59 protein-coding genes and 1 riboswitch (2 of these 60 only partly in view) are annotated in these 56,425 nt (G+C 45.8%); of the genes, 22 read left to right on the forward strand and 37 right to left on the reverse strand.

The window, feature by feature from the left end:
- From ABIX36_RS14620 to ABIX36_RS14630, 3 genes are all read left to right on the forward strand, one after another.
- A protein-coding gene (locus ABIX36_RS14620; protein ID WP_348082904.1) for an ABC transporter substrate-binding protein crosses the window boundary here: on the forward strand, positions 1–684 show its 3' portion. The gene continues 567 nt to the left of window position 1, outside the view; the window shows 684 of its 1,251 coding nt (coding positions 568–1,251); its start codon lies beyond the left edge, outside the window; the stop codon is at positions 682–684.
- Positions 681–1,892, forward strand: coding sequence for an RsmB/NOP family class I SAM-dependent RNA methyltransferase (locus tag ABIX36_RS14625; RefSeq protein WP_348082905.1), 1,212 nt, complete (start codon positions 681–683; stop codon positions 1,890–1,892). The genes ABIX36_RS14620 and ABIX36_RS14625 overlap by 4 nt, the downstream gene beginning before the upstream one ends.
- 341 nt (positions 1,893–2,233) lie before the next feature.
- Positions 2,234–4,642 carry an ABC transporter permease gene (locus tag ABIX36_RS14630; RefSeq protein WP_348082906.1) on the forward strand — a complete coding sequence of 803 codons (2,409 nt, stop codon included), beginning with the start codon at positions 2,234–2,236 and terminating at the stop codon, positions 4,640–4,642.
- An 80-nt stretch (positions 4,643–4,722) separates the two neighbouring features.
- Here the strand turns inward: ABIX36_RS14630 and ABIX36_RS14635 are convergent, their stop codons facing one another.
- The 8 genes from ABIX36_RS14635 to ABIX36_RS14670 all read right to left on the reverse strand — a co-directional run bounded on the left by ABIX36_RS14635 (position 4,723) and on the right by ABIX36_RS14670 (position 12,787).
- A complete protein-coding gene (locus ABIX36_RS14635) occupies positions 4,723–4,926 on the reverse strand; it encodes a hypothetical protein (protein ID WP_348082907.1) in 204 nt (67 codons plus the stop codon).
- Positions 4,927–4,932: 6 nt separating this feature from the next.
- On the reverse strand, positions 4,933–5,544 hold the full coding sequence (locus tag ABIX36_RS14640) for a hypothetical protein (protein ID WP_348082908.1): 612 nt from the start codon (positions 5,542–5,544) through the stop codon (positions 4,933–4,935).
- Positions 5,545–5,590: 46 nt separating this feature from the next.
- Positions 5,591–6,160, reverse strand: coding sequence for a MarC family protein (locus ABIX36_RS14645; RefSeq protein ID WP_191188741.1), 570 nt, complete (start codon positions 6,158–6,160; stop codon positions 5,591–5,593).
- A gap of 13 nt (positions 6,161–6,173) precedes the next feature.
- On the reverse strand, positions 6,174–7,340 hold the full coding sequence (locus ABIX36_RS14650) for an MFS transporter (protein WP_348082909.1): 1,167 nt from the start codon (positions 7,338–7,340) through the stop codon (positions 6,174–6,176).
- Positions 7,341–7,416: 76 nt separating this feature from the next.
- A complete protein-coding gene (locus ABIX36_RS14655) occupies positions 7,417–8,973 on the reverse strand; it encodes an amino acid permease (RefSeq protein ID WP_348082910.1) in 1,557 nt (518 codons plus the stop codon).
- A gap of 467 nt (positions 8,974–9,440) precedes the next feature.
- Complete coding sequence (locus ABIX36_RS14660) at positions 9,441–9,719, reverse strand: hypothetical protein (RefSeq protein ID WP_348082911.1); 279 nt, start codon at positions 9,717–9,719, stop codon at positions 9,441–9,443.
- A 98-nt stretch (positions 9,720–9,817) separates the two neighbouring features.
- Complete coding sequence (locus ABIX36_RS14665) at positions 9,818–10,354, reverse strand: hypothetical protein (RefSeq protein WP_348082912.1); 537 nt, start codon at positions 10,352–10,354, stop codon at positions 9,818–9,820.
- Between the two features lie 189 nt (positions 10,355–10,543).
- Complete coding sequence (locus ABIX36_RS14670) at positions 10,544–12,787, reverse strand: sodium-translocating pyrophosphatase (protein ID WP_348082913.1); 2,244 nt, start codon at positions 12,785–12,787, stop codon at positions 10,544–10,546.
- A 152-nt stretch (positions 12,788–12,939) separates the two neighbouring features.
- On the opposite strand from ABIX36_RS14670, the gene ABIX36_RS14675 reads away from it, so the two are divergent.
- The 7 genes from ABIX36_RS14675 to ABIX36_RS14705 all read left to right on the forward strand — a co-directional run bounded on the left by ABIX36_RS14675 (position 12,940) and on the right by ABIX36_RS14705 (position 19,093).
- Complete coding sequence (locus ABIX36_RS14675) at positions 12,940–14,418, forward strand: amino acid permease (protein ID WP_348082914.1); 1,479 nt, start codon at positions 12,940–12,942, stop codon at positions 14,416–14,418.
- 79 nt (positions 14,419–14,497) lie between these two features.
- Positions 14,498–15,925, forward strand: coding sequence for a D-alanyl-D-alanine carboxypeptidase/D-alanyl-D-alanine-endopeptidase (dacB, locus tag ABIX36_RS14680; protein ID WP_348082915.1), 1,428 nt, complete (start codon positions 14,498–14,500; stop codon positions 15,923–15,925).
- 67 nt (positions 15,926–15,992) lie between these two features.
- Positions 15,993–16,250, forward strand: coding sequence for a hypothetical protein (locus ABIX36_RS14685; protein WP_348082916.1), 258 nt, complete (start codon positions 15,993–15,995; stop codon positions 16,248–16,250).
- 5 nt (positions 16,251–16,255) lie between these two features.
- Complete coding sequence (locus ABIX36_RS14690; RefSeq protein WP_348082917.1) at positions 16,256–16,813, forward strand: hypothetical protein; 558 nt, start codon at positions 16,256–16,258, stop codon at positions 16,811–16,813.
- 65 nt (positions 16,814–16,878) lie between these two features.
- Positions 16,879–17,733, forward strand: coding sequence for a methylated-DNA--[protein]-cysteine S-methyltransferase (locus tag ABIX36_RS14695; protein ID WP_348082918.1), 855 nt, complete (start codon positions 16,879–16,881; stop codon positions 17,731–17,733).
- A gap of 2 nt (positions 17,734–17,735) precedes the next feature.
- Positions 17,736–18,443 (forward strand): 2OG-Fe(II) oxygenase, encoded by a 708-nt coding sequence (locus tag ABIX36_RS14700; protein WP_348082919.1) that lies wholly within the window; start codon positions 17,736–17,738, stop codon positions 18,441–18,443.
- 53 nt (positions 18,444–18,496) lie between these two features.
- A complete protein-coding gene (locus tag ABIX36_RS14705; RefSeq protein ID WP_348082920.1) occupies positions 18,497–19,093 on the forward strand; it encodes a hypothetical protein in 597 nt (198 codons plus the stop codon).
- Here the strand turns inward: ABIX36_RS14705 and ABIX36_RS14710 are convergent, their stop codons facing one another.
- Entirely contained in the window at positions 19,094–20,053 is a 960-nt protein-coding gene (locus tag ABIX36_RS14710; protein ID WP_348082921.1) for a 3',5'-cyclic-nucleotide phosphodiesterase, read from the reverse strand.
- Between the two features lie 100 nt (positions 20,054–20,153).
- Here ABIX36_RS14710 and ABIX36_RS14715 point away from each other — a divergent pair, with 100 nt between their 5' ends.
- Positions 20,154–20,459, forward strand: a complete 306-nt coding sequence (locus ABIX36_RS14715) for a hypothetical protein (RefSeq protein WP_348082922.1) — start codon at positions 20,154–20,156, stop codon at positions 20,457–20,459.
- Between the two features lie 226 nt (positions 20,460–20,685).
- Here ABIX36_RS14715 and ABIX36_RS14720 read toward each other — a convergent pair whose 3' ends face one another.
- Positions 20,686–21,780 (reverse strand): AI-2E family transporter, encoded by a 1,095-nt coding sequence (locus ABIX36_RS14720; protein WP_348082923.1) that lies wholly within the window; start codon positions 21,778–21,780, stop codon positions 20,686–20,688.
- Between the two features lie 198 nt (positions 21,781–21,978).
- Here ABIX36_RS14720 and ABIX36_RS14725 point away from each other — a divergent pair, with 198 nt between their 5' ends.
- Together ABIX36_RS14725 and ABIX36_RS14730 are read left to right on the forward strand one after the other, a co-directional pair.
- Positions 21,979–22,614, forward strand: a complete 636-nt coding sequence (locus tag ABIX36_RS14725; RefSeq protein ID WP_348083033.1) for a CatB-related O-acetyltransferase — start codon at positions 21,979–21,981, stop codon at positions 22,612–22,614.
- 35 nt (positions 22,615–22,649) lie between these two features.
- On the forward strand, positions 22,650–22,826 hold the full coding sequence (locus tag ABIX36_RS14730) for a DUF6496 domain-containing protein (protein WP_348082924.1): 177 nt from the start codon (positions 22,650–22,652) through the stop codon (positions 22,824–22,826).
- Positions 22,827–22,837: 11 nt separating this feature from the next.
- Here the strand turns inward: ABIX36_RS14730 and ABIX36_RS14735 are convergent, their stop codons facing one another.
- From ABIX36_RS14735 to ABIX36_RS14760, 6 genes are all read right to left on the reverse strand, one after another.
- Positions 22,838–23,356: a hypothetical protein gene (locus tag ABIX36_RS14735; protein WP_348082925.1), complete on the reverse strand. Its 519-nt coding sequence runs from the start codon at positions 23,354–23,356 to the stop codon at positions 22,838–22,840.
- A gap of 36 nt (positions 23,357–23,392) precedes the next feature.
- The gene (locus ABIX36_RS14740) at positions 23,393–24,352 is read right to left on the reverse strand and encodes a Gfo/Idh/MocA family oxidoreductase (protein WP_348082926.1); all 960 of its coding nucleotides are present in this window, start codon (positions 24,350–24,352) and stop codon (positions 23,393–23,395) included.
- 33 nt (positions 24,353–24,385) lie between these two features.
- Positions 24,386–26,398, reverse strand: coding sequence for an NAD-dependent DNA ligase LigA (gene ligA / locus ABIX36_RS14745; RefSeq protein WP_348082927.1), 2,013 nt, complete (start codon positions 26,396–26,398; stop codon positions 24,386–24,388).
- Between the two features lie 153 nt (positions 26,399–26,551).
- Entirely contained in the window at positions 26,552–27,397 is an 846-nt protein-coding gene (locus tag ABIX36_RS14750) for an endonuclease/exonuclease/phosphatase family protein (RefSeq protein ID WP_348082928.1), read from the reverse strand.
- 126 nt (positions 27,398–27,523) lie between these two features.
- On the reverse strand, positions 27,524–29,650 hold the full coding sequence (locus tag ABIX36_RS14755) for a hypothetical protein (protein WP_348082929.1): 2,127 nt from the start codon (positions 29,648–29,650) through the stop codon (positions 27,524–27,526).
- 131 nt (positions 29,651–29,781) lie between these two features.
- Complete coding sequence (locus tag ABIX36_RS14760) at positions 29,782–30,144, reverse strand: helix-turn-helix domain-containing protein (RefSeq protein ID WP_348082930.1); 363 nt, start codon at positions 30,142–30,144, stop codon at positions 29,782–29,784.
- Between the two features lie 85 nt (positions 30,145–30,229).
- Here ABIX36_RS14760 and ABIX36_RS14765 point away from each other — a divergent pair, with 85 nt between their 5' ends.
- Entirely contained in the window at positions 30,230–31,111 is an 882-nt protein-coding gene (locus ABIX36_RS14765) for an NAD(P)H-binding protein (protein WP_348082931.1), read from the forward strand.
- Here ABIX36_RS14765 and ABIX36_RS14770 read toward each other — a convergent pair.
- The 6 genes from ABIX36_RS14770 to ABIX36_RS14795 all read right to left on the reverse strand — a co-directional run bounded on the left by ABIX36_RS14770 (position 31,104) and on the right by ABIX36_RS14795 (position 33,952).
- Positions 31,104–31,181: a DUF3253 domain-containing protein gene (locus ABIX36_RS14770; protein WP_348083034.1), complete on the reverse strand. Its 78-nt coding sequence runs from the start codon at positions 31,179–31,181 to the stop codon at positions 31,104–31,106. The two genes, ABIX36_RS14765 and ABIX36_RS14770, sit on opposite strands and share 8 nt — an antisense overlap.
- Positions 31,182–31,183: 2 nt before the next feature.
- The gene (locus ABIX36_RS14775; protein ID WP_348082932.1) at positions 31,184–31,351 is read right to left on the reverse strand and encodes a DUF3253 domain-containing protein; all 168 of its coding nucleotides are present in this window, start codon (positions 31,349–31,351) and stop codon (positions 31,184–31,186) included.
- A gap of 55 nt (positions 31,352–31,406) precedes the next feature.
- Positions 31,407–32,051 (reverse strand): hypothetical protein, encoded by a 645-nt coding sequence (locus tag ABIX36_RS14780; RefSeq protein WP_348082933.1) that lies wholly within the window; start codon positions 32,049–32,051, stop codon positions 31,407–31,409.
- A 105-nt stretch (positions 32,052–32,156) separates the two neighbouring features.
- Entirely contained in the window at positions 32,157–32,900 is a 744-nt protein-coding gene (fabG, locus tag ABIX36_RS14785) for a 3-oxoacyl-[acyl-carrier-protein] reductase (RefSeq protein WP_348082934.1), read from the reverse strand.
- Positions 32,901–33,037: 137 nt separating this feature from the next.
- Entirely contained in the window at positions 33,038–33,424 is a 387-nt protein-coding gene (locus ABIX36_RS14790) for a hypothetical protein (RefSeq protein ID WP_348082935.1), read from the reverse strand.
- Positions 33,425–33,430: 6 nt separating this feature from the next.
- Entirely contained in the window at positions 33,431–33,952 is a 522-nt protein-coding gene (locus tag ABIX36_RS14795; protein ID WP_348082936.1) for a hypothetical protein, read from the reverse strand.
- 120 nt (positions 33,953–34,072) lie between these two features.
- Here ABIX36_RS14795 and ABIX36_RS14800 point away from each other — a divergent pair, with 120 nt between their 5' ends.
- The 4 genes from ABIX36_RS14800 (at position 34,073) to ABIX36_RS14815 (ending at position 38,270) form a co-directional block, all read left to right on the forward strand.
- Positions 34,073–34,642: a suppressor of fused domain protein gene (locus ABIX36_RS14800; protein ID WP_348082937.1), complete on the forward strand. Its 570-nt coding sequence runs from the start codon at positions 34,073–34,075 to the stop codon at positions 34,640–34,642.
- A 102-nt stretch (positions 34,643–34,744) separates the two neighbouring features.
- Positions 34,745–34,939: riboswitch (cobalamin riboswitch) on the forward strand.
- Between the two features lie 164 nt (positions 34,940–35,103).
- Entirely contained in the window at positions 35,104–37,410 is a 2,307-nt protein-coding gene (metE, locus tag ABIX36_RS14805) for a 5-methyltetrahydropteroyltriglutamate--homocysteine S-methyltransferase (protein WP_348083035.1), read from the forward strand.
- A 51-nt stretch (positions 37,411–37,461) separates the two neighbouring features.
- Complete coding sequence (locus ABIX36_RS14810; RefSeq protein WP_348082938.1) at positions 37,462–37,851, forward strand: acyl-CoA thioesterase; 390 nt, start codon at positions 37,462–37,464, stop codon at positions 37,849–37,851.
- 86 nt (positions 37,852–37,937) lie between these two features.
- Positions 37,938–38,270, forward strand: a complete 333-nt coding sequence (locus tag ABIX36_RS14815) for a hypothetical protein (RefSeq protein ID WP_348082939.1) — start codon at positions 37,938–37,940, stop codon at positions 38,268–38,270.
- Between the two features lie 39 nt (positions 38,271–38,309).
- Here the strand turns inward: ABIX36_RS14815 and tatA are convergent, their stop codons facing one another.
- The 8 genes from tatA to ABIX36_RS14855 form a co-directional block, all read right to left on the reverse strand.
- Complete coding sequence (gene tatA, locus ABIX36_RS14820; protein WP_348082940.1) at positions 38,310–38,504, reverse strand: twin-arginine translocase TatA/TatE family subunit; 195 nt, start codon at positions 38,502–38,504, stop codon at positions 38,310–38,312.
- A gap of 86 nt (positions 38,505–38,590) precedes the next feature.
- A complete protein-coding gene (locus tag ABIX36_RS14825; RefSeq protein WP_348082941.1) occupies positions 38,591–38,989 on the reverse strand; it encodes a hypothetical protein in 399 nt (132 codons plus the stop codon).
- Positions 38,990–38,994: 5 nt separating this feature from the next.
- A complete protein-coding gene (locus ABIX36_RS14830) occupies positions 38,995–39,198 on the reverse strand; it encodes a cysteine-rich CWC family protein (RefSeq protein WP_348082942.1) in 204 nt (67 codons plus the stop codon).
- Between the two features lie 155 nt (positions 39,199–39,353).
- A complete protein-coding gene (locus ABIX36_RS14835; protein ID WP_348082943.1) occupies positions 39,354–40,085 on the reverse strand; it encodes a hypothetical protein in 732 nt (243 codons plus the stop codon).
- A gap of 179 nt (positions 40,086–40,264) precedes the next feature.
- Positions 40,265–40,768, reverse strand: coding sequence for a hypothetical protein (locus ABIX36_RS14840; RefSeq protein ID WP_348082944.1), 504 nt, complete (start codon positions 40,766–40,768; stop codon positions 40,265–40,267).
- Between the two features lie 157 nt (positions 40,769–40,925).
- Positions 40,926–43,301: a ribonucleoside-diphosphate reductase subunit alpha gene (locus ABIX36_RS14845; RefSeq protein ID WP_348082945.1), complete on the reverse strand. Its 2,376-nt coding sequence runs from the start codon at positions 43,299–43,301 to the stop codon at positions 40,926–40,928.
- 149 nt (positions 43,302–43,450) lie between these two features.
- Positions 43,451–44,425: a ribonucleoside-diphosphate reductase small subunit gene (locus ABIX36_RS14850; protein WP_128531775.1), complete on the reverse strand. Its 975-nt coding sequence runs from the start codon at positions 44,423–44,425 to the stop codon at positions 43,451–43,453.
- 669 nt (positions 44,426–45,094) lie between these two features.
- Positions 45,095–45,466, reverse strand: a complete 372-nt coding sequence (locus tag ABIX36_RS14855) for a methionine-R-sulfoxide reductase (RefSeq protein WP_348082946.1) — start codon at positions 45,464–45,466, stop codon at positions 45,095–45,097.
- A 214-nt stretch (positions 45,467–45,680) separates the two neighbouring features.
- Here ABIX36_RS14855 and ABIX36_RS14860 point away from each other — a divergent pair, with 214 nt between their 5' ends.
- Entirely contained in the window at positions 45,681–46,157 is a 477-nt protein-coding gene (locus ABIX36_RS14860) for a hypothetical protein (protein WP_348082947.1), read from the forward strand.
- 46 nt (positions 46,158–46,203) lie between these two features.
- Here the strand turns inward: ABIX36_RS14860 and ABIX36_RS14865 are convergent, their stop codons facing one another.
- The 3 genes from ABIX36_RS14865 to ABIX36_RS14875 form a co-directional block, all read right to left on the reverse strand.
- Entirely contained in the window at positions 46,204–47,721 is a 1,518-nt protein-coding gene (locus ABIX36_RS14865; protein WP_348082948.1) for a serine hydrolase domain-containing protein, read from the reverse strand.
- 294 nt (positions 47,722–48,015) lie between these two features.
- On the reverse strand, positions 48,016–48,894 hold the full coding sequence (sucD, locus tag ABIX36_RS14870) for a succinate--CoA ligase subunit alpha (RefSeq protein ID WP_348082949.1): 879 nt from the start codon (positions 48,892–48,894) through the stop codon (positions 48,016–48,018).
- Positions 48,895–49,206: 312 nt separating this feature from the next.
- Positions 49,207–49,428, reverse strand: coding sequence for a hypothetical protein (locus tag ABIX36_RS14875; protein WP_348082950.1), 222 nt, complete (start codon positions 49,426–49,428; stop codon positions 49,207–49,209).
- Between the two features lie 149 nt (positions 49,429–49,577).
- Here ABIX36_RS14875 and ABIX36_RS14880 point away from each other — a divergent pair, with 149 nt between their 5' ends.
- Positions 49,578–50,345: a hypothetical protein gene (locus tag ABIX36_RS14880; RefSeq protein ID WP_348082951.1), complete on the forward strand. Its 768-nt coding sequence runs from the start codon at positions 49,578–49,580 to the stop codon at positions 50,343–50,345.
- 206 nt (positions 50,346–50,551) lie between these two features.
- On the opposite strand, the gene ABIX36_RS14885 is transcribed toward ABIX36_RS14880, so the two are convergent.
- From ABIX36_RS14885 to ABIX36_RS14900, 4 genes are all read right to left on the reverse strand, one after another.
- Positions 50,552–51,052 carry a hypothetical protein gene (locus tag ABIX36_RS14885; protein ID WP_348082952.1) on the reverse strand — a complete coding sequence of 167 codons (501 nt, stop codon included), beginning with the start codon at positions 51,050–51,052 and terminating at the stop codon, positions 50,552–50,554.
- Between the two features lie 93 nt (positions 51,053–51,145).
- Positions 51,146–52,375 carry a C4-dicarboxylate transporter DctA gene (gene dctA / locus ABIX36_RS14890; RefSeq protein ID WP_348082953.1) on the reverse strand — a complete coding sequence of 410 codons (1,230 nt, stop codon included), beginning with the start codon at positions 52,373–52,375 and terminating at the stop codon, positions 51,146–51,148.
- A 204-nt stretch (positions 52,376–52,579) separates the two neighbouring features.
- Positions 52,580–53,419 (reverse strand): sulfite exporter TauE/SafE family protein, encoded by an 840-nt coding sequence (locus ABIX36_RS14895; RefSeq protein WP_348082954.1) that lies wholly within the window; start codon positions 53,417–53,419, stop codon positions 52,580–52,582.
- 245 nt (positions 53,420–53,664) lie between these two features.
- Positions 53,665–54,117 carry a hypothetical protein gene (locus tag ABIX36_RS14900; RefSeq protein ID WP_348082955.1) on the reverse strand — a complete coding sequence of 151 codons (453 nt, stop codon included), beginning with the start codon at positions 54,115–54,117 and terminating at the stop codon, positions 53,665–53,667.
- A gap of 69 nt (positions 54,118–54,186) precedes the next feature.
- Here ABIX36_RS14900 and ABIX36_RS14905 point away from each other — a divergent pair, with 69 nt between their 5' ends.
- Complete coding sequence (locus ABIX36_RS14905) at positions 54,187–56,025, forward strand: UbiD family decarboxylase (RefSeq protein ID WP_348082956.1); 1,839 nt, start codon at positions 54,187–54,189, stop codon at positions 56,023–56,025.
- Between the two features lie 17 nt (positions 56,026–56,042).
- Positions 56,043–56,425: the 5' portion of a GNAT family N-acetyltransferase gene (locus tag ABIX36_RS14910; protein ID WP_348082957.1), read on the forward strand. 157 nt of this gene lie beyond the right edge of the window; only the first 383 of its 540 coding nucleotides appear in the window; it begins with the start codon at positions 56,043–56,045; its stop codon lies off the right edge, out of view.

A 56,425-nucleotide genomic window follows, 5' to 3' on the forward strand; every position in this document is an offset into this window, starting at 1 on the left:
CCGTTGGAGTACCATGCCAAAAGTGCTGCGACTTACATCGTCACAAAACTGAAACCCAAGAAGGTTTACATCCTCAACTCCGGCTTTAGTGATGAGAAACTTTACACCGCCCCTTTCAAACGCACTATTGATAGTTTGAGTAAACGCAAGATACAGGTGGTTCCATTCACCGTTGTGCGTGGCAACCTTACTCCATTAGTAGCGCAATTAAACAATAAGGAGCAAAGTGTTTTTTTAGTTCCTTCAACCAAACAGGCGTTTTTAATGGTGACCTTAAAATCATTGGATACTTTATCGAGGAAATTTCCGGTTACGGTGTTTGGGCATCCTAATTGGGAAAAGTTTGCCTTTTTAAAAGCTAACCTGCTTCAGCGACTTAAAACGCATATTACCAGTACCGATAAGGTGGACTATAAATCGCCCGAGACCAATGCATTTATTCGCATGTACCGCAGAGTATACCGTACAGACCCTACCGATTTCGCCATAAAAGGCTTTGATGAAGGCCTTTACTTTGGGCAGCTTTTGGCCCGCGATGATGATAGCTATCGCCGTGTGGAGCAGAACGATTTTACCGGGCTGCACAACAGCTTCCACTTTGAAAAGAAACCAGGACAAGGCTGGATAAATACGCATGTGAATATCCTTCGATACGAAAACTTTGAACTTAAACCCGTGCAATGAAGGCCATAAATCAGCTTAAAACATTTCAGCGCATTTTGGGTGATTACCCGGCAGATACACCTTTAGGCAAATTTCTCCCCGGCTTTTACAGGCAAAACAAACAAATGGGCAGCACCGATCGTAAGGTTGCGGGCCGTTTAATATACAACTACTTCCGTTTAGGCAAGGCGCTTTACAACACCCCTACCGAGGACCGCCTAATGGTTGCCGAATTTTTGTGCAACACACAAACCAACTCTTTTCTGCAGCATTTTAAACCTGAATGGGCGGCCTGCATAAGCTTTGGTATTGATGAAAAGATAAATCTTGTAAAAACCTCCCACCCCGATTTTAAACTGGAGGACGTATTTCCGTGGACTTCGCAGCTATCGGCAGGAATCGACAAAGACGCTTACTTAAAATCATTTTTTGTGCAGCCCGATCTGTATATCCGGATGGCTAAAGGTTTTGAGGCACAGGTGAAGGCCGAGTTAACTAAGGCGTCAGTAATATTTAAGGATGAGGGTAACGGATGCTTATCGTTACCCAACGGCACACGTTTAGAAACCATTTTTGCCAAGCAGCATTGGTATGAGGTACAGGATTATTCGTCCCAGCAAACCGCCAATTACTTTAAGCCGCAAAAATGGGATAGCTGGTGGGATGCTTGCGCGGCTTCGGGCGGTAAATCGCTGCTGTTGCATAGCCTGCAGCCGGATATAAAACTGGTCGTGTCAGATATCCGCGAATCTATCCTGTCTAATTTAGATGAGCGTTTTCAGCAGGCGGGCTTACGTAAGTACCAAAAGAAACTGATGGACCTTACCGAGAACAACGAGCAGCTTTTATACCAGTACGCGTTCGACGGTATTATATTAGACGCGCCATGCAGCGGCTCGGGCACCTGGGGGCGCACCCCGGAGATGATCAGCCAGTTTGATATCCACAAAGCCGATTTCTTTAAACGCCTGCAGCAAAGCATCATCACCAATGTGGTGAAACACCTTAAACCTGGCAAGCCAATTATCTACATTACCTGCTCTGCCTTTAAAGCCGAGAACGAGGACGCTGTGGATTTTATGGTGAAACATTTAGGCTTAAAGCTCGAAGAAATGCAGGTACTAAAAGGCTATGAGCGTAAAGCAGATACCATGTTTGTTGCAAGGCTGATAGGCAAAGCGCCAGCCCCCCACCCCCCTGAAGGGGGAGCTTTTGAAGAGCTGAGTTAACCACCACAATACGTACAGTTCAGACGAACCCAGCAACACCAAAAAACCGGCATCAGTAACGTTCGGTTAGCAAAGGCTCTGATCAATCACTAACTTTCATAGAACGGGACGTGGCCGGCACTTTTCTTTGGTTCGTTTCTTTTGGTGTCAAAAGAAATGAACATCCACAGGCTTAGCATAATTTACTACCCGCTCCTAACAGCGCACTAATCAATCAACAACTTACGTAGAGCTTGATTCGCCCCCCATCACGCCTAAGTTTTAAGGGGGTGTTAAAATATGTTAATCTTTTCATTTGTTGCATTTTACCTCCCTACATTAGGGTATTAAACTTTCAACCTATGCTGCACAATTACTTTATCATCGCCTGGCGTAACATTATAAAGCACAAGCTTTTCTCCCTTATTAATATATTCGGGCTGTCGGTAGGCATTGCTTTTACCATGCTGGTTGGCTCCTATGTTTGGCACGAAGCAAGCGTCAATTCAGATTTGAAGAACGCCGAAAACCAGTACATCATCCAAAGTAAATGGAGAGACCCAAACATGGGCTACGCGTTGCAGGCGCTGGCACCTATGCCCAAGGCACTGAAGGATGAATACCCAACATTGGTGGCCAATTATTACCATTGGGATGGCGTAAGCTCCAATGTGTCAAAAGGCGATAAACATTTCAGGGAAAGTCTGCAGGTGGGCGACAGCACCTTCTTAGTCACCTACGGTTTTAAACTACTGCATGGCGACGTCGGCACCGCGCTCAACAACCCATTTTCGGTTGTGATAACCGAAGACAGGGCTATCAAATATTTCGGTAAAACCGATGTGATAGGCGAAACCCTGAGCATTGAAAATTTTAAAGGCGATAAGCACGATTTTGTGGTACAGGGTGTACTGGATAAACTGAGCAAAAACTCGGTAACCAACGTAATTGAGCAAAGTAACAGTACCTTCTTTTTACCCGGCGCTGCTGCCAAGTTTATGGGCAGGAGTTTAGACGGCTGGAATAATACCGTTGTTGTTGGCCTGGTAGAACTTCGCCCCGGCGTAAAAGCCGAAGCGCTTAACGGCCCAATGCTCAGCCTCATGAAAAAGAACGCTCCTGAGCAAATTAGCGCCAATCTTACACCCTACCTCGTCCCTCTGTCTAAGTATTATTTGGAGAATAACAACGGACTGGTTAAAAAGATGCTTTACACGTTATCATTTATCGCGCTGTTTATTTTGCTGATGGCGGTTATCAACTTTGTAAACATCTGCATCAGCCGCTCCTCGCAACGCATGAAGGAGATGGGCATCCGCAAGGTGTTGGGCGGGTTAAGGAAACAGCTCATCTGGCAATTCCTTACCGAATCGGTACTAATGGTGTTTATTGCAACGGTTGTTGCTTTAGGTATTTATGCCCTGGGCAGGCCGTATTTTGCCGACCTATTGGCTACCAATATTAAAGGCTTATTTTCATTCCCGCTCTATTTTTACCTGCTGCCTTTTGCATTGGCATTGGTTATAGGCCTTATTGCCGGCCTGTACCCGGCGTTGGTATTATCATCGCTTAAATCGGTAGACTCGCTTAAAGGCAAACTGAACCAGGTGAAGGACAACGTGATCTTCCGCAAGGCGCTTATAGCCTTCCAGTTTGCTACGGCTGCTGTGGTACTCATTAGCGCTATTGTGGTTTCCAAACAGATCAACCTGTTCTTTGGCAAAAGTTTGGGCTACGATAAAGATTACGTAGTGTACGCCCAACTACCACGCGATTGGAGCAAACCGGGTGTGCAAAAAATGGAAGGCATCAAATATCGGCTGGCGCAATTGCCACAGGTACGTTCAGTAGCCTTATCGTGGGAAATACCCGATGGCAACAACGGTGGAAGTTTTAGAGCCACTAAAATAGATGCTGATTCGGCAGCAGGCTTTTCATCGCAAACATTGATGGCAGATAACCAATATGCCGCCACCTACGGATTAAAGATAAAAGCCGGCCAATTTTTCATGCCGCAATACGTGCAGGCCGATTCGGCCAAAGTGGTTATTAACGAAACACAGGCTAAAGCGCTTGGCTTTACCAATCCAAAGGATGCCATTGGGAAGCAGTTCAAAGCCATAGGCAGCCCCGACCCACTATCCATCTGCGGCGTAGTAGCCGATTTTCAGTTAGGGTCGATGCAGGGAAAAATACAGCCCGTTACCTTCTACAATGTAAATCAAACCACTTTTTACCGTTATTTCTCCGTTAAACTCCGGCCGGACAATATCCAAAACAGCTTGGAAATTCTCCAAAAGAAATGGGCCGAGGTAATGCCCGGCGCACCATTCGAATACAATTTTATGGACGATGCCCTCGCCAAAATGTACAAAACCGAACTGCAGTTAAAGCAAGCCGCCTACCTGGCAACGGGCCTTGCTATCATCATTGTGCTGCTGGGTGTGTTGGGCCTAATCTCGTTAAGCGTTCAAAAACGCACCAAAGAAATTGGCATCCGTAAAGTGCTAGGGTCTTCGGTAAATCATGTGATGATACTGTTTATGAAAGACTTTTTGGGCACCGTGGTTATCGCTGGTTTAGTTGCTTGTCCGCTGGCTTATTACCTAATGCAGCATTGGCTGGATAACTACGCTTATAAGATCAGCCTTACACCTTTGCCCTTTGTTATTGCGGTGCTGGCTTTAACCATAGTTACGGCAGTGCTCATCAGCGTACAAACCGTTAAAGCTGCATTGGCCAACCCGGTGAAAAGTTTGAGGAGCGAATAAGAATGATTTGTTGATTTGATAATTTGAAGATAAGGAGCAGGAATATTCAAATTGCCTCATTTTCAAATCTTCAAATTGTCTCATTTGGCCGCTCCCATATAGTAAACAATAAGCAGGCAAGCCGCGCAAAAGATAACGATAAAGCTAAAGACAAATGTAAAAATGCTTAACCCATTGGTATACTTGTTTTGCGACCGTACCAGCATCTTCTTCACAGCCGAAGCAATCAGCATGGCCAGAAACATAGCAACGGAGAGAATAAGAATAAGGGCGAGTAAAATCATTTGTGATTAATATTGTTTCTTCCTGTCCACTGATTCGATATGTTTCTTCAAATGTTGAAGCGAGGTCGCCGTGCCGAAATTTTGGGGATAGAACGATTCTAATACCTTAACATTTTGTATAGTTTGAAGAAAGTACTCCTCCCCTAAATAACCCGTGATTGCAATATCGACAGCCATATTACGCGTATCATTATCGCCGTCAACTCCTGAAATTAAAACATCGGCATCAAAAGTATTATCTTCGAATTGGTATAGAATGTATTGCCATGAACTGCAATCAACCAATATCTCCTTGCCCCATTGATTCTTCATTTTAAAAATACCCTTCCAGTCGTGTTTTGCTGGTTTGGATGGCAAAAAAATCCATTGGCTAAGCGTTGGCGCTAAATCAATTATTTTTTGAGTCAGCATCAGCTTTTCCGGGTTTAAATTGGGCGATATCGCAAAATACGTTGCTTCACCTAAAGGGCCAATTTCCCAGTCGAACCGCCCGAGTTGAGCGGTTCGTACGTCTAATTCATCGATAATTTTTTTATTATCCGCGTAATTCAACAGGTCTTTCGAAACAGATTCGAACCATTGCCAAAAATCTTTTATTAGGGTATCGTCAAACAGCATGTTCTTTTAACTTAATTTATCAAAAGCTCCCCCTTGGGAGCTCCCACTACAGCCCCGAATTACTCCTAAACAACTTTATCGCGATAGCCAATAATATTACACCAAACGCCTTTCGCAGAATATGCAGACCAGTTTTGCCGAAGAGGCGCTCCAGCCATTGCACGTTTTTGAGCACCAGGTAAACAAACAGCGTGTTTACAATAATACCTACTATGATATTTTGGGTTTGATATTGCGATTTGAGGGAAAGCAGCGTGGTCATGGTGCCGGCGCCGGCTATGAGCGGGAATGCCAGCGGAACGATAGATACCGACTCGGGCACCTCCTCCTTAAAAAAGTCGACGCCCAACACCATCTCCAGCGCGATGATGAATATGACGATAGAACCCGCTATGGCGAAGGAGGAAATGTCCAGCCCGATGATGGCAAGCAACTCATCACCCACAAATAGAAACGCGATCATGAGCACCAATACCGCTATGCTTGCCTTCTCCGATTCGATATGGCCAGAACGCTGCCTTAACTGGATGATAACGGGGATAGCGCCAAGGATATCAATAATGGCAAAGAGGATCATCGTTACCGACAAGATCTCTTTAAAAATGAAGTGTGGCATGAGCGTTCGGTTTTTATTCTCTCGACTTTAAGCGAATACTGAACAAAAATGCAATTAAAATATATAACGCCGATAAAAAGAAGACACTATGTACCGATATAGCCGTAATTAAACCCGCGGTAACCGGGCCAAGGGTCTGTCCAATAGAGGCGTACGACTGATTTATGCCCATCACCTCCCCTTTTTCGGAGTCGTTATTATGGTCGGCAATGATGGCGTTGAGCATGGGGTTGCGCAAGCCGTTAAACAAACCGTATAAGCCCATGCCAATGGCAAACAGAACTATACCCGTAGCGAAGCCGGTTAGGATCATCATACCCAGGCATACGAGGGTAGAGAGCATCAGGATCAAAGCCTGAGATGTGATGAGTTTTTTGATGAGCGGCACGGCAAGTTGCATCAGGATCCCGGTTACACCGAAACCAGCGTACATCAACCCGATCTTGGTGGGGTTAATCTTCAAAACATCTACCGTAAAAGTTTGAAAACCGATGATCATGGTGAACTGCGCCATCGTCAGCAAAAAGCCAACGAATACCGCGGTGCCAATTACCGGCTTCTTCATTACGGTTATTAAAGAGATAAAGTTGAAGTTATCTCCTTTATCCTTACTCTTCCCATCTTTCGTCTTCTTATTGGTTTCTTCTAAAAGAAAAACGGTGAGCAACACACCTACCATAGCTATCCCCGCTGCGAAGAAGAAAGGCACCTTCTCACCAAAATTACTGAGCAGGCCACCAACAGCCGGCCCTATCACAAAACCAAACCCAAATGCCGAACCCAGTATCCCAAAGTTTTTGGCGCGCTCTTTTGGCGAAGAAATATCAGTTACCATAGCCTGCGCCACAGAGATATTGCCACCCGTGATGCCATCCAACACCCGCGCTGCAAAGAGCATTACAATACTATTTGCAAAGCCAAACATGATGAACGACGCGCACGTGCCTACCAGGCTAATGGCTAACAAGGGCTTTCGCCCAAACCGATCAGACAGCGAACCCAGCACCGGCGTAGCAAAAAACTGGGCGATGGAAAACGCCGCTGTAAGCAAGCCAATAGTTTGCTCGGTAACCCCGAATTTTTTCCCATAGGAATACAGCAGCGGCACAATAATGCCAAAGCCCATGGAATTGATCACCGAAATAAAAACAAGCACCCAAAGGGTTTTATTGGCCTTCATCTGCTACAAAAGGGTTGAAAACAAAAAAGGTTCTGCGTTAACAGAACCTTTTTTGTTTTATAAGTTTTATGCTTAATTATTCAACATATTTTGGGTTGATAGGGTCGTTAGCCGGCTCTACAACACCTTTACGAACGTGAGAGCGTTTGATGCTGTAGGTAAAGTAGATTATGAAACCTATCAGTAACCAAACAATTAAACGCGCCCAGTTTTCCCAGCCTTCGCTTGCTATCATACACAAGCAGATAGCGGCACCCAGCGGGCAAACTACCATATACCATGGTGTTTTAAACGGACGAACCAAATCAGGATCGGTACGGCGCAGGATGAAGATACCCAAACATACCAGCACGAATGCGAATAAAGTACCGATACTTACCATGTCGCCTACATACTTATCAGGAATGAAACCTGCAAATAGCGATACGAACACGAAGAACAACCATTGAGATTTGTATGGTGTGCGGTGTTTAGGGTGTAATTTAGAAAATACTTTAGGGATCAGGCCATCAACGCTCATGGTGTAGAACACACGGGTTTGGCCCATCAGCATCACCAGGATAACCGAAGAGAAACCAGCCAGGATAGATACTGTTACAAACGATGCCAACCAGCCATAACCAGGCATTGCCGCTTTAATAGCATAACTAACAGAAGCTTCTTTACCCTGGATAAGGAACTCTTTGTACGATACCAAACCGGTAAGTACGTGAGAGAATAAGATGTATAAACCGGTACAGATAGCCAGGGAGATCAAAATACCTTTTGGCATATCGCGCTGCGGATTTTTAGCTTCCTGTGCAGCGGTAGATACCGCATCAAAGCCGATGAACGCGAAGAATACCACGCTTGCACCACGTAGTACGCCCAGCCAGCCATGGTTAAAGGTGTCTGCATAGTTAACCGTACCAGCGCTTACTTTAATAGTACCCGCATCAGCAGGGATCATGTAAGGGGTGTGTAATGCAGGGTTAATGAAGTGCCAGCCAAAACCAATGATCATTAATACGATGGCTACTTTTATTACCACGATAACGTTATTTACCACAGCAGATTCCGCAGTACCACGGATAAGCAACAGGGTAAGCATCAGTAAAATAAAGATAGCAGGCAGGTTAACATACCCATGCTGGCCTAATTCGGCAGCATACATACCGGTAGTTGTATTAGAAATTTCGAGTGGTGAGTGCGACCATATGAACGGTATATGCACATTAAAGAATGTGTGCAAAAACTCGTTAAAGTACTGCGACCAGCCTATAGATACTGTTGCAGCACCCAAAGCGTACTCCAGCACCAGATCCCAGCCGATGATCCAGGCGATGAACTCGCCCATGGTGGCATAGGAATAGGTATAGGCCGAACCTGCGATAGGTATCATACTGGCAAATTCCGCGTAGCATAAGCCTGCCAGCGCGCAACCCGCGGCTGCAATTAAAAAGGATATGGTTACTGCAGGGCCAGCGTGTTCACCTGCTGCGGCAGCTGTACGCACAAATATACCCGCGCCTATAATAGCGCCAATACCCAGCGCAATAAGCGAACCAACACCTAACGTTCGTTTTAATGTTTTCTCCGACTCCGCCGATGCCGCCATTAACTGCGCTATCGGTTTCTTGATAAATAACTTCATTTTAATTTTTTAGTAAGATCAGTAATAGTTAAAATCGTGTAGCCCAAACGTACTTAAATTTATTGAAAAGATAAAGAGCAGAATGTAACAACAGTATGCTTGGTGTAAACAGAATTAAAAGTTGAAGGAAATGCATTTGAGGGGAGGAAAAGACGAAGAATTTTGAGATGAAAGATAAAGTTTGAAAAACTTGGTAATCAGGAAACTTGGTGCAACTTTCTTCCTGTCATTTATCTTTCCTCTCTCTGTCTTTTATTCAACAAGTGCGATGCCTGCGGCCCGGGCTTTACGTTGCAACTCCTCATTCCGCGCCGCTGATAGAAGCTGCGCTCCATTCCGGGGTTTCCACTTCAATCCCTATCGCTTGTATGGCGGCGAGCATGTTGCGGTGAGGACACCGCAATCGGGGTGGGCGGAAAAGAATTTACTCTCCCCCTTTTGCGGTTCCTCACCGCAAAGCCCCAATTTCATGGCAATGCTTTAAACAAAAACCATGGCGTTAGCACCACGTTCATCAGTATCATCAACACGCCCAAAAATCCGTTAAACTTTCCGCCCATCCTCAACAGAATTATTCCCAATACAACCCCTCCTATCAACATCATAGCGGCATCAATGTAAGTGAGTATATCCGGGTCGGGCGGGTAAAAGTCAATGTTCAACAGCCCGAGGGTATCCGGTAAGTAGAGGTAAATATCGTAGAGTGACAGAATGTAGAGTACAGCTAAAGTAGTTCTCCTTTGCATAGTATATAAATTTACCGATATCGCTCAAAAAACAAAACATGTTTAAGGCTGCGCAAATGCTGATAATCATCTTCGGTAACCTTCGTTGTTCTTAAATTTCACCTTCGTTCACTAATCTTTACGGCTCTTACAATCCGTGGGCGGTTGTACCGTTGCAGTAAAATGGGATAAAGATTGAATAATATATTCAACCCCAACAACCACAGCGATTGGAGTATCCCAAATTTAAAAGCCACGAAAATATTAAACCCTAACACAATGATCAAAATGAGAAGATGCCCCAATTCAGATTTTTTTGTCCGGTTATGCAGGTGTATTAAAGCTTCGGTATTTTTTTCTACCGGGTTCGATTTTTTGTTTAGTTTTTCCCAGCCTATCCAAACCAATAATTTTCTGTAAAAGTTTACTCCGAGCGACTGATATATTTTCCCTCCCCGTTCCCATGTCTGTTCGTCGTAATAACGGGAAACGAGTTGCTCTTTTAATGCCTCGGTAAAGTTGAGCACGCATGCCATCAACAGGAAATTAAGAGCCCAGGCAAATGCAAAGCTGTCCATCTTCATATAATGGGCTAAAGCATAAGTTAAGGCGATAGTGATGAGTACGATAAAAGTTAGGGTAAATGTCTTTCGCATCTGCTACGTTCATTAAGATTTTAAGGTGCAGCTAAACTCGCAAATTTCCCAATATACGTAGTTAAAAATCGAAAATTGTGTTTTAATTAAGCAAGTCACACGTCATGCTTTGGCTACCGCAAGCATCCCCTGTCCCCATAAAAAAAAGCCCCAACTTTCGTCGGGGCTCTCCAATATTCTAAATTTCAATTACAACTTCTTATCCACATGCACTACATGCACATTCATCGATTGTACTTTCTCTTGTTTCTGCATCATTTTGCTGGTGTTATCGGCGCTGTTTAAATGCGGTGCGATAACCAGGGAAACGATAGACATCAGTTTGATCAGGATGTTCATGGATGGGCCCGAAGTATCTTTAAACGGATCGCCTACGGTATCGCCGGTTACAGATGCCTTATGCGGTTCTGATTTTTTGTAATAGATCTCGCCGTTTATCTCTACACCTTTCTCGAAAGACTTTTTAGCGTTATCCCATGCGCCACCGGCATTGCTCTGGAAGATCCCCATTAACACGCCACTTACGGTAACACCGGCCAATAAGCCGCCCAATACCTCAGGACCGAAGATGAAGCCGATAACAATTGGCGTAATTAAAGCGATAAGTCCAGGTGCAACCATCTCGCGGATAGATGCCTTGGTGGAGATCTCCACGCATTTTTCGTACTCGGGGCGTGCCTTGTACTCCATAATACCCGGTATCTCGCGGAACTGGCGCCTTACCTCTTCTACCATGGCCATTGCCGCGCGGCCCACTGCCGAAATACACAATGCCGAGAATATGAACGGGATCATCCCACCCACAAATAAGCCTGCCAAAACATTGGCTTTGTAAATATCAATATGCTCGATGCCCGCAACACCCACAAAGGCGGCAAATAAAGCCAGTGATGTTAATGCTGCAGAAGCAATAGCGAAACCCTTACCCGTAGCAGCAGTAGTGTTACCTACAGCATCCAGGTTATCGGTACGGCCACGAACTTCTTCGGGTAAGCGGCTCATCTCGGCAATACCACCAGCATTATCCGCTATAGGTCCAAATGCGTCTATAGCCAATTGCATAGCTGTAGTGGCCATCATACCGGCTGCGGCGATAGCCACACCATACAGGCCTGCAAAAAAGTAAGAACCGTAAATACCGGCAGCCAATACCAAAATTGGCAACACGGTTGATTCCATCCCCACAGCCAAACCGCCGATGATGTTGGTAGCATGCCCCGTTGCCGATTGCCTGATGATGCTCATCACGGGGCGTTTGCCCATAGCGGTGTAGTATTCGGTAATGATCGACATCAGCGTACCTACAACCAAGCCCACCATAATGGAACCAAAAACACCATTTTTGGTGAACACAAGGCTGCCCGGCTTTAACTCATGCGTAGTATGATTGATTTCATCACGTATCATAAAAAAACTGTCGTTAGGCAACATCCACTGTACCAAAAAATAAGTAGCAATAGCTGTTAGCACAATAGACGACCAGTTCCCAATATTCAGCGCTTTTTGTACGCTGTCTGTTTCGTTTTTAATTTTTACCAGCGATGCGCCTACGATAGAGAATATCAGGCCTAAGCCTGCAATCACCATTGGCAACAAAACCGGCGCGATACCACCAAAAGCATCGTTCGATACAATTTCGCGGCCCAAAACCATGGTAGCCAGCATGGTGGCTACATACGAGCCAAAAAGATCGGCACCCATACCTGCAACATCACCCACATTATCACCTACGTTATCGGCAATGGTAGCAGGGTTACGCACATCATCCTCGGGAATACCAGCTTCAACCTTACCCACCAAATCGGCACCTACGTCGGCTGCTTTGGTGTAAATACCGCCCCCTACACGAGCAAACAGGGCGATAGATTCGGCACCTAAAGAGAAACCCGCCAAAACGTCGAGGGCTTTCGCCATGTGTTCGCCGTTGACGGTCGCGCCAGGTACGCTGGTTACGTACATAGTATAAAAAACAATAAATAACGACCCTAAGCCAATAATAGCGAGGCCTGCAACGCCAAGGCCCATAACCGTACCGCCTGTAAACGACACTTTCAGTGCCTGCGCTAAACTGGTTTTAGCAGCTTGTGTAGTACGTACGTTTGATTTGGTAGCTATGCGCATACCCAAATAGCCTGCAAAAGCAGATAAGAAAGCGCCTATCAAAAATGATATAGCGATAACAGGGCTGGAAGTAGCAACGGTAGTGCCGCTCCAGGCCAATAATAAGCCTGCAACTACAACAAAGTAGCTCAAAACTTTCCACTCGGCACGCAAAAACGCCATTGCGCCATCGGCAATGTAGCCGGCAAGTTCGTTCATTGAGGCATCGCCGGTTTCCTGTTTGGTAACCCAGGCCGATTTAATCGCCATAACGAGTATGCCGATGAGCCCAAATACCGGAATTAAGTAAATTAAGTAACTGTTCAGATCCATATACGATTTTAGTTTATAAGTGTGCTGGTTAAAACAATGCGCAGGGCGCATAAATAATTGGTTGGTGCAAAATAGTAAAATTAATTTCTTTACAATAGAATGTCAAAATTTAAAGTTTTTGAATAGATTAGAGAACTAAAACTAAACTATTAATGGCATCAGACACTTCACAACCTAAAATGAAGCACGAACTGAGCCTGCTTGACGGCACCATGCTGGTAGCGGGCTCTATGATCGGTTCGGGGATATTTATTGTAAGCGCGGATATCACCCGCAACGTAGGCTCGGCCGGCTGGCTCATAGCCGTTTGGCTTATCACCGGTTTCATGACCCTTACCGCAGCCCTCAGTTATGGCGAACTAAGCGGTATGTTCCCAAAAGCAGGCGGGCAATACATCTACTTAAAAGAATCATACAATAAACTCATCGCTTTCTTATACGGCTGGAGTTTTTTCGCGGTGATACAAACCGGCACCATTGCAGCGGTAGGTGTGGCCTTCTCCAAATTTGCGGCGTATTTGTATAAACCCATCAGCGAAGACCATCTGTTATTTCCATACAATCATTATTTACAGCCGGGCGAGGTAAAGCCCACGTTTAGTTTAAGCGCCGCGCAACTGGTTTCCATCGTATTGATATTCCTCCTAACTTTTATCAATACCAAAGGCGTTAAGGGCGGCAAAATCATCCAAACCACTTTTACCATGACCAAACTTCTAAGTCTTTTCGGGCTTATTATCTTTGGCTTCCTGGCGTTTAAAAGCGATATATGGACCGCTAACTGGACCAATGCATGGGATATGCACAAATTAGATATAGGGACAATCGCCGGCACTCCCGGCGATTACAGCACTTACGCCATCAACGCGGCTCTGGGTGCCATAGCCATCGCCATGGTTGGTTCCATTTTCAGCAGTGATGCCTGGAACAACGTTACTTTCATCGCCGGCGAAATGAAAAACCCCAAACGCGATGTTGCATTAAGCTTATTCTTTGGTACACTTATCGTGACCTTTATATATGTGGCCGCTAACGTTGTTTATACCGGCGTGCTTTCGTTGCATGATATTGCTACTGCCGAAAAAGACCGTGTAGCTGTTGCGGCTTCGCATGTGATATTTGGCGATATCGGTACAAAAATTATCGCTATCATGATCATGATCTCCACCTTTGGCTGTAATAATGGGTTGATATTGGCCGGTTCGCGCGTATATTATTCAATGGCTAAAGATGGTTTGTTCTTTAAAAAGACAGGCGAACTAAACAAAAGTGGTGTGCCGGAATTTGGGTTGTGGATACAGGCAGTTGTAGCATCTATCCTCTGTTTAAGTGGCCGTTACGGCGACCTGCTGGATATGATTTCCTTCGTGGTGGTGCTATTTTACGTGCTTACCATCATTGGTATCTTCATTTTAAGGCGCAAAATGCCAAACGCAGAACGTCCGTACAAAGCATTTGGCTACCCCGTGTTGCCAATAATTTATATTTTAATGGGTCTCGCATTTTGCACGCTGCTGATCATCTACAAACCGGAGTTTACCTGGCCGGGCTTGATTATTGTGTTAATAGGGATCCCTATTTATTATATATCGCAAGCCAACGTTAAACCAGAGCGCGATGCGGTAGTTTAAGTCTTAGAAAGGCTCAGACCGACATTATTAACGTATTGGGCAGGCACGGTGTGCTTGCCCTTTCTAAATTTAAAAAGTATTGAATACTATTAATAAAGTAACATCGATAGCATTATTAGGGCTGCTAACCATTGGCGGCCAACTACAGGCGCAAACCCTGCAGCAAAAACTGCAAACCGCCTTCAACAGGCTGCAACAGGATAGCCAGTGCAAATACGCCACCCTATCCTTAACCGTATTGGATTCCAAAACCGGTGAACAGGTTTTTGCCGCTAACCCGGATATGGGCCTTGCACCCGGTTCTACCTTAAAAACGGTAACCAGCATCACCTCGTTTTTTGTACTGGGAAAAGATTTTCAGTTCGAAACGCAGGTGGGTTACACCGGCACAATCGATAGTAAAGGAACCCTTAGCGGCGATATCATCATCAAAGGTAGCGGCGACCCTACCCTGGGCAGCTGGCGATACGCCGCCACCAAAGAAGGTTATATTTTAAACACCATGGTAACGGCCATTAAAAAGGCCGGAATTAAAAAGATAAATGGTAAAATTATTGGGGATGACGGACAGTTCAATCACCAAAGCATCCCCGATGGCTGGATCTGGCAGGATTTGGGTACTTATTACGGCGCGGGCATTGCCGGGCTTTGCTGGCGCGAAAACCAGTTCGACATCAAACTAAACACCGGCAGCGTTGGCGAGGCTATTACCGTGGCCGGCACCGTGCCCAATACCTATTACCTGCAATACAAAAGCGAACTCAGTACAGGCGCCGCCCATACAGGCGACCAGGCTTACCCCTACCTGCCCGGCTTTAATAGCAAAACCATGTACCTGCGCGGTACTTACGCTATCGATCAAACAAAAAAAACGATCTCCGCCGCTATCCCCGACCCAGCCTATGACGCGGCTTTACGTTTAAGCGACACCCTCAAAAAAATGGGGGTCGCGGTAAGCGGCGAACCCGCTTCCTCTTTGTCCTTAAAGGAAAAATCGCTGGTTGTGCCGGCGGCGACCGGCAGCTTAACTGTTATTAAATCGCCCGAGCTGAGCAAGATCGTTTACTGGCTCAACCAAAAAAGTGTGAATCTCTATGCCGAGCAATTGCTGGCCACCATATCTGCCAAGTTGGGAAAAGGCGCTGTAACCAGTGACGGCGTAGACGCCATAAAAGATTTTTGGGAAGCAAAAGGAATCGACCACCGATCTATGAACATCTACGACGGCAGCGGGCTTTCTCCGGAGGACAGGATCACTTCCTCTACCATCGCGCACATTTTGCAGGCCGCCCACCAGGAAAAATGGTTCGGCGATTTTTATGAGAGCCTGCCCGTTTATAACGATATGAAAATGAAAAGCGGCAGCATCAGCGGCGTGCAAGCCTATGCCGGTTTCCAAACCAACAATGGCCGCGAACTTTGTTTCTCCATTATGGTGAACAACTACAACGGCCCCGGCAGTGGGATACGCGAGAAGATGTTTAGGGTGCTGAGTGAGATGAAGTAAAGGCGAAGCCCCCTAACCCCCTGAAGGGGGAACCGAATTTTTTTGTGGGGCTAGCTTTATTTTTCTTGTGCCATTAACCTATTGGGCCATTGTTGGCGAAGGATCTGTAGAAGATGGCATCACCAGCAGCCCTCTCAACACATTTTTTATTAAATATTTAGCTTTGATAGCGGGGATTATCGCAGCCGTAATATTTAGCTATTTCCACGTAAAAAACGCCAATTTTTCCAAGGCTAAATCGTACATTATTGCAGGCATTTTTATCATTGTTTTATACACGGTTAAGGAATATATCTTTAATATTATTTTTGATACCTTTCAATGATTTAAATGAAAAAACACATCATAAAAGAAACCATTTGGGTGATATCGTTGGTATCGCTCGCCTTGCTGTGTAAATTTGTTTACGTTGTTTTTTTAGCGCCGGCCAGTATTGAGCCGGGTTGGCATACCAGGGTTATAAGGTACGATGCCTTTGCCGGTGCAGGGGACATTTATTTGCTTTTGCCGGCGTTATTCTTCATTGCCTTTCTAATCCGTGCGGTAATAAACCGATTCAAAAATTCGTATTTGTTATACGTGCTGGCAATAAGTTGCTTCGTCATAATAATCACGTTAAAGTACAGCGAACAATTGGCGCTGGAATACAGCAGGCTTCAACTGCTCGAACAAATTGCGTTATTGCAACAATCAAACGCGCAAAAGGATGCACCCGTTACCGGCTTGTTTTATGGAGGAGATGGCTATATCAGTAGCGGAACCTCAACAATAAAAACAGTACTATTCGGCATCGAGCTTCTTTTCACTATTTTTATAGGTATTATTGGGTATTTGATAGGCAAAAACAGAAAACGCCCACCCGAAAGATCAGCGGCAGCCAACTTATGATATAGCAAGTATCGGGTTCTTTAGCCCTCATCACCAGGGTACATTCGTGTTATAATATTCATATCATGGAAACACAAAACAACATCAACTTTGATCGTATTGCCGAGGCGATAAACTACATCAAGCTCAATTTTAAAGCCCAGCCCAGCCTGGATGAGGTGGCCGAAAAGGTGAACCTTAGTCCCTTCCATTTCCAGCGGATGTTTACCGATTGGGCGGGTATCAGTCCTAAAAAATTCCTGCAATACCTCAGCCTGGATTACGCCAAAGGCATCCTGAAAGAACAACAGGCTACCCTATTCGATGCCGCTTTCGAGACCGGCCTCTCCGGCACCGGCCGCCTGCACGATCTGTTCATCAACATAGAAGGCATGACACCTGCCGAATACAAAAACGGTGGCAAAGCGCTCTCCATCAATTTCAGCTACGCCGAAACACCGTTCGGCCATATTATTGTAGCATCAACTCCAAAAGGCATCTGCTACATCGCTTTTGCAGATGATAAGGATGAGGCCTTCAACCAGCTTTACGCCCAGTTCCCCAATGCCAGTTATTACCAGGTGGTAGATCTGGCGCAGCAGAACGCGCTTTACATTTTTACGCGGGACTGGTCGCAATTATCATCCATAAAACTGCATTTAAAGGGTACCAGCTTCCAGTTAAAGGTTTGGGAAGCCTTGCTAAAGATACCCATGGGAGGCTTAAACACTTACGCCACGGTAGCCAAAACGGTGGAATTGCCCACCGCCAGCCGTGCCGTTGGGAGCGCCATAGGTGCAAACCCTGTAGCTTTTTTAATACCTTGCCACAGGGTGATCAAATCTACCGGCGAGTTTGGGCAATACCATTGGGGTGCGAATCGCAAATCGGCCATTATTGGCTGGGAGGCCGCAAAAGTTAACCATTTAAGCATCGTATAAATATGGATCTGCTGCAAAGAATTGAACAAACAGATTGGGCGGAAATAGCCGAAAGCTTAAACAATAAAGGCTATGCTACCGTCCCCCAAATATTATCGGCAGATGAATGTGAGGCATTGATAAGCCAATACGGCGACGATACCCTCTACCGCAAAACCATAGTGATGGAAAACCACGGCTATGGCATGGGCCAATATAAATATTACAACTACCCGCTGCCCGGCATAGTGCAGCAATTGCGCCAACTGGTTTACCCAAATATTGCGCCCGTTGCCAACAGCTGGATGCAGGCTTTGGGTATAGAGAAAACATTCCCGGGCACCTTAAACGAGTTAACGGAACTGTGCCACCAGCATGCTCAGAACCGCCCTACTCCATTGATACTAAAATATGGCAAAGGCGGTTATAACGCCATGCACCAGGACCTGTACGGCGAGATCTTCTTCCCTATGCAGTTGGTGGTTTGCTTGAATCAGCCGGGCCATGACTTTGAAGGCGGCGAGTTTGTGCTGGTAGAGCAGCGTCCAAGGATGCAATCCAAGGCAATAGTGTTAAATCCCGGCAAGGGAGATATGCTCATCTTCACCACTAACTTCAGGCCGGCGAAGGGAAGCAAGAGCTACCACCGCGTGAACATGCGCCACGGCGTAAGCGAACTAAGCAGCGGCGAAAGGCATACCCTTGGCGTAATTTTTCATGATGCATCATAATCCCCCTGCTATTTCTGCGTTAGCTGATTATATTTGCACCAAACTGCTATCCGATGTTTAAGAAGGCTTCACTCGTGTTATTCGCCGTTTTCTCGCTATTTACCGCCAAAGCGCAAACCGTTGAGGAGGTTTATAACCGCTACCTGGATTTTAACCTTACGCGACTGGAAGGGCCGGCAAGCAAAACACTTGAAGCAGGCGAAGCTTTGCTGCCAGATACCGCCAAACTCACACCGAAGCAAAGAATAAGCTTCTATTACTCCATTGGCAAAGCATACGAGGATGATGCACAATCTATAAAGGCGCAGCAATATTACGAGCGCGTTGCCGCTGCGGTGCCCGATTATTACGTAGTACAGCGGGCCTTAGGTTATATTTTTGCCAAGCAGGCAGAAAGCTATGCTGACAAACTGAACGCGACGGCATCAAACATTACCGAAAACAAAAAGGTAATGGCGCTTTACACTGCCGCCGCAAAAAAAGCCATCCCCTACCTGGAAAAAGCACAAGCCTGCGACCCGGACGATGATACGCTTACCCGGATTACTATATTGCTTAAAAACACAAAGGATACCGCCGGTTTGGCCAACTTAAAAACAAAGCTTGCCACGCTTTCCAAAACCTGTATAGACCTGCTGGACGATAAATAATTAAAACTCCAGCGGCTTGCCCTGGCGCGGGTACACCAAATTCATTTGCCGTTTATTGGCGTAATTTAGCTGCGTTTTTATTTTGGAGATGCTTCTGTAGGGTGGCTTAAGATGGGTGACAACTACATTTAAGCCCTTTAAAGTTGTGCCCGAAAGCTGCGCCAGCACATCCAGTTCGTTCATCAGTAAACGCGGCGTAAGGTGGCCAAAAAGGGTTTTATCCGGCTGTTCATTAGGAAAGCTTACTTCTATCATCAGCGCTTTTAATTTACCGGCTGCAACCAGCGGTGCAACAGCCTCCCATAGCTTGTGCAGGTTCTGGCTTTTTTCTATCTCATCGGCACCTGTATCGCCCAAATAAAGCATGTAACTGCCCTTGCTTCGAACTAAAAAAGCAGTGCTTGTTAAATTAGAGTGGCTAAGCGGGAATGCCTGCACCTGCATGTCGGTATTATCTATCGGGGTTTCGGTGCCGGGTTGCAGTACGCTGTAATGGTATTTTTTTAATTGAGGGGTAGCGCCATCATCGGCAAAGTTGGCCCAGCTTTCCCAGGTCAAATAATGCGTTTTTATAGTTTCGAGGGTACTGCTCAGTCCGTAGATGTTTTTGGCACTGTCTTCCGGCGAATTGATGATGAGCCCGGAGACATGATCGAGGTGCGCGTGTGAAATAAAATAACCTTTAATATATTGCCTCAAAACCTTATCGCCACGCACCGAAAACGCCTTATTTTCGATGGCTTTTTCTATCCCGGCATGCAGCGTCCCGGCATCCAGGCAGGCATAATTATCGGAGCCAACCGGCGCCACCATATAGGCCGAAAGATTGCTTTCATCTATCCCGCCCAAAACACCCAGGGGCACTATCCTGAAGGAAGGCGCAGTTTTGCCTTGAGCAAAGGCAAGTATTGGTAAAGAGAATAAGCAGGTTATTAGCAAGAGTTTACGGTGTAGCTGCATAATCGGAGATTTGGGTTTGCTCAAAAATAATCATCCCTTTTAAATAGAAAGGAATTATTTATAAACGCCGTTTGCCGCAAAAACTTTTACTTTGCAGGGTATGAAAGTTAGTCAGATAGCGGCGAAAGCAGCAGTGCGGGTATTTTTTATTTTACTGCTGATAGCCCTCGTACCCTTTTTGCTGGGCGACGGCATCAAACTGCAGCACCTTTACCTTACGCCAAAGCACGCCTATATGCTGGCGTTCCCCATCCTGCTCATACTGGGGTTTATTACTTTGCTGGTGCTTTGCTCCATTAAAAAATACAGCAAGCCCGATATGAACTGGCTATTAGTGGTAAATACCGTGGTATTGATAGCTTATGCCGCCACGCTGTACATCAGCATCTATAAGCTGATAAAATAGCAAGGCTACTAAGCAAAGAAATTGCTTTTAAAATTTAAAGGGTGGCGGTTTCGGCTAAAGCCAGTTTGTGGGATTTAAGTTAACCGTTGGCTAAAGCCGAACGGCAATAAATGTAAAAAAATACAATTTCTAAATTTTTTCCGTCCCCTTTAGGGGGCGGATGGCATTATACAAGTACGAGACTTTAGCCAAAATAAGTTTAAACTTTAAAAGCAATAACCTTGGGTTATTCCGTCTTCATTTTCTTTTGTGCCGATTCTTTATACTCGTAATCGCCGCCCAAAAGGTAACCCCATGGCTTAAGGCTTTCAACCCGGTCGAAAATAATTTTGAAAATCGCGATAATAGGGATAGACAGGAACATGCCCGAAAGCCCCCAAAGCATCTCGCCCAGTATAATTCCCATGAAAGTAATGAGCGCGTTAAGCCTCACCTTAGAACCTACTACGGCGGGTAACAGTACGTTGGCATCAAGCAAGTGAATACCAATTACGCTTGCCCCCACGGTTACCGTTTCGCTGATTGTACCGGTCGCGAAGGTGATGAGTACACTTAAAAACAGCGCTGTAAAAATGCCGAGATAAGGAATGATGTTAAACAGCCCCACAATAAGCCCGAGCAGTGCCGCGTATTTGATGCCGATGATCCAGAAAGCGGTCATGGCAACGGCAGATACGATTACCATCTCCAACAACAGGCCGAAAATGTATTGCCGCAGTATTTTCTGTACATTTTCGGCAATATCAACCACTATATATGAATGATCATCCTGGAAAACAGAGATTACAAAACGGAATAGCAAGCGTCTGTAAAACAGGATGAAGAATGTAAATATCAGGATAAAAACATAAAATAGCATCAACGAGGAGATTGCACCGAAGGTAGTTTCGAGCACCGCACCGCCCGATGCCATTATTTTGCGCGCGGTATTGTCTACATAGGTCATTTGTTTAGTGGCATCTATCTGGAAAGCATGTTCCACCCATTCCTGTAAACCGCCTATAGATTGGTAAACTTGTTTTTTAAGCATCGGCCAATCGCTGGTCAGGTTTGAGATCTGCGCGCCAACCAAGTACAAGATGCCCCCTACAAAACCTATCATCAGCAAAATAGAAATAAATGAAGATGCACTGCGGGGCAAGCGCAATTTCCTTTCTAAAAGGTTTGCCAGGGGTAATAACAGCACCGCAAACAAAAAACCAAACAAGAGCGGATCGAGTATTTCTTTAGCTACAATAACAAGGTATCCCAATATGCAGAAACCTATGAGCACCAAGGCAAAGCGTTCGTAAAAGGGGGCAATTAATTTTTTAGCGGACATATAACAGTGGTAACGTTTTTTCCATGATGAACATACTTATAAATGCGCAATTTTTTGCAATACAATTCAATTAACTCAAAAACCGCAAATAGGTTGCAGATATTTACCTTTATATGCCAGCGCTGTTTTGCGCATTGTCATCCAATTGCCTAAATTCACTGAAATTTCTCGCCAATGCTTAACGGACCAGATCCCGGTATGCGCTACCCAATGGAGCCGTACCAAAACCTCGTGTTTTTAAAAAATATGATCACCCGCCCCAACATTGAAGTAGGCGATTATACTTATTACGACGATTTTAAAGACCCGGGCAACTTCGAAAGAAATGTGTTGTACCATTTCGATTTTATTGGCGATAAACTGGTCATTGGAAAATTCTGCGCTATAGCATCGGGCGTAAAATTCATCATGAACGGTGCCAACCACGAGAGCACCCCTATCTCTACGTTCCCATTCGCCATCTTCCGTAACGGCTGGGAAAAAATAAACGACAGTACACACCCTACGGGCAAATTCCCCTACAAAGGCGATACCGTTGTTGGTAACGATGTTTGGATAGGATTTGATGCCACCATATTACCCGGCGTAAAAATTGGCGATGGCGCGGTGATCGCGTCAAAAGCGGTGGTAACTAAAGATGTACCGCCTTATACCATTGTAGGTGGCAACCCGGCAAAACTCATCCGTAAGCGTTTTGATGATGAAGCTGCTGCCCGCCTGCAAGAAATAGCCTGGTGGAACTGGAGCGCCGAAAAGGTCACTGAAAACTTGCTGCTTATTAATTCAGCAGATATTGACGCGCTCGAAAATGCCGCCGGTTACTTTGGCAAATGATTTGCTTTGTTTCAGGTGAACAAAAACATAATATCATGGCAAAATATTCTGAAAAAGCGAGCGAAAAGGTTGAGGAATCCATGCACGAAACGAAAGAGGGCAAGCTAAAAAGCGGCAGTGGTAAAAAAGTGACCAGCAAGAAACAAGCTATAGCTATTGGCCTGTCGGAAGCCCGTAAAGAGGGAGCAAAAGTGCCAAAGAAAAAAGACTAATAACAGGCCTTCTAATTGTCTGCCATAAAAAAGGTAGAGATCACCCAGTCGTTCAGTTCTCCTTTACCATCAAGCTCTATCAGGTGTTCAATATCCTCATCGGGTTTGTGGGCAGGCTCCGCGCGGTATTTATCAACTACGGCGCGAACGGCCACAATGTTAGCGTTATTCGGGTCGAACCCGCTCTTATGCTGCAAAACGTATTTAGAGAAAACAGCCATATATACAAAACCAAGCTGCGGGTTACGGTCAGACAGGTTCATCACCGCCTCTACCAGTTTAATTGTAACGGCAGGTGTGCCTTTGGCCCATTTCAGGAAAAATTGTGTAGCCTCCTCGGCTTTTTGCGATTGTGCTTTCCAAGGGGTTTGCTGTAGCCAGTCGGCTGTTTTTATTACATCGGGTTCGTACCTGGCGTAATCGGCCTTAGTTTTAAGCACATAGTTTTTGGGCACATCATAGGTTTGTGCCGATGCGTTGAGGCCGGCAAATAATAATGCCACTAAAACTAAACCCAGGGATTTTTGCATTATTTTATTTTCCGGCACTAAAGTAATAATTGTAAGCTATTTTCCTGTAAACGAGTCTATTATTTTCATTAGCACTACTGCCTCATCTATAGTACAGGGGTTTGGGCCCTCATCTTTAAAGAAAGCCACTATTTTCTCTATCATCGGCTGTTGAATATGCATCGGGTGTGTAAAGTTGATGGTCTCCTCCCCTGTTTCAGTTTTCTGCGTAACAAACGCGCCAAAGAATGGGAAGGTTATTTTCCCTTTTGTACCGATGATCTCGCAGGTGTCGGCAGTTTCGCTTTCGGCTACGTTAAAGCTCCAGGAGCCGTTAACCACTACTTTATTTTTAAAAACAATGAGGCCGGCCACATGGTCATCTGCCGGGCTGGTGTTTGCCTGGTTGAGGCTATAACCATTGTAATGCTCGGGTTCGCCAAAAAAATAAAGCATCAGATCCAGTTGGTGAGGTGCAAGATCGTGGAAGTAGCCGCCGCCCGATACTTCAGGATCCAGCCGCCAGTTGGTGCCGGGATACGTGGGCACTTTAGGTTCGCGGTTTTGCCACATGCGGATCTGTACAGTGCGCACATCGCCGATAATATTGTTCTCCAATAAGCCTTTTATATGCAAAAACATGGGCAGCGCCCGGCGGTAATGCGCCACAGTTAGTTTAGCCCCGCTTTCCCTTACGGCTTCGGCCATCGCTTCTGCCTCGGCAGCTGTGCGGGTTACCGGTTTTTCTACATAAACATTCAGGCCTTTTGCAATGGCGCGTTTTGCGTAATCTAAATGCGAGGACGGCGGCGTAGCGATAGATACGGCGTTAACTTCGGGGTCGTCCATCAGTAATTCGGCATCGCTGTACCATTTGCCAACGTTATGGCGGCGGGCGTAGTCGGCTGCTTTTTCGGCATCCCGACGCATTACGGCCACCAGGCTGCTACCGGCTATTTTGTTGTAGGCTTGCCCACTTTTTACTCGGTAACGTCTCCGCAGCCGATAATGCCCCATTTAATTTTTTGTGATTCCACAGATTATTTTTTGCTATAGCATCGCCAGCAATTCTTCATCGCTGATGATGGGGATGTTTAGTTTGTTTGCTTTCTCCAGTTTGGCGGGGCCCATATTATCGCCGGCTACCAGGTAGTTAAGTTTGGCAGATATGCTACTCAATATTTTGCCACCGTTTTGTTCGATAATGTCCTTTAATTCGTCCCTCGAATATTTTTCGAATACGCCCGAGATAATAAAGCTTTGGCCGGATAGTTTCTCGCTGGCCAGGTTTACTTCTTTCTCTTCGGCCACAATCTGCAGCCCGGCAGATCTTAGCTTTTCAATTTCTTCGCGGTGGCTTTTATCGGCAAAATATTCGGTGATGCTTTGCGCTATGCGGCCACCAATTTCTTCGGCCGCGGTTAGTTCCTCTACCGAGGCCGCCATCAGGTTATCTATGGTTTTAAAATGCGCTACCAGTTTTTTGGCAACGGTTTCGCCCACATAACGAATGCCCAGGCCGAACAGCACTTTTTCAAACGGCTGCTGCTTGGATTTTTCAATACCATCCAGCATGTTATTGATGGATTGCTCGCCAAAGCGGTCCATTTGTTTTAACTCGTCGGTATGATCTTTTAGAGCATAAATATCGCTGATATGCCTGATGAAATTACGATTGTACAGGGTGTTGATGGTCTCGTCGCCCAGCCCGTCTATATTCATGGCTTTGCGGCCAATGTAGTGCTGCATTTTACCTACTATCTGCGGCGGGCAGCCTTCATCGTTAGGGCAATAAAAAGCAGCCTCACCTTCCTGCCTCGCCAGCTCGGTGCCGCAAGCCGGGCAATGGGTAATGTATTGAATGGGTTGGGCATTCGGCTTGCGCTTGTCCAGGTTCACGCTGATAATTTTGGGGATAATCTCCCCGCCTTTTTCTACATAAACGGTATCATGTTCGTGCAGTTGAAGGCGCAGCATTATCTCGTCGGCATTGTGCAGTGTGGCGCGTTTTACGGTGGTACCGGCTAACAGTACAGGCTTTAAATTAGCCACGGGCACCACGGCCCCTGTGCGCCCAACCTGGTAGGTTACGGCAAGCAGTTCGGTCTCTACACGTTCGGCCTTAAACTTATAAGAGATAGCCCAGCGCGGCGATTTGGCCGTAAAGCCCAGCTCCTGCTGCTGCGAGTAATTGTTTACCTTGATGACAATTCCGTCTATATCGTAACTCAGGCTATGTCTTTCCAAATCCCAATGGCTGATAAAATCAAGCACGCCGTTGATATCGCTGCATAAACGACTATGGTTATCGATATGAAAACCCCAGCTCCTTACGGCTTCAAGGCTTTCCCAATGGGTTTTAAAAAGGGTTTTCTCGGTATATAAGCCGTACAGAAAACAATCCAGCGGGCGGCGGGCCACCTCGGCAGAATCCTGTAGTTTCATGGTGCCTGATGCAAAGTTGCGCGGGTTGGCGTAAGGCACTTCGCCGTTATCAACACGCTCTTTGTTCAAGCGTTCGAAAGCCTTGAGGTGCATAAACACTTCGCCGCGGATCTCAAACAATTCCGGGTAATTGCCTTTATCTAATTTCTTTGGAATGGTGTGGATGGTGCGCACATTGGTGGTCACTTCATCGCCTTGTGTCCCATCGCCGCGGGTAACAGCGCGGGCCAACTTGCCATTTTCGTAAGTGAGGCTCATGGACAGGCCATCAAACTTCAATTCGCAGACGTATTCAAAATTATCGCCAATGGCCTTGCGTACACGCTGGTCGAAATCTACCAGTTCCTGCTCGTTGTAGGTGTTGCCTAAGGACAGCATCGGCCAGCGGTGCTTTACCGTAACAAACTCCTTGGTGATATCGCCCCCAACCTTTTGCGTAGGCGAATCTGCATCCAAAAACTGCGGAAATTCCTTTTCCAGCCTATTCAACTGCTCCAGTTTCTGGTCAAAATCGTAGTCGGTAATAGTAGGCATAGCCAGCACATAGTAGTTGTAGGTGTGCTGTTTAAGTTCGGCGGTAAGGTCCTGAATCTGTTGTTGGGCTTCGTTAGGCGACATGATAGCGAAGATAATAATTGTTCATAGATGATGGTTCATAGTTCATGGTAAAAAGTTCATGGATAATGGATGATAGTTCATAGAAAGATGTAGCTGCTATGATCTATGAACCATCGCCCATGAACTCTTTGCTATGAACCATCACCTATGAACTTATTTGTATTTCAGCGTAACCACCACCGGGTAATGGTCTGATGGCAGGCGGCCATGATAGGTATTGGTGAGGATGCCATAACGGGTTACCTTGAACTTATTGGTCACAAAAATATGGTCGATCCGACTGTCGCCAGCTTTGTTCACATCATAGGCGTTAAAGGTATTACTTGCTGCCAGGCGAACAGGCGACAGTTCGTAAGCATCGCGCAGCAGCCCTGATGTATTGATTAGCGTATAACTCTCATTGGTTTGGTCTACATTAAAATCTCCGGTTAAAATGGTGGGTGTGTTACCGGCCATCTGCCTGATCTTCGCCATTACCAGTTTCGCGCTTTCGCGACGAGCCACTACGCCGATATGATCCATATGCAGGTTGAAGAAATTAAATACCAGGCCGGTTTTCAATTCTTTAAACTGCGCCCAGCTGCAAATGCGTGGCAAGGCGGCGTCCCATCCCTTGTTGGGTTTATCCGTAATGGTCGACATCCAAAAGTCGCCCGATTTGATAATCTTAAATTTATCGCTCCTGTAAAATATAGCCGAATGTTCGCCGCCGTGCTTGCCATCATCGCGACCGGCCCCTATCCATTTATACCCAGGCAGGCTATCGTTAAGCTGGGTTAACTGGTGGTATTGGCCCTCCTGTGTCCCAAAGATATCCAGTTCGTTAAATCGGATGATCTGCGCGATGTTTGGGTACCTTGCCCGCCAGCCATTGCCGGCGATAGAATCATCCTTACTATCGTACCGGATGTTATAAGTGCCCACATTAAGTTGCTGGGCATTGGTAAAAGTGGCGGTTGCCGCGAGCAGCAACAGGGTAAACAAGATCTTGATCTTCATAATTGGTGATGTTAGCGCACCAAATTTACAAATCATCGGCATTAACAGCCTGGGTATTGTGTTAAGATTTTGTTAGGTCGAATGGGGCAAGGAGTTTTAATAAAACTCATTATTCACAACTCACCTCTAAACTTCCCCTTCTCTCTTCCGCATAAACCACTCTGTGCTGAGCAAAACAACCAGCAGGGCGAAAATCCATTTCAGGCTGATCATATCGCTGTAGTGTTTATCTTCCTCCATAACCGTTTTAATGTTCTCGTTTTTGCGGATAAGTTCGGCCAGCCGACCGATCTGCGACGGCAGCAGCATTTGGCCACCGGAGCGCACGGCAATGGATTTAAGCAAACGATGGTTGGCGGTGCTTTGGCGGGTTTCCAGGTTGAGTTGTTTTACGGTAAGCTGTCCGTTGGCGGTATATTGCTGCTTGCCGTTTTTGGCGGTTGCCGAATAGCTGTACTCGCCAACAGGCAATGTGCCTGCATTTAACTGGTAGCTTTGCCCGCTGCGGGTGAACAGGAAACTATAACTTTTACCGGCATTGCTTTTTAGCGCGATGCGTACATCGGGGGTATTCACCAGCTCCAGCGCGTCGTTATATAACTCGGCGTTCAGCAGCACATTCTCGCCTTCATCGAACACGTTTTTGGATGAATACACCCTAAAGCGCTGGCGATTGGCGTTGGCGGTAAGGTATTGCACACCCTGGCTAAACAATTCCTCCACAGCATGGTGGTTGCCATATTCGCGGTATTCGGCCAGTTGCCAGCGCCACAGCCCCTCGGCGGTAAGTACGGCGGTGCGGCGGCCGGCTTCGTCTGTAAAAGCCAGTAAAGGGTAAGTGGTGGGTACGCTGCCTATCTTTTGTTTCAGTAGCACGGCAGCATTGGGCTGTGCCTCGTAAGTACCGTAAGCTGCAAGCAGGGGTGGCAATTTGCCAATTTTGTTTTGGGTAGAATCTGACAGGGTAAAGCCCGTGAAAGTCGGCACCATTTGCGCGAAAACCTCCTGCGTATCATCCCTGCCAGCATTTGCTGTCACCACTTTTTGCGCGTGGTTAAAGGCGGTCATATCCGCCTGTGCGCCAGAAAAGATCCACAAAGGCATTTTGCCTGTTAAGATGTTTTGCACCTTACCATAACTGGAAGTGGAGAGCTGGTACAGCATGGCCATGCTATAATCGTTGATGTTAAGCGATGCAAGATCAGCCATTAAATTTGCTTTTATCTCAAAATTGCGGTTACTTTCTACCGATTGTTTGATCACGCTGATATCGGGATGCGGGCCATCATATAACAGCAGGATTTTTTGCCGGGCATCCAACACCTCTATGTAAAAAGTTTCGGTATTGTTTTGTACCGATAGCTCGTTCTTAACGGGGGCCAGGCTAACCGTAAATTTACGGACACCCTTTTTATCGGCATTCAGCTTTAAGGGTAATACTTTTTTAAACGCGGCTGAAGTAACCGCGATACTTTGGCTGCTTATCTGCCGGCCATCTTCTGCAACGGTTAGGCGCATGATTTCGCCATTGCTTTGGTAGGCTTCGGCCAGTATCTCTACCTCAAAATCGTTACCGAGGTAAGCCGTTTTATTATAGTTGATGTTGCCGATAAGCAGGTCGCGGCGGGGCGTGGTATCACCTAAAGCAATGGTATAAATGCTGGTTTTAATATCGCGTGCCTCGTACTGCGGGTCGGTGCCGAGGTTATAGAGACCATCGGTAGCCAGCACCAGCGCGCCAATGTTGCGGTTTACAAAGTGATCGTTGAGTTGGTGCAGTGCCGATGAAATATCGGTTTGCTTACCGTTATAGGTATTGGAAAGACCATCGTGCAGATCCTTATCAAAATTAAACTCGTGAACTTCATAGCCGTCGCCGAGCTGGGTTTTGAGGGCCTCACCCCAACCCTCTCCAAGGTTAGCCTCACCCCGTCCCTCTCCAGAGGAGAGGGAGTTAAAAGTCCTCTCCTTTGGAGAGGATTTAGGTGAGGCAAACAGTTTTATCGATTGCGAATTATCCTGAGCGATCAATATCACCGGCTTTTGCGGCTGGTAACTTACCGTTTTAATGAGCGGCGACATCAGCAGCAAACCTAACAGCGTTACCACAACGGCCCTCAACGCAAACAGCCCATACCGTGCCGCTTTAGCCAATTGCACCGGCTGCCGGTACATCAGCCATGCATACAACAGCCCCAGCAACAAACAGGCAGGCACCCACCACCCCGAAACAGATCCCCAGGTGATAGACATTAGTAGTTAGTGGCGAATGGTAAGTGGTGAGTAATGCTCATAAAATCCATACCCGCAAAATGCGAATTTATTGTGGAATGGATTTAATTAATTTTATACGTAATGTACATGATACGATTGGAAGCGCATCGCTAAATACCATCGTTGCTCCATTGCTCGTACCCCCAGCTTGCTATCGCTTTCAGCACAGGTTTTAGGCTTTCGCCACGCGGACTCAACTGGTAAACAACATGCGGCGGCACCACGGGCTCGGCAGTGCGGATAACTAAATCATCGGCTTGTAATTGTTTCAGGTGCTGTATCAGCATTTTTTCGGTAATGGTGGGGATGGCCCGCTTTAGTTCACTGTAGCGTTTGGCGCCGCTCATCAGCTGGTACAAAATGATGGGTTTCCAGTGGCCGCCAATTTTATTCATCACAAAGCTAACCGGGCAGGCCTGCATGCTCAGTTCTTTATTAAAGTTCCAGGTGGAGTTTTCTTTTATCTGTGTCATGACGCTTACTTACTTAAGGGTAAGTACTTGTAAAAAAGTAAGTACAAATATAACTTTGTCCCGACAAATAAAAAATATAATTATCATGAAAATCATTTTAACAGGCTCATTGGGAAACATCAGTAAACCCCTTGCCATAAACTTAATTAATGCAGGCCATAACGTAACCATCATCAGCAGCAGCGCGGATAAAGCCGCCGAAATTGAAGCCCTTGGCGGCGTGCCGGCTATCGGTTCGGTTAGCGATGTGGCCTTTTTAACCAAAACATTCACCGGTGCCGATGCATTGTATGCGATGATACCGAATGATCTTAGTTCCGACAATTTCCGTGCGCACATTGGCGGCGTGGGCATTAAGTATGCCGAAGCCATTAAAGCAAGCGGCATTAAAAAAGTGGTTCTTTTAAGCAGCATTGGAGCGCATATCAATGGCGGCACCGGCCCTATCTCGGGCATACACGATGTTGAGCAGGCCTTAAATAAACTTGACGGTGTAGACATCCGCATCCTGCGCCCGTCGTTCTTTTACACCAACTTTTTAAACAGTATTGATATGGTGAAACATGCCGGTATCCTCGGTGCCAACTACCCCAGCGACAACACACTGATGATGGTTCACCCGCGTGATATTGCAGAAGTGGCAGCCTACGAAATACAGCAACCCTTCACTGGCAAAACCATACGCTATATTGCCAGCGACGAGCGTACACTCGACGAAGTAGCATCTGCATTAGGCAAAGCCACTGGCAAGCCCGATTTGAAATGGGTGGAGTTTACCGATGAACAATCGATACAAGGGATGCTACAGGCCGGTTTACCGCAGGAATTCTCCCGCAGCTACACCGAAATGGGTGCCGCTGTAAAGAAGAACATCCTTTGGGATGATTACCTGCAACACAAGCCAGAACTTAGCAAAACTAAACTGGAAGATTTTGCAGCCGAGTTTGCCGCTGCGTACGCTAAGTAATCGAGTTAAGCTTTATACGGATAGGCCCCTTGATATTACCGGTATCAACGGGCCTTCCTTTTTGGGTTATAGTTACCTGCCCGCATGATGCAGTTCAATAGCAGCATCCCTAATCTCCTGCATATGTTTACGCCAATCGGCAGGGAACAATTCGCGGGCTATTTCCGACGGGCAAGTGCTTTTACCGGGGCCGCGTTGGGTGGCTTTGGTGAGGATGGCTTGGGGATGTTGGGCATTCATTTATAATATTTTTAATAGTTAAAAGTTTTCACGAATTGGTTACTATCAAAATTATTTAATTCCTTAGCCGAATGCCAAATGTTAGTCCTTTATTGAAAAAGAATTGCCTAAGCATTTCATATTTCCCGTTACACATCACATAGCCGCTGATTTTTTGGGAACTCTTGCTCATTCCCTGGCAACTAAAACAATACTCTATATACTCTTTCACTTTACCCTCAACATCTAAAAACAACAGAGCGCTTCGTGGCTCGTAACACCCGTTAGGCTCATTTATTAAAATCACATTTGTCCTCGGTTTCCTGATTGGCGTAAAGCCATAATTATACAGTATGTTCGTTAAAGAGTCGATATCTGTTTTACCTAATGTGAGCCTAATTACTACCCTGCTCTCGTTAATTGCGTAGCTACTATCTGCCTGTTGTACATACATCGGGCCTCCGTCGGTTGGCTCCTTATCACCAAACCTATCATAAGGCTGCATGAAAGATAGCAATTGTATTTTTCCAGCAGTATTAAAAGGATAGAATTCATTGCGTTGCTCCACCGAATATTTTCCTGTATAAAAGCAGTCGTAATGCTTTCTTAAAAGTGCAATCTCTGCTTCCTCATTATAAGCTGGCTTTTTCGGATGTTTTTTATGCTGGGCGAAAAGCAACCCTGGCAGTAGCAACATCAAACAAACAATTAGTCGGCGCATTTTAAATAGACTTAATAATCATTCACAATATAAAACAAAAAAGCCAAAAGCCGCTCACCGCAACTTTTGACTTTTTAATTTTAACTTTTGACTTGAGGCTAAAGCCTACAACATTCCGCCGTCAACAGGGATTACCTGCCCGGTGATGTATGCTGCCATATCTGATGCCAGGAAAACGCAGGCATTGGCCACGTCGTCCGTTTCGCCGGCACGTTTTAATGGGATAGCTGCTGCCCAACCTTCTACCACTTTAGGGTCAAGCACTTCCGTCATTTCGGTGCGGATGAAGCCCGGTGCTACCACGTTGGTACGGATATTACGTGAGCCTAATTCTTTTGCTATTGATTTTGAGAAGCCGATGATGCCTGCTTTTGATGCCGCGTAGTTAGCCTGGCCTGCATTGCCCTGTACGCCCACTACCGAGCTCATGTTGATGAATACGCCCTGGCGTGCCTTCATCATTATTTTTGAGGCTGCCTTGGTTACGTTGAAGATAGATTTCAGGTTTACGTTAAGCACTTCGTCCCATGCTTCTTCGGTCATGCGCATTAGCAAACCATCTTTGGTGATACCTGCGTTGTTCACTACAATATCTAATTTGCCAAAATCGGCCACGATATCGTTTATCAATTTTTCTGCTTCGTCGAATTTAGAGGCATCGCTGCGGTAACCTTTTACCTGCGTGCCGAAGCTTTGCAATTCAGCTTCCAGGGCCTGCCCTTTTTCTACCGAAGAGAGGTAAGTGAAAGCAACGTTAGCGCCGTGCTCGGCAAATTTCTCGGCTATTTTACGGCCTATACCTTTAGATGCACCTGTGATCAGCGCGGTTTTTCCTTCTAATAATTTCATAATTTAAGTATGAGTACGGGGTGTAAAGGTACGGATTTTTTGGAAAGTCCATAGTCGATAGGCCACAGACCAGGGTAGAGGATGTGTAGTTAATCTTCCGGCTATGGGCTATATACTATCGTCCATCGTCTATAGACTCATTCCGCATCCCGCACCCAGGGTTCTTCCCCGGTAAAGTGAATGGTGTGACCTCCCTCGTCAATTTTAAAATCCCAGCGGATGGTGTCGGTTGCATCGTTATGCAAGTCTGAACAGGTGTAATGAAAATGGATCCCGAATTTGCATTTCAGATACCCTGTCATGTTTTCCGGCTTAAAGCCAGTATCGGTGATATCAAATTCTTTTACCTCCGGCGAGCCGCCTTCTTTATTATGATAGGCTACCAGGCCTTCGCACATGGCCCGGTAATTAGGGCTGCTTAACGGTCCAAATAAATGGTTGAAAAAAATGAGCGGATTTAACCCTTCTTTTACAAGCTGTTTTAAAAGGCGGCCTTCAACCTGTAGCGAAAATTGTTCTCTCATCCCCGGTTATTTCAAATACTCTTTGGGGATTGGGTTGGTCTTACTCTCTCCATCGTAATACCAGGCAATCAGCCAGAAACGTTTGCCGTCGTTATACAATTCTATGCTGTTAATACCACGCGCGGTTACAGGCCCACCGGCAACCGTACGGCTTTCGTAGGTGCTCCAAATATGATAAATGCTGCCAAACTTCTCCACTTTACGCGATATCTCCGCCTCTACAAAACCCTCTTTCGCAAGCGATGCATCGCTTAGCTGATGGTACTCCATCAATGTCATGTAATGCAACGCTTTAGTTCCGTCTTTTTTTTGCATCACATAGCCTACACGCGGGTCGGGTATGTGCAGGCAGCTATCGCGCTGATAGCTGGGCATCTCTCCCTTTTTAACGGTAACCACGTCGTAATAGGCTTTCATCATGCCGTCAAGCGTGCCTACATTGTCGCCGTATTTGGTTAATACTTGGGCCGATAACGGGCGGGTTAATGCTGCCGTGATGAACAGCAAAAGGAAAAAGATCTTTTTCATTGGGAACAGGGTTTGATAAGGCTAAGATAGAGGATAATCTGAAATAAAATTTACCGGTGAAACTTTTCATACCTGTAAATTTGCTACCTTGCCTTTACGTCAATCTTATCAATTACCACGTTGTTTAAAAAACAAAACAAATACACCAATAGGCTTCAAACACACTACGAAGCGCATTTTAAAACAAAAGGCACGCGAAAAAAATGGAATGTAGACCCGAACAATAAACTTCGTAAAGAATTTCATGTATTAGAAATTTCGCCAAATAAAGTACATAATATGTGGGCGTATTGCACCCTCGGTATGTCCTTAGATAGAGAAGACAACAATTTAATAGAAGCTGTTATTTACTCGCCAAGGGAGGATGAAGCATTAGTTGAGCTATTGTCATTGGTATCTTCATTCCACAATAACAGTGCAGCCCTTAACCTGCATCATACTTTCGAAATTGGGCACTCATGGCTCGACGACTCATTATGCAATTATGGTTTTGTTTCTTTGCCTTACCTGGATGGCGAAGGCCTCGAAATATTCAAATTCGAAGACAAGGTATTCCATTGCTACTGGATAATCCCAATTACTAAAAGCGAACGGGAATTAAAGATTAAACATGGATGTGAGGCTTTAGAAAACTTGTTCGAAGAAAAAGGCATAAACTATGTAAACCCAAACCGGCTATCGTTAGTTTAGCTACGGCTAATTGCAGGTAATTATCTCAGGGCAATTAAAGCGACTACACTATCTAATTCATCAATACTACCATTCCTATCTCTATCTTTACCCCAGTTCTTTACTTTATTTCAAACTTGAGGTTTCCGGGTAATACCGGGATTAATAAGGAACCGTGTGTAAATCACGGGCTGTCGCGCAACTGTAAGTAACGCACCAAATTATTGCCAAACTCGCCCATTGTACCGCTAAAACGGTATGAGAAGGGCGGCAATAATGTTACAAGCCAGGATACTTGCCCCATGTTTTAGACAATGCTTTCGCGTTATGAAGCAGTAGTCAGAGATAAAACGGGTGGCGCATGCTTTTTTTAAGCCTGGTGTACCGTTGCATCTTTTATTACCATTTCCCACGAAAGCATACCGAAAACCGTAAGGAGCATTAATTCATCATTAATGTTTAACCAAAAAAGTTTTATGCGTATGCTCAAAAACAACCTCGGGTACCCTCGTGTAGGGGCCCATCGCGAACTCAAAAAGGCCAGTGAACAATACTGGGCCGGCACCATCAGCCGCGACGATCTGTTTACCACGGCGCAAGCCATCCGCCGCCAAAACTGGCAACTACAACAGGATGCCGACATCGATCTCATCCCCTGTAACGATTTCAGTTTGTACGACCTGGTGCTGGACACCTCACTAATGCTGGGCGTAATTCCGCAGCGGTACAACCCGGTACTTACCCAAAACCCGCAAAACAAAGAGGTAGACCTGTACTTTGCCATGGCTCGCGGCTATCAAAAGGACGGACTGGACATCACCGCTATGGAAATGACCAAGTGGTTTGATACCAACTACCATTACATTGTGCCGGAGTTTACCGCCAATCAGCAGTTTCGTATTTTTTCGGAAAAAGTTTTCGAAGAATTTAACCTGGCTAAACAGGTGCTGGGCACCGTACCAAAACCGGTATTAATAGGCCCCGCGAGCTATCTTTTATTGGGGAAGGAAAAAGAAGCCGGTTTTAACAAGATCAGCCTTATCAAAAAGCTGGTGCCGGTTTATATAGACATCCTCAAAAAACTGCAAAACCAGGGCGCCGTTTGGGTTCAGTTGGATGAACCTTTCCTCACCATGGACCTTTCCCAGGAGGAAAAGAAGGCGTATATGTATGCCTACGCCGAAATAAAGAAACATTGCCCAAAGATCAAGACCCTGCTTACTACCTATTTCGACAGTCTTCACAAAAACACCTTCCTTGCGGTTAACCTGCCTGTTTGCGCCCTGCATATAGACCTGATGCGCGCGCCGGAGCAATTAGACGAGGTGCTGAACTTAATTCCCGAAAAACTTACCCTATCCCTTGGTGTGGTAGATGGCCGCAACATCTGGAAGAACGATTACATCCGTTCGGTTGGCCACATCAAAAAAGCCATTGCCGCCATCGGGACAGATCGTGTGTGGATTGCGCCAAGCTGCTCCCTGCTCCACACCCCCGCTGATCTTGACCTGGAAACCGCCATTAATCCCGAAATAAAGAATTGGATGGCCTTTGCCAAACAGAAACTAAACGAGATAAAAGAACTCGGGGAAATTATGGAAGGCAACACGCCAGTGTTGCTGCAAAATTTAAAATCCATATCCGCCCGGAGTTTATCAAAACTGATACACAAACAGGCCATCAAGGCGCGCGTGGCGGCTATAACCGATGCCGATGCCACCCGCATAAGCGAATTTAAAACCCGGCAGAAAATTCAGCAGGATAGATTTAAACTGCCCCTATTCCCTACCACTACTATCGGCTCGTTCCCGCAAACGGATGATATACGTCAGTTAAGGGCGAGGCTTAAAAAAGGCGCGCTATCTCAGGAGCAATACGATGCTGAAATTGAGAAAGCGACGATCAGCGCCATCCGCTGGCAGGAAGATATTGGCCTTGATGTGCTGGTGCATGGCGAGTTTGAGCGTAACGATATGGTGGAATATTTTGGCGAACAGCTCGACGGGTTCCTATTCACCAAAAACGGCTGGGTGCAAAGCTATGGCAGCCGCTGCGTGAAGCCTCCGGTAATTTATGGCGATGTTAGTCGCCCGCAGGATATGACGGTACGTTGGAGCAGCTTTGCGCAGGCCAATACCCAAAAGCTGATGAAGGGCATGCTTACCGGGCCGGTAACTATTTTGCAGTGGAGCTTCGTTCGGGATGATCAGCCGCGCTCAGAAACGGCCAACCAGATAGCCCTGGCAATTCGCGATGAGGTAGTTGCGCTGGAACAAGCCGGCATTAAGGTGATCCAGATAGACGAGCCCGCCATACGCGAAGGCCTGCCCTTGCGCAAAGCCGATTGGGATAAATACCTCGACTGGGCGGTTAAGGCCTTCCGTATTTCGGCAAGCGGCGTGCAGGACGAAACGCAGATCCACACGCATATGTGCTATAGCGAGTTTAACGATATCATCCGCCATATCGCGCTGATGGATGCTGATGTGATCACCATAGAAACCTCGCGCTCGCAAATGGAACTGCTGGAAGCCTTTGCCGATTTTAAATACCCTGCCGAAATAGGCCCCGGCGTGTACGACATCCACTCGCCGCGTGTGCCCGCTGTTGGGGAGATGGTAAGTCTGCTGGAAAAAGCCGCGGAACTGCTACCCATAGCCAACATTTGGGTAAACCCCGACTGCGGCCTCAAAACCCGTAAATGGCCCGAAACACAAGCCGCGTTAACCAATATGGTTTTAGCAGCGAAGGCCGCCCGGGAGATCTTCAGTAACCAACCTGTTAACTAATTAAACTCCATGCGCCCGGCCATAACCGGGCGCATTTATTCCCCAATAAACATGACCGTACCAGAAAGAACCAAAACCGCCGAAACGCGCATTTTTAAAGCCGTTTTCCCCAACACTACCAACCATTACGATACCCTTTTTGGCGGTACCGCCATGGCTTTAATGGACGAGGTAGCTTTTATAACCGCTACCCGCTTTACCCGCAAAACCATGGTAACGGTATCGTCAGACAGGATTGATTTTAACCAGCCCATCCCGGCGGGGACCATCATAGAATTGGTGGGCAGTGTATCGCACATCGGCAACACCAGCCTAAAGGTACTGGTAGAAATTTATGTGGAAGAAATGTACAGCTTTAACCGCGAAAAAGCCATCACCGGCACTTTTACTTTTGTGGCGATAGATAAGAATAAGAAACCTGTAAAGGTGCTGGAGGAGTGAGCCTCATAACGGAGAGTAAATTATTGGCATAATTTAAAACGCTATCCCCTTCTTTTGTGTTACGCTATAACACATTAGCCCGCAATATGATAACCGCCAAGATCATCCGCCATCGCCATAAGTACCACCATTACATGAATGACGACCTGAAAGAGGTTACCGAGGAAACTTTCTTTAAGATAGTTTTCTCCGAACCCTCAGAAATGGACCTGTTTAAAGAATGGATAGTAAAACACGAGGGCGAGTACAAATACAACAAAGACGAAAGTAAACAGGAGGGTACATTCCCTAAAGTGCCCATGTTTCATGATGAGATCTGCTGGTGCGATATCATGACCTATTACCTGCTGCATGTGGCCCATTACAGCTTCCACTCTACCATTACTCCGTACAAAGGGGAAGTATATGTGAGGGATTAAAAAGCAAAGGCCCCTGTTTGGGGGGCCTTGCTGAATAAACTAAGCGTTATTTTCTTTTTGAGATGCAACCGTTACTGGTGCCGGTATTGGTTCGGCAGTAGCGGCGCTTTGCGCTTCTTTAAATTCTTTCATGCCTTTGCCAAGGCCGCGCATCATTTCGGGTATTTTTTTACCTCCAAATAATAATAAAATAGCAACTAATATTAAAATGATCTCCGGTGCTCCTAATCCCATGGTGTGTTTTTTTTGGTGAATGTAAATGTACTTACGTAGAAAACAACGTTACGATTTTATTATTGTTTTTTAATATGCAAAGGCTTCTAATAAACCAGCGCCAGCGGCCCATCCTTAGCTACCAAAACAGAATAGCCGGGTTTTGCGCCGGGTATCAGCTCTGCTATAAACTTATCGTGTAATAAAACAGCAACCTCAATTTCGCCATCGGCAGATTCATCCCACTCCAATCGTACCTGGCTTGCATCTGCAACTGGGGTTACCGTAACATCCTTTTTAATGTAATCCGCCGGGTTTAGGGGCGGCATTTCATCGGTATTTAAAAATGACCCTGCCGGTGTTGGCACGCGGTTGTATAGCCACACATCAGATACTATATCGCCGTAAAAAATCAGGTAAGCGTAGGCTACCCGTCCATTATCGGCTATTGTTACGGCATAGGCATCATCAAAAGGGCAGTTTTCGGTTAGGTGAAATTCAGGCATATATTTTATAAAGCTTCCTGGTATTCCTTCTGCAATTCCAGCAAACAATTGGCACAGAGGCAGCCATCGTAAAGTTCGCTTACGTACTGCACCTCGTTAATACTGAGCTGCACCGTACTACACTGGCATTTGGTGTAAGAGTTAGCCTTGCACTCAAACCGGCTCTGGCAGCGGTCGCAATGTAATATTTCGTGTTTGGTGGAGATCATGCTTAAGTCCGAATGTGGGGTAGACCGAAAATTCGGAAAAATTGTTTATTTCGAAGGTCGGAAACATTCGCTTTCTATTTATCATCAAAACGTAAAAGGCCGGGAAACTGTACAGCTTCCCGGCCTTTATTATCACAGGACAATTTCTCGCCCGCTTAGAATTGGTATGTTAAAAAAAGGTTACCTGCGATAGAGTTAAACCCTTTACTAACGCTACCGCCTGTTCTGGAGTTATAGTTCGCACCCACGGTGCCCAGGCTGTAACGCCCTTCCAGTGCCATGCCCAAACTACGGCTCAGCATAAAATTAAGGCCAACCTTTGGTGCTATGTAGGTACTTTGCGCGTTGGAAACTTCCTCAGTGCTCGAAAAATTGGTATCGTCGATGGTGATCTTATAGCTAACCATTACAACGCCGCCATTTACACCGCCATATACGTTCATATCCGTGCTAATGGGTAATTCGTACGCAATACCCAGGTACAAACCAATACCCTTTAGTTTACTATAGGAGGCCGTGTAATAATCAACATCGTCGTAGCTGATCTGCTGAGCATTCGCTAAGGGTTTATAGCTGCGGTAATCAACCGTACCCGAATAAAGCAGGTTGCCCATCCTGCGGAAAAGGTTAACGCCAAAGGTTGGCGAACCTTGATAACTTTGTTTCACTTCGCCAAGCGGAGACTCATAACCACCATTGAAGCCTATCATCCAGCCATCCTGGTTAACAAAACCGCCGCTGCTGCTATTACTACCGCTAAGTACGTCGCCATCGGCGTTCATACCGCGGTTACGCTGGGCGTTGGCTGCCGAATAAACAAATAGGGTTAAAACGAAAGAAAGGATGTAAACGCATAATTTAAAGCGCAGATTGTGATAGGGGGCCATTTATAAGGTGAGGTTATATGTTTCCCCCTAATTAACGCAATTCTTTTGATTTTGCGGGAAAATATTTCAAATTGAGTTGGAGTTTTTTATCACAGCACCGTTATCGGCTACTGCCTTGAGCAAGATTGTTGATACCACCAACCTTAGGCTTAAAGAGGCCTTTTCGGGCTGAAGAACCGTTATGGTAAATCATTCCAATTAATATTTTCCTGAGATAAAAGAGCTTCCAGCCATGCTTTATTACTACTAATTAAGGTTCCATAATCTGTAGCACCCGGAATATCAAGTTCGAAAAGATAATCACACTCGTTTTTCAGTAAGTCGTAACGTGTTTTGCCTTTAATCCTATCGTTGAGATAATACTGCGGAGCGATATTTAATTGCACCAATTGAATACTGCCAGAAAACTTTGGCAACAAGCTTTTAAATTCCGCTGTAGGCAGAATCATATCGTACGATAAGTTCCTCACAGCCACCGTATAATTATCTTTGTTATTAAACAGCGGCACTTGGTAATCTTGCCAATTAAGACTATCGTTAGGGTGGTGATTGTTTATCCAAACGTATTTATAATCGATGCTGAGCACATATTGCACAAAATTGATCGTGGCAAAATCTAAGATAATCTGATAGTGACCCGGGAAGATCTCTTTAATAGTGTTTATATTTTCCGCCCAACTCATTATACAAAGCTACATATATTAGGTATTGCACGGCATTATTCGTTACGCTGTTTATATTTACGCAAAAAAGGCCGGGAAACTTTTCAGTTCCCCGGCCTTTACTATTTTAGATCGGGGTTTCTTTCGTCTTCCCGTCCTTCGTCTTTTATCTAAAGAATTATGCTGAGCAAGTTACGCAACCTTCTTCCATCGAGCATGATGGGCCGGCTGGTACATCCTCGGTGCTGTTGTCTGCAACAACTTCGGGTATAACAGCGTCCATGTTTTTGCCGCCCTGGTTTTCCACGGTAAATTTAACCGCTTGCGATGCTGCCTGTGTACGCAGGTAGTACATACCCGTTTTAAGGCCTTTCTTCCATGCGTAGAAGTGCATTGAAGTAAGTTTGCTTGCATTTGGCGAGTTGATGAACAGGTTAAGCGACTGCGACTGGCAGATATAAGCGCCCCTATCGGCAGCCATATCAATAATGTTACGCATCTTAATTTCCCAAACGGTTTTGTAAATTTCTTTGATATCAGCGGGGATCTCTGCGATGTCCTGGATAGAACCGTTTGCGGTGATGATCCTGTCTTTCATGTTAGGGGTCCACAGTTTACGGTCAACCAGGTCGCGCAGCAGGTGTTTGTTTACAATAACAAACTCACCGCTTAATACACGGCGGGTGTAAATGTTTGAGGTGTATGGCTCAAAGCACTCGTTATTACCCAATATCTGCGAGGTTGATGCAGTTGGCATTGGCGCTACTAACAGTGAGTTACGCACACCATGGTTCATTACATCTAAACGCAGGTTTTCCCAATCCCAACGGTTGCTTGCCGGTTTTTCGTTCCACAGGTCGAACTGGAATTTACCCTGAGATAGTGGCGAACCTTTAAAGGTTTCGTAATGTCCGTCTTTTATAGCCAGGTCCTTAGAAGCCGTCATGGCTGCGAAGTAAATGGTTTCAAAGATCTCTTTGTTCAGCTGTTTTGCAGCTTCGCTTTCGAATGGTAAACGTAATAGGATAAAGGCATCTGCCAAACCCTGTACACCTAATCCAATTGGGCGATGGCGCAGGTTGCTGTAACGTGCTTCTTCTACCGGGTAATAGTTGTTATCGATGATCTTATTCAGGTTTAAAGTAGCCTGGTAAGTAACCTCGTACAATTTGTTATGGTCGAATTCGCCATTGATCACATAACGTGGCAAGGCCAACGATGCCAGGTTACAAACCGCAACTTCTTTATCAGAAGTGTACTCGATAATTTCGGTACAAAGGTTGGAGCTTTTTATAGTACCCAGGTTTTGCTGGTTAGATTTCGCGTTGGCGGCATCCTTGTATAACAGGTACGGGGTACCGGTTTCTACCTGGCTATCTAACACAGCGAACCAAAGTTCCTGTGCTTTAATGGTTTTGCGGGCACGGCCTTCGCGCTCGTAACGGGTGTATAGTTCTTCAAACGCTTCGCTGTGGCAATCGGCTAATCCCGGTGCTTCGTGCGGGCAGAAAAGGCTCCAGTCCTCGTTTGCTTCAACGCGTTTCATAAACAAGTCGCTTACCCACAGGGCGTAGAACAAATCGCGGGCGCGCATTTCTTCTTTACCGTGGTTCTTGCGCAGATCCAAAAATTCAAAGATATCTGCATGCCATGGCTCTAAGTAAATAGCGAAAGCGCCTTTACGCTTGCCACCACCCTGGTCTACATAACGGGCGGTATCGTTAAATACCTTTAGCATTGGGATGATTCCGTTGCTGGTGCCGTTTGTACCGCTGATGTATGAGCCAGTAGCACGTACGTTGTGGATGCTTAAGCCGATACCGCCTGCACTCTGCGAAATTTTTGCAGTTTGCTTTAATGTATCGTAGATCCCTTCGATGCTGTCATCCTTCATGGTTAACAGGAAGCAAGACGACATTTGTGGTTTTGGTGTACCCGAGTTAAACAGGGTTGGCGTAGCGTGTGTAAACCAACGCTCGCTCATCAGGTTATAGGTTTTGATAGCGCTATCGATATCTTCTTTGTGGATACCAACGGATACACGCATAAATAAATGCTGCGGGCGCTCGGCTATCTTGCCGTCTATCTTCAATAGGTACGATTTTTCCAGGGTTTTAAAACCGAAGTAATCGAAACCGAAATCGCGGTCGTAAATGATACTGCTATCCAATATCTCGGCGTTTTTCTGGATGATCTCATGCACATCATCAGCCAATAAGGCGGCGTTTTTGCCGGTTTTTTTATCAACGTACTCGTACATACGTTTCATGGTTTCCGAGAACGACTTGGTGGTATTCTTGTGCAGGTTACTTACCGCAATACGCGACGCCAGCAGAGCATAATCGGGATGTTTGGTGGTTAACGATGCCGCCGTTTCTGCTGCAAGGTTATCTAGCTCGGAGGTGGTAACACCATCAAACAAACCCTCAATTACTTTCTTGGCCACGTCAATAGGGTCCACCAGGTTAAACCCGTAACACAGTTTTTCAATTCGCGCTGTGATCTTGTCGAATTTCACTGATTCTTTTCTGCCGTCTCGTTTTAGTACAAACATATTGGTTAGTATTTAAATAGTTAGTGTCAAGTAAGGGAGTACTTAAACCAACAGTGTAATATATAATTTAATTAAGGGTCGTGTTGTTAATGAGTAGTTAGCAAACGCGCTGTCTCTTGATACTTGCTACTAACTACTTGATACTATTTCTAAAAGTCCTCGTCTAAAGAGAATGATTTGTTCTCCGGTGTGCCGTTTAGCACGCCGCTTTTCTGGTAATCGCCTACACGTTTTTCAAAGAAATTAGTTTTACCCTGCAGGCTTATCATCTCCATAAAATCAAACGGGCACGATACGCCATAAACTTTGGGATAACCCAATTCATCCAGCCACCTATCGGCAACAAACTCGATGTACTGGCTCATCATTTTGGCGTTCATACCAATTAAACTTACCGGCAGCGCATCGCTCACAAATTCTTTCTCTATCTCTACTGCATCGGTGATGATACGGGTTGCATCTTCGGTAGAAAGTTTAACATCCAGCATTTTATAAAGCAAGCAGGCAAACTCACAGTGTGAACCTTCGTCACGGGAAATCAGTTCATTACTGAAGGTCAGTCCAGGCATCAGGCCGCGTTTTTTCAGCCAGAAGATAGAACAGAAGCTACCGGAGAAGAAGATGCCCTCAACAGCAGCAAATGCTATCAAACGCTCGGCAAAGCTGCCGTTGTTTATCCAGCGCAGAGCCCATTCCGCTTTTTTGGTTACACAAGGGATGGTATCTATTGCGTGGAACAAACGGTCTTTTTCGGCCGGGTCTTTTATATACGTGTCAATTAATAAAGCATAGGTTTCCGAGTGGATGTTCTCCATCATGATTTGGAAACCGTAGAAACAACGCGCCTCGGGCAGTTGTACCTCGCTCATGAAATTGATGGCCAGGTTCTCATTTACAATACCATCGCTCGCGGCAAAAAAAGCCAGGATATGTGATATAAAGTGCTTCTCTCCCGGGTTTAAATTCTCCCAATGCTTCAGGTCGTCAGATAGATCAATTTCCTCGGCGGTCCAGAAACTTGCTTCTGCTTTTTTATACATTTCCCAAATAGCGGGATACTTGATGGGGAGGATAACAAAGCGGTCCTTGTTCTCTCTCAGCAATAATTCGGTTTCCTCTGGCATCTCGTATTTGTATGTTTTTAATTTCTATTTTTTTAGTCCCTTTTTTCGCTTTTATAGCTATTTGGTGTACGAGAGGTTTGCAGACAGATATGCCACACGAGTTTTAAAATGACAGACAAAAAGCTGCCCTTAATTACTCGTTCCAAACACCCTTAATATCTGCTATTAAACTTTTTTTTTAATACACATAACCCATGAATTTAACATGGTTTTATTCCTGTTTTACCAGCGGTAGAGGCTGGTAAACGGACAGCGTTGAAAGAACTTATAATCCAAAGATAGGGCATCATGCTATTGGAAGTTAATCTAAGTTTTTAACATCCCCTATGAGTTATAAACAATGAAAAATAATTTTTGATAAAGTTGCAAATACAGCACTAATTCCAACCTGCTAACCACCAATGCATTAGTGAAGATACCGAAACCCATTTAGCACAAAAATTGATAACGCTGACATAACTTTAACTTCACTTTTAGTTTACCTTAAACAGACAATTACGCGGCAAAAAAAAGTGCCAACCAAGCCGAATTGAGGCCTTTATGAACCAGGTAGAAATACGGTATTTTGCCCCTTTGCATCCACATCACAAATTGTGGAAAACAATAATTCCCGACTTTTTTTGAGACGGGAATTATTGTTTTTTCTCAACTTTCTCAATACGTGCAAAATTATTTTACATCATCGGCCGAAACGAATTTCATCGACAGGGAATTTACGCAGTGCCTGGTGTTTTTGGGTGTTAAATACTCCCCCTGGAAAACGTGACCCAGGTGGGCGCCACAATTGGCGCAAAGGATCTCGGTACGGCGGCCATCAGCATCGGTTTCCCAGCGTACGGCTCCGGCAATCTCATCGTCAAAGCTTGGCCAGCCGCAATGCGATTCGAATTTTGATTCGGAGGTGTACAGGGGCGCGTCGCAGCGCTTGCAAACGTACAGGCCCTGCGCGTTGTTATTTAATAAGCTCCCGGTAAAGGGGCGCTCGGTTCCTTTATGTAGTATTACGTATTCTTCTTCGGGTGTTAGCTTGTTGTATTCCATTGATAATTTTAAATGAGTGATTTAGCGATTGAGTGAATAAATAACATTTCCGCTTTTATCTTTCTCCCCTTGCTTTCTACATAAATATACGACAATTCGCCTGCTCTAAATGTTTTGAAAGCTGATGTTTACACTGGTTTGACGGTAGAATAAGGGCTTGCTTACGCTGCAACAAAAGCGCTGTTAACACGTTCAACAAATACACCTCAACACCATGAATTTCATTGTCCTGCTGGCTTCATTCTTTTCGTTTACGCAGCCAAAAGCCGTTGCCTTAACCCAACAACCCAAAACAGATACACCGGCTATAGATACTTCCCGCTACGCCGTATTGCCATTTAATAAAGGCCGCGACGGTTTTATTTTCAGTAAGAATTTTGAGCCGGCGACCATCAGCGCCAAAGAAATTCAGATGATAGAGAAGATCATCTCTGTAACAACCACAGAGCATAATAAACAATCAAAAAGCCGCATCAGCAACCCGGGCAAGTATTATAAACAGATAATTGCAGTAACCAACTTAAAAGGCGAAAAGGAGGTTTGGGTAAACTGCTTTTGCACCGCCTACGAAAAACGGCATTGGCGCAAAGGCGTTGTGTTGGTGCTGGATGGCGGCCCCTGCTTTTTCAACATCAAAATAAACCTGAGTAATAATACCGTGATGAGTTTGGCGGTAAATGGGGTAGCGTGAGGCGGAGCCCTAACACATTAACAAATCCGTCATTGAGGCACTGGTGTTACTGCACCACATCCAAATGATACTCCTGTATCAGCGGCGGGTTCTCGGGCGTAAGGGTAAAGCTAACCCTGATATTGGCTTTCTCTCCCTTAATAATAAAATAGCCGCGCAATTGATTCTCGGCGACTATCTCGCCAATGCTAACGGTTTTACCGGCCTTGGCGAAAGCCTCTTCGGCAGCTACTTTTAGTTTATCGGGGAAGTAATCTAAAAAGAAATTATCGGCAAAGATGCCGCTGGCTTTGGCAGTGTTCCAATTTGCGATAACTTTTAGCAGGTCGGCTTTGCGCTTATTGAGGGTGGCTGATGGCGGTAGTGTACGCGGTTTTATTCCCGAGAGCATCAGCAGGGTATCCAACGCGGCGTTGTTGATTGGTGCCGCACGTGCATAGGTTACATTACCGAAGGAGACGATGCCTACGCTATAATCTGGCATTATGTTCCACTGGCTGCCGAAGCCGGGCAAGCCGCCTGTATGGCCCACGTAAATGCGGTTATCGCAATCCTTCATCCAGCGAAGGCCATAGGCGTACGCAGTTACATTGGGGCAAGGCCTGCCGGTTGGGGTTTTGGCGTTGGCGGTTAAATAATTCACATCCCATGGGTACTGCATCTCGCGCACCGAGCTCCGTTTAACCGGGCCGGTTTCTGTATCGTTACGTGCCGGCCACGCATCCAGGTGCAGGGCCATGTACTTACTAAAATCCTCAATGCTGGTGATCAGCCCGCCCATAGCGCCATACGCCCCATCGTGTAATAAAGGTTGTTCCACCCATTGCCCGTCCAGCCAGCGGTAGCCGTGGGCCAGTTTATCTTTTGGCACTTTGGTATATTCCCAATAGGTATGCAACATACCCAGTGGCTTTAAAATATTATCGGTAATGTATTGCTCATAGGTTTTACCACTTGCTTTTTTAATGATGTAGCCCAGCGTAGCAAAGCCCAGGTTGCTGTATTCGTAGCCTGTACCCGGGTTGATGGAAAACTGTACGCCTTTTTTATAGATAGCTATCAACTGCGCATCGCTTACAGCCAGTTGCCTGTCGCCCCAGGGATTATCCTCCGGGTAGCCGGCGGTGTGGGTAAGCAGGTTGCGTACGGTAATGGGGGTGGCATCTTTAGTCAAGTATTTGGTTCCCTTCATCTCGGGGATGTACAAATACGCGGGATCATCCAGCTTTAGTTTACCCTCGTCGCGCAGCTTTAATATGGCCATGGCGGTGAGGCTCTTGGTCATGCTGGCAATACGGAACTCAGATGTAGCATCAACAGGTATTTTTTTGGCGATGTCGGTATACCCTATTCCGCCGGTATGTACCAGTTTGCCATCTACCACAATGCCGTAAGCCGTACCGGGCCAATGATTCTTTTCGGCGTAGTCTTTATACAACTGATCTATAACCGGGTAGGTAGCTTCTATTTTTTTTAACCTGTCGGCATCGGTAAAAGCGGCCGGTTTGTATTGGGCGATAGCTAATGTTGGAATGAATAAAAGGAGGCAGAGGGATTTGCGCATAAGTCTGAATCAGAATTTACCGAATTTAAGAATTTTCAGAATACTGTCTGCACTCGAATTAAACGAATTTACGGAATTGACAGAATAAATAAACACCTCATTGCGAGGAACGAAGCAATCTCCCGAAAGGACATTCGGTCATGCAAAGCGACCCTTCATGCGTAGAGATTGCTTCGTGCCTCGCAATGACGCGGCGGAAAGCAATGGTCCATCCCAAAAAAAGCCCCGGTCGCTAAACCAGGGCTTTTTAATATTTATTCCTATTCTTCCGTTAATCAACGGAGATTAGAGGACTTACGCTATCTTCGCCAACTCCTCTGCCATGGCAGCGCCGATTTCGGCAGGAGATTCTACTACGCGGATACCGCACTCGCGCATGATAGCCATTTTTGCAGCTGCAGTATCATCGGCACCGCCAACAATTGCACCTGCGTGGCCCATACGGCGGCCCGGAGGCGCTGTTTGGCCGGCAATAAAGCCAACAACCGGTTTGGTACCGTTTTCTTTTATCCAGCGGGCAGCTTCAGCTTCCATGCCGCCGCCAATCTCGCCTATCATAATAATACCGTGGGTATCAGGGTCATTCATTAATAATTCAACGGCTTCTTTGGTTGGAGTACCAATAATAGGGTCGCCACCGATACCGATAGCAGTAGTTATGCCTAAACCGGCTTTAACCACCTGATCAACCGCCTCGTAAGTAAGCGTACCCGATTTTGAAACCACACCAACATTACCTTTTTTGAAGATAAAGCCCGGCATAATGCCAATTTTGCTTTCATCAGCAGTAATAACGCCCGGGCAGTTCGGCCCGATAAGGCGTGCATCTTTGTCTGACAAGTATTCTTTCACCTCTATCATATCCTTTGTAGGGATACCTTCGGTAATACAAACAATAACCTTAATTCCCGCTTCGGCAGCTTCCATAATAGCATCGGCACCAAAGGCCGGCGGTACAAAAATGATAGATACATCGGCACCGGTTGCAACAACCGCGTCTTTCACGGTGTTAAAAACAGGCCTGTCTAAATGGGTTTGGCCACCTTTGCCGGGTGTAACACCACCTACCAATTGGGTACCATACTCAATCATCTGTTCCGCATGGTAAGTACCTTCTTTACCGGTAAAACCCTGCACTATTACTTTAGAATCTTTATTTACGAGAACGCTCATCGGCTTTTTTGATTTTGTATGGCAAAGCTAAGTTTATTGCCATTAAAGTCAAATTAAATTTTAAGCCCCGCATATTTTTTACATCCGTATGAAAGGTTGCTACTCCCTTTTTTTTCAAAGCACGTAACGAATCATCCTTTAGGCGCACTTAGCCCCCAGGCAGCATCCATCATTATATAAACTCAGTAAATGTTTTGGTGAGTATAAAAAGATATGCCTTAAGAACAAAGCTAACCACCACCTGTAAAAAAGGCAGCGACAGGCAGGGCTACCTAATAATTAACCATGCTCCGGGCGATATAACACGACAAACTATTGTAAGGGATCGGCCAGCTTAAAATAAGCTAAGCGCCTATCGTTTGTTACTGCCTGCTTGCGTACAGTAAAGGTAAATGGCTTGATGTGCAGGTTAAACAGCAACAAAATAAGCAACGGGAAAATAAAAAGAATAAGCACGCCCAAACATATCACTACATAAATAATGCGGGATAGCTGGGGACGAAAGCCGCTTTCATGGTTAGATGTTGTATTCATATTTGTAGGCTGGTATACTTAGGGATACCTAACTGGTAACTAAATAACCATCAGTTAAATAAATTGTTTATGCTATGAAACTTTTTTTCTCTGTTAAAGAATGTTAAACAATGTTGCCGTTTGCATTAAGCGCTTAATTTTATACGCTAATGAAGTATCTGGCCCTTATTATATTATTGTTTTTACTTGTACGTGCCAATGCACAGATAGTTACAGGTAAACTAATAGATAAGGACACCCAATTGCCTATGAGATACATCTTTATCGCATCCAGTTCGGGCACAGCTTTCACTGATGCTAACGGCGCATTTACGCTAAAGATATATAAAGCTTTTGATACCGTACGCATAAATACCATGGGTTATAAATCTTTTAAATTGGCTGCCGCTAATTGGGGTAATTTCACCCGCACCATCGAGCTGGAAGCACACTACACCCAGCTTGGCGAAGTAACAATCAGGGCGAAGAAGAACTACTATAAAGATTCGGTAAGCCTGCGGCAGGAGTATGCTAAGCAGTTCAATTTCAGGGGGCCACGGTTCAACGAGATCGTGCGGATGCCATCGGTATCTACGCCTTTCGCAGGTATCACTGTTGATGTGGGCAACCTGTTCAGGGCCATCAACAAAAAACACAGTCGCGATTATAAATTGCAGCAGGTTTTACTGCGCGATGAACGGGAGAGCCACGTAAGCGCCCGTTTTACTAAAACTCTAGTTGCCGGCATCACCAAACTACAGGGCGATTCGCTGGAAAACTTCATGAACAGTTACCGGCCAACTGCCGCCGCGCTGGATAAACTGAGTGATTATGATCTGATACGGTACATCAAAGGTAATTTAGCAAATTTTAGGTTAAGTGGAAGAAAGAAGGATGTGCTGCCGCAGATGCTGAAAGCGGGGGAATCGTTGGAGTAGTGGTTTTGTACTTCTGTTGAGGTGCGCTAACCGTAGCACCCTGCCAAACGGCGATGAGGATGCCGCCTTAAGGGACGATTAAAGATTCCGTCATACCGATTTATTTCGGTACCCCACATGCAAGGTAGCCTGATAGGACTGAGTACGCCGCCGCGCGCGCCCTGCGCTGCATACTTGCGCCAGTCGGGGTGAACCATTGGAAACGGCTAAATAAAATCTTCACGAAACGTATAATCGATGTATTCATTAAAAACTTTGCAAAAAGTTTCAAAGAGAATCTCATAGCTATCAACAGGACCATCCATCGGGCGTTTTATTATAAAAATCACATTCGGATATTTATAAAGCAGTAACAAATTCCCGGTTTGATTGGTAAATTGATCACCAAAAAACAAAAAGAATTCTTGACGTTTATCAATCTCCTCGGGTGCTATTTTTTCCTTATCATCTGTAAAAAAAAACCCAACTAAATAATAATCGATTTCAGCAGGAGAAAAAGTATCAAATATGGGTAAATAATAATCTTCTTTATTATTTACAAACTTTTTGTATTCTCTAACAGATTCCATTAGTTCTCCTGATTTGGTAAAAGAACCATAAGTCCTATTTTTCAACCAAAATCTTAATTTATATTTCTTTTTTGTTTTAGTAAAACTAAGTTCTATTCCAAAATAGTCTTTATTCCCAAATAATATTGTTTCTAACATTACACTAAAAATTACGGTCCGGAATTGTTATACTTTCAACCTGCGGTCGGTGTTATCACCGTACCGCCACCTTGCAATTCAAAAACTCCCCCTTCAGGGGGCTGGGGGGCTAAACTCCTTCTCACTCTTCGCCATTACAATAGTAGCCACGCCATTTCCTATCACATTGGTGATGGCCCGCGCTTCGGACATGAATCTATCCACCCCGAAAAGTATGGCCAGCCCTTCTACCGGTATCAGTTTTATAGCAGTTAGGGTTGATGCCAGCACAATAAAGCCGCTGCCGGTTACGCCTGCCGCGCCCTTGGAGGTAATCATGAGGATGCCGATGATGGTGAGCTGCTGGGCAAGCGACAGGTCGATCTTAAATACCTGTGCCAAAAATATAACCGACATGCTGAGATAGATGGTGGTGCCATCCAAATTAAAGGAATAACCTGCCGGGATAACCAACCCCACTACCGACTTGGAGCAGCCGAATTTCTCCATCTTTTCCATCATCCCGGGCAGTGCCGATTCGGACGATGATGTCCCCAATACAATGAGGATCTCCTCTTTTATATGTTTGAGGTAAGCCCATAGACTAAACTTGTACAGGTAGGCAATGAAGTTGAGCACCACAAAAATAAACAGCACCATAGTAAGGTACACCGAGGCCATCAACAAGCCCAAAGGTTGCAGCGTTTTAATGCCATAAGTGCTGATGGTATAAGCCATCCCGCCGAAAGCGCCCAGCGGCGCCACCCGCATCACTATCTTCATGATATTGAACAGCACTTTGGATAGTTTCTCAAACGTAACGATAACCGATTTCCCGGCCTCCCCCATCTTGCTGAGTCCGAAGCCGAAGAGGATGGCAAAGAAAAGCACCTGCAGTATATCGCCCTTGGCAAAAGCATCGAAAGCGCTTGAGGGGATAATATGGGTAATAAAATCGCCCCATTTCATTTCTGAGGCCGCCTTTTCGTAACCTGCCAGTTTGGTAGCATCAACCGGGGCATGGGTGTTAACAAAATTTGCGCCTGGTTTTACCAGGTTAGCAACCGTAACGCCTATTACCAGCGCCAGGGTGGTGACCAGTTCGAAGTATAACAGTGCCTTGCCGCCTACCCTGCCCACTTTTTTCATATCGCTCATGCCGGCGATACCCAGCACAATGGTGAAAAAAATGATGGGCGCGATAAGCATGGTAATTAAACTGATAAAAGTTTTGCTGATCACCTGCGCCGTTGGCGCGAAGCCCTTGAAATAAAAACCCACCACTACGCCCAAGAAAATAGCGAATAAAACCTGGAAGGTAAGGTTGCCGAATATGCGTTTCATCAAAACAATAATAGTTAAAAAAGTTGGGAGAAGTTGGAACGATTGGAGAAGTTGGGAGAAGTTAAAAGGTTGGAAAGTTTATAGTGCACATGTCGCAAATGACCCGCGGCGGGGTGTTCAATGGTGTCCAGGTGCGTTCAGGGGTGTCCAATGTGTCCATATTTTACAAATTGGACACCTTGTAAAACGTTGATATTGAGTATATTATATTTTCCCTGTAAAACCGTTGTAGATCATTTGCCCGGCTAAAAAGGTTACCACAATGGCAAAAACCCAGCGCAGCCAGCCCGAAGACTTGGTATGTACCAATATTTTGGAGCCGGTTAGTGCACCCAGCAGTACCCCGATAACCACGGGCATAGAGATGCCCGGTTCGATGTAACCACGCTGCAGGTAAACAACCGCGCTGGCAGCGGCGGTAACGCCTATCATAAAATTACTGGTAGTGGTTGATACCTTGAAAGGGATTTTCATGATGGTATCCATGGCTATCACCTTCAGCGCCCCCGAACCTATGCCCAGCAAACCAGAGATCACACCGGCAAACAGCATCATAAAAAAGCCGCCGCCTACACGGGTAACGCCGTATTGTACCATGTGCCCGTCGCCATCCGGGTAGCTGCCTTTAAGCTTTAGTTTCTCGGCCAGGTAACTGGGTTCCAATACTATTTTTTCGGCTTTTTTGCGTAGCGACATAATAGCCGAAAAGATAAGGATCACCCCAAAAAGTATAGCGATATAGTGCGTAGGAATATAAATAGCCAGCATGGCACCCGCCAGCGCTCCGAGCGTAGTAGCTATCTCTAAAAACATGCCGAGGCGGATGTTGGTAATACCCTCTTTTACATAGGCCGCCGCCGAACCGCTCGACGTAGCAATAACCGAAACCAGCGAAGCACCAATAGCATAATGAATATCAACACCCAGCAAAAGGGTGAGTAAGGGAATAATTACCACCCCGCCGCCAAGGCCCGTAAGCGACCCCAAAAGGCCTGCAACGTAGGCGCCAATAAGTATGATCAGTGTAAATAAGATTACCGACATAGGCCAAATAATGGTTTACACTGTAAAAGTAATATAAGTTTTTACATTGAATAAAAGAAGTAAACCTACCTGTTTACTGAACTTTTTATGCATCAACCATCTTAAATTACCTAACCAACTCTTTTACAATCAATTTGTTAAAAACCGGCAGATGCTAACAGTTTAAAAAAATATTTTTATATCAAGCTTGTGTTGCACAGGTCGATGGATCAGGGGAAACACAAGGAAACTTAACAGACTTGAGTTTAAACCATCAAACCGAAAAAACACACCCATCCAATAAAAAACAATTGCAGCGGCACTCTAAACCACAGGTAGTTGAGGCCGTTGCCGGTGTTTGTGGCTTTCTCCAGATCTATCTTATTCGCGGCTGCATAAATGTTTGCCGGTAACAGCAATACAAAAAATACGATGAGCAATATGGCGGTAAGGTGCTGTGTTTGGGCGATCATTAATCCCGTAGCGGCGGCAAGTTCCAAAACGCCGGTGAGGTAAACCACGCCGATTTTAAAGGGAACACCCGCGGGCAGCATCATGGCCATGCCTTTTACAAATTTAAAGTGTGCTATGGAGGTAAACACCAACATTACCGCCATGGCCAGCAATCCGCAAAAGGGATAATTAATAGCGCCAAAAGAAAAATACTGCACCAGGCAGGTAAGCCCGAACACAACTAATAAAACTACCAATGGTTTCATAAGCTAAATATAGGGCTTAAATGGGTAATGTGTAATATCTTTGGGCGCTAAACACCAGCGCTACCGCCCATGGCATACAAAAGTTTACAGGACTGCATCACCGATCTGGAAAAGAACAATCACCTTATCCGTATAAAAGAAGAGGTTGAACCCTACCTGCAAATGGCGGCTATTCATCTGCGTGTTTTTGAAAATGAAGGGCCGGCCATCCTGTTCGAGAATGTAAGGGGCAGTAAATTCCCGGCGGTATCAAACCTGTTCGGCACGCTGGACAGGTCGCGGTTTATTTTTAGGGATACCCTGAATAAGATCAAAACCCTGGTGGATATTAAAAACGATCCCATAAAGGCCATCAAACACCCTTTTAAATACGCCAATACGGCACTTACTGCGCTATCTGCCCTGCCCCTGAAGGTTGGGAAGGGCGCGCCTATCAGCTTCGGCAAAACAACTATTGGCGAGTTGCCACAAATTGTAAACTGGCCAAAAGATGGCGGCCCATTTGTAACCATGCCACAGGTATACACCGAGGATATGGACCTGCCCGGCATCATGAACGCCAACCTGGGCATGTACCGCATTCAGCTTGGCGGGAACGATTATATACAGAACAAAGAAATAGGATTACATTACCAGCTGCACCGCGGCATAGGCGTACACCAAACCAAGGCCAACGCAAAAGGGCAGCCTTTAAAAGTGAGCATATTTGTAGGTGGCCCGCCATCGCACCCGGTTGCCGCGGTGATGCCATTACCCGAGGGCTTATCAGAGATGACCTTCGCGGGAGCTTTGGGTAACCGTCGTTTCCATTATTTTTATGACGCGGAGGGGTTCTGTATTTCTGCCGATGCCGATTTTGTGATAACCGGCACCGTGATGCCCATGGACAATAAACCCGAAGGGCCTTTTGGCGATCACCTGGGGTATTATAGTTTGGCACACCCCTTTCCGCTGTTAAAAGTGCATAACGTTTATCACCGTAAGGATGCGGTATGGTCGTTTACGGTAGTGGGCCGGCCGCCGCAGGAAGATACCAGCTTTGGTGCCCTTATCCACGAGATAACCGGCAGCGCCATCCCCAAGGAGATCCCGGGCTTGCACGCCGTAAACGCCGTTGATGCTGCCGGTGTTCACCCCCTTTTATTTGCTATAGGCAGCGAGCGCTACACGCCTTATGTAAAAGAGCGCCATCCGCAGGAGATCATCACTATTGCCAACCATATTTTGGGCAAAGGACAGCTAAGCCTGGCCAAATACCTGTTTATTGCCGCTAAAGAGGACGACCCGAACTTGAACGTAAACGACATAGGCAGTTTCCTGAAGCATATCCTCCAACGCATCGACCTTACCCGCGACCTGCACTTCCAAACCAAAACCTCTATAGATACGCTGGACTACAGCGGCGAAGGCCTCAACAGCGGCAGCAAAGTGGCTATTACCGTTGCCGGTGATATTAAGCGTGAGCTTTGGGGCGAAATGCCATCATCCTTTAGTTTGCCACGCCCGTTTGTAAATCATAAAATGGTGATGCCGGGTATATTAGCGGTAGAGGTACCCAAAAACATCCGTACCAGCGATATGCCTTTAATGCTGGAAATGTTACAAGAACATCTCGGCGAAACCGACCTGAGCGGCCTCCCGCTTATGGTACTGTGCGACGATGCCGCATTCACCGCCCAAAACATCAACAATTTTGTATGGGTGACCTTCACCCGCAGCAACCCATCGCACGATATTTATGGCATCAACAGCTTTACCGAGCATAAACACTGGGGCTGCCACGGCCCGCTGATGATAGATGCCCGCATAAAGCCACACCACGCACCTGTTTTGGAACGCGACCCGGCAGTAGAGAAACTGGTGGATGCGATGGGGGTTAAAGGTGGAGCCCTGCATGGAATAATTTAACGATACATAATTGCCCTATGGAAGTTTTTGAACTTAGGCCTGCAAAATTAGAGAACGAGCTGGTTGAACTACAGCCGTTGCAGGCTGCTGATTTTGACAGGTTATTTGAAGTAGCCGCGGATCCGCTGATATGGGAACTGCACCCGGCCAAAGACAGGTACAAAAGAGAAGTTTTCCAGCTTTATTTTGATGATGCCGTAGCTTCAAACACTTCGTTTTTAGTGATAGATAAAGCAAGCGGTGAGCTTATTGGTTGTACCCGGCTATACGCTATGAACCCTGATGAGTCGAGCGTGGCAATCGGGTATACCTTCCTGGCCCGCAAATACTGGGGCGGAGCTTACAACCGGTCGATGAAAAGCTTGCTGATAGAATATGTTTTTAAGGCAGTGGACAACGT

Source organism: Mucilaginibacter sp. (assembly GCF_039925265.1).
GTDB lineage: Bacteria > Bacteroidota > Bacteroidia > Sphingobacteriales > Sphingobacteriaceae > Mucilaginibacter.

Bases quoted from the DNA above. Each gene is read 5' to 3' on its own strand.
- ABIX36_RS14635 (WP_348082907.1), bottom strand. From the start codon at position 4,926: ATGATTTTACTCGCCCTTATTCTTATTCTCTCCGTTGCTATGTTTCTG.
- ABIX36_RS14660 (WP_348082911.1), bottom strand. From the start codon at position 9,719: ATGCAAAGGAGAACTACTTTAGCTGTACTCTACATTCTGTCACTCTAC.
- metE (WP_348083035.1), top strand. From the start codon at position 35,104: ATGCTCAAAAACAACCTCGGGTACCCTCGTGTAGGGGCCCATCGCGAA.
- ABIX36_RS14850 (WP_128531775.1), bottom strand. From the start codon at position 44,425: ATGCCAGAGGAAACCGAATTATTGCTGAGAGAGAACAAGGACCGCTTT.
- ABIX36_RS14750 (WP_348082928.1), bottom strand. From the start codon at position 27,397: ATGAAGATCAAGATCTTGTTTACCCTGTTGCTGCTCGCGGCAACCGCC.
- ABIX36_RS14845 (WP_348082945.1), bottom strand. From the start codon at position 43,301: ATGTTTGTACTAAAACGAGACGGCAGAAAAGAATCAGTGAAATTCGAC.
- ABIX36_RS14710 (WP_348082921.1), bottom strand. From the start codon at position 20,053: ATGCAGCTACACCGTAAACTCTTGCTAATAACCTGCTTATTCTCTTTA.
- ABIX36_RS14740 (WP_348082926.1), bottom strand. From the start codon at position 24,352: ATGGGGCATTATCGGCTGCGGAGACGTTACCGAGTAAAAAGTGGGCAA.
- ABIX36_RS14715 (WP_348082922.1), top strand. From the start codon at position 20,154: ATGAAAGTTAGTCAGATAGCGGCGAAAGCAGCAGTGCGGGTATTTTTT.
- sucD (WP_348082949.1), bottom strand. From the start codon at position 48,894: ATGAGCGTTCTCGTAAATAAAGATTCTAAAGTAATAGTGCAGGGTTTT.
- ligA (WP_348082927.1), bottom strand. From the start codon at position 26,398: ATGTCGCCTAACGAAGCCCAACAACAGATTCAGGACCTTACCGCCGAA.
- dctA (WP_348082953.1), bottom strand. From the start codon at position 52,375: ATGAAACGCATATTCGGCAACCTTACCTTCCAGGTTTTATTCGCTATT.
- ABIX36_RS14815 (WP_348082939.1), top strand. From the start codon at position 37,938: ATGATAACCGCCAAGATCATCCGCCATCGCCATAAGTACCACCATTAC.
- ABIX36_RS14875 (WP_348082950.1), bottom strand. From the start codon at position 49,428: ATGAATACAACATCTAACCATGAAAGCGGCTTTCGTCCCCAGCTATCC.
- ABIX36_RS14760 (WP_348082930.1), bottom strand. From the start codon at position 30,144: ATGACACAGATAAAAGAAAACTCCACCTGGAACTTTAATAAAGAACTG.
- ABIX36_RS14675 (WP_348082914.1), top strand. From the start codon at position 12,940: ATGGCATCAGACACTTCACAACCTAAAATGAAGCACGAACTGAGCCTG.
- ABIX36_RS14625 (WP_348082905.1), top strand. From the start codon at position 681: ATGAAGGCCATAAATCAGCTTAAAACATTTCAGCGCATTTTGGGTGAT.
- ABIX36_RS14810 (WP_348082938.1), top strand. From the start codon at position 37,462: ATGACCGTACCAGAAAGAACCAAAACCGCCGAAACGCGCATTTTTAAA.
- ABIX36_RS14830 (WP_348082942.1), bottom strand. From the start codon at position 39,198: ATGATCTCCACCAAACACGAAATATTACATTGCGACCGCTGCCAGAGC.
- tatA (WP_348082940.1), bottom strand. From the start codon at position 38,504: ATGGGATTAGGAGCACCGGAGATCATTTTAATATTAGTTGCTATTTTA.
- ABIX36_RS14860 (WP_348082947.1), top strand. From the start codon at position 45,681: ATGAATTTCATTGTCCTGCTGGCTTCATTCTTTTCGTTTACGCAGCCA.
- ABIX36_RS14840 (WP_348082944.1), bottom strand. From the start codon at position 40,768: ATGAGTTGGGCGGAAAATATAAACACTATTAAAGAGATCTTCCCGGGT.
- ABIX36_RS14765 (WP_348082931.1), top strand. From the start codon at position 30,230: ATGAAAATCATTTTAACAGGCTCATTGGGAAACATCAGTAAACCCCTT.
- ABIX36_RS14905 (WP_348082956.1), top strand. From the start codon at position 54,187: ATGGCATACAAAAGTTTACAGGACTGCATCACCGATCTGGAAAAGAAC.
- ABIX36_RS14835 (WP_348082943.1), bottom strand. From the start codon at position 40,085: ATGGCCCCCTATCACAATCTGCGCTTTAAATTATGCGTTTACATCCTT.
- ABIX36_RS14730 (WP_348082924.1), top strand. From the start codon at position 22,650: ATGGCAAAATATTCTGAAAAAGCGAGCGAAAAGGTTGAGGAATCCATG.
- ABIX36_RS14650 (WP_348082909.1), bottom strand. From the start codon at position 7,340: ATGAAGGCCAATAAAACCCTTTGGGTGCTTGTTTTTATTTCGGTGATC.
- ABIX36_RS14755 (WP_348082929.1), bottom strand. From the start codon at position 29,650: ATGTCTATCACCTGGGGATCTGTTTCGGGGTGGTGGGTGCCTGCCTGT.
- ABIX36_RS14665 (WP_348082912.1), bottom strand. From the start codon at position 10,354: ATGCGAAAGACATTTACCCTAACTTTTATCGTACTCATCACTATCGCC.
- ABIX36_RS14780 (WP_348082933.1), bottom strand. From the start codon at position 32,051: ATGCGCCGACTAATTGTTTGTTTGATGTTGCTACTGCCAGGGTTGCTT.
- ABIX36_RS14900 (WP_348082955.1), bottom strand. From the start codon at position 54,117: ATGAAACCATTGGTAGTTTTATTAGTTGTGTTCGGGCTTACCTGCCTG.
- ABIX36_RS14880 (WP_348082951.1), top strand. From the start codon at position 49,578: ATGAAGTATCTGGCCCTTATTATATTATTGTTTTTACTTGTACGTGCC.
- ABIX36_RS14655 (WP_348082910.1), bottom strand. From the start codon at position 8,973: ATGAAGTTATTTATCAAGAAACCGATAGCGCAGTTAATGGCGGCATCG.
- fabG (WP_348082934.1), bottom strand. From the start codon at position 32,900: ATGAAATTATTAGAAGGAAAAACCGCGCTGATCACAGGTGCATCTAAA.
- ABIX36_RS14630 (WP_348082906.1), top strand. From the start codon at position 2,234: ATGCTGCACAATTACTTTATCATCGCCTGGCGTAACATTATAAAGCAC.
- ABIX36_RS14690 (WP_348082917.1), top strand. From the start codon at position 16,256: ATGAAAAAACACATCATAAAAGAAACCATTTGGGTGATATCGTTGGTA.
- ABIX36_RS14695 (WP_348082918.1), top strand. From the start codon at position 16,879: ATGGAAACACAAAACAACATCAACTTTGATCGTATTGCCGAGGCGATA.
- ABIX36_RS14645 (WP_191188741.1), bottom strand. From the start codon at position 6,160: ATGCCACACTTCATTTTTAAAGAGATCTTGTCGGTAACGATGATCCTC.
- ABIX36_RS14865 (WP_348082948.1), bottom strand. From the start codon at position 47,721: ATGCGCAAATCCCTCTGCCTCCTTTTATTCATTCCAACATTAGCTATC.
- ABIX36_RS14790 (WP_348082935.1), bottom strand. From the start codon at position 33,424: ATGAGAGAACAATTTTCGCTACAGGTTGAAGGCCGCCTTTTAAAACAG.
- ABIX36_RS14670 (WP_348082913.1), bottom strand. From the start codon at position 12,787: ATGGATCTGAACAGTTACTTAATTTACTTAATTCCGGTATTTGGGCTC.
- ABIX36_RS14795 (WP_348082936.1), bottom strand. From the start codon at position 33,952: ATGAAAAAGATCTTTTTCCTTTTGCTGTTCATCACGGCAGCATTAACC.
- ABIX36_RS14735 (WP_348082925.1), bottom strand. From the start codon at position 23,356: ATGCAAAAATCCCTGGGTTTAGTTTTAGTGGCATTATTATTTGCCGGC.
- ABIX36_RS14640 (WP_348082908.1), bottom strand. From the start codon at position 5,544: ATGCTGTTTGACGATACCCTAATAAAAGATTTTTGGCAATGGTTCGAA.
- ABIX36_RS14775 (WP_348082932.1), bottom strand. From the start codon at position 31,351: ATGAATGCCCAACATCCCCAAGCCATCCTCACCAAAGCCACCCAACGC.
- ABIX36_RS14705 (WP_348082920.1), top strand. From the start codon at position 18,497: ATGTTTAAGAAGGCTTCACTCGTGTTATTCGCCGTTTTCTCGCTATTT.
- ABIX36_RS14720 (WP_348082923.1), bottom strand. From the start codon at position 21,780: ATGTCCGCTAAAAAATTAATTGCCCCCTTTTACGAACGCTTTGCCTTG.
- ABIX36_RS14885 (WP_348082952.1), bottom strand. From the start codon at position 51,052: ATGTTAGAAACAATATTATTTGGGAATAAAGACTATTTTGGAATAGAA.
- ABIX36_RS14855 (WP_348082946.1), bottom strand. From the start codon at position 45,466: ATGGAATACAACAAGCTAACACCCGAAGAAGAATACGTAATACTACAT.
- ABIX36_RS14825 (WP_348082941.1), bottom strand. From the start codon at position 38,989: ATGCCTGAATTTCACCTAACCGAAAACTGCCCTTTTGATGATGCCTAT.
- ABIX36_RS14700 (WP_348082919.1), top strand. From the start codon at position 17,736: ATGGATCTGCTGCAAAGAATTGAACAAACAGATTGGGCGGAAATAGCC.
- ABIX36_RS14725 (WP_348083033.1), top strand. From the start codon at position 21,979: ATGCGCTACCCAATGGAGCCGTACCAAAACCTCGTGTTTTTAAAAAAT.
- ABIX36_RS14895 (WP_348082954.1), bottom strand. From the start codon at position 53,419: ATGTCGGTAATCTTATTTACACTGATCATACTTATTGGCGCCTACGTT.